At 70.0% G+C, this 49081-nt stretch carries 47 protein-coding genes, 3 tRNA genes and 3 pseudogenes; 18 read left to right on the forward strand and 35 right to left on the reverse strand.

What is annotated here, in order from left to right:
- Positions 1-157: 157 nt before the first annotated feature.
- Positions 158-1864 carry a GAF domain-containing protein gene (locus ACFU5K_RS20305; RefSeq protein WP_384063485.1) on the forward strand — a complete coding sequence of 569 codons (1707 nt, stop codon included), beginning with the start codon at positions 158-160 and terminating at the stop codon, positions 1862-1864.
- A 29-nt stretch (positions 1865-1893) separates the two neighbouring features.
- Here the strand turns inward: ACFU5K_RS20305 and ACFU5K_RS20310 are convergent, their stop codons facing one another.
- Complete coding sequence (locus tag ACFU5K_RS20310) at positions 1894-2739, reverse strand: Cof-type HAD-IIB family hydrolase (RefSeq protein ID WP_384063488.1); 846 nt, start codon at positions 2737-2739, stop codon at positions 1894-1896.
- Positions 2740-3044: 305 nt separating this feature from the next.
- Between ACFU5K_RS20310 and ACFU5K_RS20315 the strand changes: the two genes are divergently transcribed.
- Positions 3045-3947 carry an LLM class flavin-dependent oxidoreductase gene (locus tag ACFU5K_RS20315; RefSeq protein WP_384063491.1) on the forward strand — a complete coding sequence of 301 codons (903 nt, stop codon included), beginning with the start codon at positions 3045-3047 and terminating at the stop codon, positions 3945-3947.
- A 226-nt stretch (positions 3948-4173) separates the two neighbouring features.
- Here the strand turns inward: ACFU5K_RS20315 and ACFU5K_RS20320 are convergent, their stop codons facing one another.
- Together ACFU5K_RS20320 and ACFU5K_RS20325 are read right to left on the reverse strand one after the other, a co-directional pair.
- Complete coding sequence (locus tag ACFU5K_RS20320; RefSeq protein ID WP_384063493.1) at positions 4174-4716, reverse strand: RNA 2'-phosphotransferase; 543 nt, start codon at positions 4714-4716, stop codon at positions 4174-4176.
- Between the two features lie 337 nt (positions 4717-5053).
- Entirely contained in the window at positions 5054-6835 is a 1782-nt protein-coding gene (locus tag ACFU5K_RS20325; protein WP_384063495.1) for an SDR family oxidoreductase, read from the reverse strand.
- A gap of 259 nt (positions 6836-7094) precedes the next feature.
- Between ACFU5K_RS20325 and ACFU5K_RS20330 the strand changes: the two genes are divergently transcribed.
- From ACFU5K_RS20330 to ACFU5K_RS20355, 6 genes and pseudogenes are all read left to right on the forward strand, one after another.
- Complete coding sequence (locus tag ACFU5K_RS20330; protein WP_384063595.1) at positions 7095-8108, forward strand: ABC transporter ATP-binding protein; 1014 nt, start codon at positions 7095-7097, stop codon at positions 8106-8108.
- Positions 8098-9006 (forward strand): ABC transporter permease, encoded by a 909-nt coding sequence (locus tag ACFU5K_RS20335; protein WP_384063497.1) that lies wholly within the window; start codon positions 8098-8100, stop codon positions 9004-9006. Before ACFU5K_RS20330 ends, ACFU5K_RS20335 begins: the two co-directional genes overlap by 11 nt.
- Entirely contained in the window at positions 9003-9914 is a 912-nt protein-coding gene (locus ACFU5K_RS20340) for an ABC transporter ATP-binding protein (RefSeq protein ID WP_384063500.1), read from the forward strand. The genes ACFU5K_RS20335 and ACFU5K_RS20340 overlap by 4 nt, the downstream gene beginning before the upstream one ends.
- Before the next feature lie 30 nt (positions 9915-9944).
- Positions 9945-10664 (forward strand): ABC transporter permease subunit, encoded by a 720-nt coding sequence (locus tag ACFU5K_RS20345; RefSeq protein WP_384063503.1) that lies wholly within the window; start codon positions 9945-9947, stop codon positions 10662-10664.
- 190 nt (positions 10665-10854) lie between these two features.
- Positions 10855-11202: pseudogene (locus tag ACFU5K_RS20350) on the forward strand (hypothetical protein); the annotation flags it as partial.
- A gap of 40 nt (positions 11203-11242) precedes the next feature.
- A tRNA-Ser gene (locus ACFU5K_RS20355) sits at positions 11243-11328 on the forward strand.
- A 49-nt stretch (positions 11329-11377) separates the two neighbouring features.
- Here the strand turns inward: ACFU5K_RS20355 and ACFU5K_RS20360 are convergent.
- From ACFU5K_RS20360 to ACFU5K_RS20400, 9 genes are all read right to left on the reverse strand, one after another.
- Positions 11378-12193, reverse strand: coding sequence for an HAD family hydrolase (locus tag ACFU5K_RS20360; protein WP_384063505.1), 816 nt, complete (start codon positions 12191-12193; stop codon positions 11378-11380).
- Positions 12190-13467, reverse strand: a complete 1278-nt coding sequence (serS, locus tag ACFU5K_RS20365) for a serine--tRNA ligase (protein WP_384063507.1) — start codon at positions 13465-13467, stop codon at positions 12190-12192. The genes ACFU5K_RS20360 and serS overlap by 4 nt, the downstream gene beginning before the upstream one ends.
- A 631-nt stretch (positions 13468-14098) precedes the next feature.
- Complete coding sequence (gene pheA, locus ACFU5K_RS20370; RefSeq protein WP_384063509.1) at positions 14099-15034, reverse strand: prephenate dehydratase; 936 nt, start codon at positions 15032-15034, stop codon at positions 14099-14101.
- Between the two features lie 32 nt (positions 15035-15066).
- A complete protein-coding gene (efeB, locus tag ACFU5K_RS20375; protein WP_384063512.1) occupies positions 15067-16377 on the reverse strand; it encodes an iron uptake transporter deferrochelatase/peroxidase subunit in 1311 nt (436 codons plus the stop codon).
- A gap of 5 nt (positions 16378-16382) precedes the next feature.
- Entirely contained in the window at positions 16383-18443 is a 2061-nt protein-coding gene (locus tag ACFU5K_RS20380) for a copper resistance CopC/CopD family protein (RefSeq protein WP_384063513.1), read from the reverse strand.
- A gap of 14 nt (positions 18444-18457) precedes the next feature.
- Positions 18458-18904, reverse strand: coding sequence for a copper chaperone PCu(A)C (locus ACFU5K_RS20385; protein WP_384063516.1), 447 nt, complete (start codon positions 18902-18904; stop codon positions 18458-18460).
- A complete protein-coding gene (locus tag ACFU5K_RS20390; RefSeq protein ID WP_384063519.1) occupies positions 18901-19557 on the reverse strand; it encodes an SCO family protein in 657 nt (218 codons plus the stop codon). The genes ACFU5K_RS20385 and ACFU5K_RS20390 overlap by 4 nt, the downstream gene beginning before the upstream one ends.
- 50 nt (positions 19558-19607) lie before the next feature.
- Entirely contained in the window at positions 19608-20351 is a 744-nt protein-coding gene (locus ACFU5K_RS20395; RefSeq protein ID WP_384063521.1) for a YcnI family protein, read from the reverse strand.
- 102 nt (positions 20352-20453) lie between these two features.
- Positions 20454-21263, reverse strand: a complete 810-nt coding sequence (locus ACFU5K_RS20400) for a hypothetical protein (protein WP_384063524.1) — start codon at positions 21261-21263, stop codon at positions 20454-20456.
- Positions 21264-21523: 260 nt separating this feature from the next.
- Between ACFU5K_RS20400 and ACFU5K_RS20405 the strand changes: the two genes are divergently transcribed.
- Positions 21524-22102 (forward strand): ATP-binding protein, encoded by a 579-nt coding sequence (locus ACFU5K_RS20405; protein WP_384063527.1) that lies wholly within the window; start codon positions 21524-21526, stop codon positions 22100-22102.
- A gap of 49 nt (positions 22103-22151) precedes the next feature.
- On the opposite strand, the gene ACFU5K_RS20410 is transcribed toward ACFU5K_RS20405, so the two are convergent.
- On the reverse strand, positions 22152-23615 hold the full coding sequence (locus ACFU5K_RS20410) for an aminopeptidase P family protein (RefSeq protein WP_384063529.1): 1464 nt from the start codon (positions 23613-23615) through the stop codon (positions 22152-22154).
- 98 nt (positions 23616-23713) lie between these two features.
- Complete coding sequence (locus ACFU5K_RS20415) at positions 23714-25138, reverse strand: PP2C family protein-serine/threonine phosphatase (RefSeq protein ID WP_384063532.1); 1425 nt, start codon at positions 25136-25138, stop codon at positions 23714-23716.
- A gap of 598 nt (positions 25139-25736) precedes the next feature.
- Between ACFU5K_RS20415 and ACFU5K_RS20420 the strand changes: the two genes are divergently transcribed.
- Positions 25737-26420, forward strand: coding sequence for a bifunctional DNA primase/polymerase (locus ACFU5K_RS20420; protein WP_384063535.1), 684 nt, complete (start codon positions 25737-25739; stop codon positions 26418-26420).
- Positions 26421-27129: 709 nt separating this feature from the next.
- Here the strand turns inward: ACFU5K_RS20420 and ACFU5K_RS20425 are convergent.
- The 3 genes from ACFU5K_RS20425 to ACFU5K_RS20435 all read right to left on the reverse strand — a co-directional run bounded on the left by ACFU5K_RS20425 (position 27130) and on the right by ACFU5K_RS20435 (position 29761).
- Complete coding sequence (locus ACFU5K_RS20425) at positions 27130-28095, reverse strand: DUF5926 family protein (RefSeq protein WP_384063538.1); 966 nt, start codon at positions 28093-28095, stop codon at positions 27130-27132.
- 137 nt (positions 28096-28232) lie between these two features.
- The gene (locus ACFU5K_RS20430; protein ID WP_384063541.1) at positions 28233-28880 is read right to left on the reverse strand and encodes an ATP-binding protein; all 648 of its coding nucleotides are present in this window, start codon (positions 28878-28880) and stop codon (positions 28233-28235) included.
- 53 nt (positions 28881-28933) lie between these two features.
- Positions 28934-29761, reverse strand: a complete 828-nt coding sequence (locus ACFU5K_RS20435) for a glycerophosphodiester phosphodiesterase family protein (RefSeq protein WP_384063542.1) — start codon at positions 29759-29761, stop codon at positions 28934-28936.
- Between the two features lie 197 nt (positions 29762-29958).
- Here ACFU5K_RS20435 and ACFU5K_RS20440 point away from each other — a divergent pair, with 197 nt between their 5' ends.
- Together ACFU5K_RS20440 and ACFU5K_RS20445 are read left to right on the forward strand one after the other, a co-directional pair.
- A complete protein-coding gene (locus tag ACFU5K_RS20440) occupies positions 29959-31449 on the forward strand; it encodes a S1C family serine protease (protein WP_384063545.1) in 1491 nt (496 codons plus the stop codon).
- 60 nt (positions 31450-31509) lie between these two features.
- Positions 31510-31599: transfer RNA gene (locus tag ACFU5K_RS20445), tRNA-Ser, on the forward strand.
- A 136-nt stretch (positions 31600-31735) separates the two neighbouring features.
- On the opposite strand, the gene ACFU5K_RS20450 is transcribed toward ACFU5K_RS20445, so the two are convergent.
- The 11 genes from ACFU5K_RS20450 to ACFU5K_RS20500 all read right to left on the reverse strand — a co-directional run bounded on the left by ACFU5K_RS20450 (position 31736) and on the right by ACFU5K_RS20500 (position 40444).
- Positions 31736-33139 carry a tyrosine-type recombinase/integrase gene (locus ACFU5K_RS20450; RefSeq protein WP_384063547.1) on the reverse strand — a complete coding sequence of 468 codons (1404 nt, stop codon included), beginning with the start codon at positions 33137-33139 and terminating at the stop codon, positions 31736-31738.
- A 60-nt stretch (positions 33140-33199) separates the two neighbouring features.
- Entirely contained in the window at positions 33200-33385 is a 186-nt protein-coding gene (locus ACFU5K_RS20455) for an AlpA family transcriptional regulator (protein WP_030329340.1), read from the reverse strand.
- Positions 33386-33589: 204 nt separating this feature from the next.
- Positions 33590-34747, reverse strand: coding sequence for a DUF3631 domain-containing protein (locus tag ACFU5K_RS20460; protein WP_384063551.1), 1158 nt, complete (start codon positions 34745-34747; stop codon positions 33590-33592).
- On the reverse strand, positions 34744-34935 hold the full coding sequence (locus ACFU5K_RS20465) for a hypothetical protein (protein WP_384063554.1): 192 nt from the start codon (positions 34933-34935) through the stop codon (positions 34744-34746). The genes ACFU5K_RS20460 and ACFU5K_RS20465 overlap by 4 nt, the downstream gene beginning before the upstream one ends.
- Before the next feature lie 146 nt (positions 34936-35081).
- Positions 35082-35996: a bifunctional DNA primase/polymerase gene (locus ACFU5K_RS20470; protein ID WP_384063557.1), complete on the reverse strand. Its 915-nt coding sequence runs from the start codon at positions 35994-35996 to the stop codon at positions 35082-35084.
- Between the two features lie 90 nt (positions 35997-36086).
- The gene (locus ACFU5K_RS20475) at positions 36087-37874 is read right to left on the reverse strand and encodes a MarR family transcriptional regulator (protein ID WP_384063558.1); all 1788 of its coding nucleotides are present in this window, start codon (positions 37872-37874) and stop codon (positions 36087-36089) included.
- A gap of 441 nt (positions 37875-38315) precedes the next feature.
- The gene (locus ACFU5K_RS20480) at positions 38316-38687 is read right to left on the reverse strand and encodes a DUF6251 family protein (RefSeq protein WP_384063561.1); all 372 of its coding nucleotides are present in this window, start codon (positions 38685-38687) and stop codon (positions 38316-38318) included.
- A 14-nt stretch (positions 38688-38701) separates the two neighbouring features.
- A complete protein-coding gene (locus tag ACFU5K_RS20485; protein WP_384063563.1) occupies positions 38702-39037 on the reverse strand; it encodes an RRQRL motif-containing zinc-binding protein in 336 nt (111 codons plus the stop codon).
- Positions 39037-39900, reverse strand: a complete 864-nt coding sequence (locus tag ACFU5K_RS20490) for a protein spdB (protein WP_384063565.1) — start codon at positions 39898-39900, stop codon at positions 39037-39039. Before ACFU5K_RS20490 ends, ACFU5K_RS20485 begins: the two co-directional genes overlap by 1 nt.
- Complete coding sequence (locus tag ACFU5K_RS20495; protein ID WP_384063567.1) at positions 39897-40190, reverse strand: DUF6303 family protein; 294 nt, start codon at positions 40188-40190, stop codon at positions 39897-39899. Before ACFU5K_RS20495 ends, ACFU5K_RS20490 begins: the two co-directional genes overlap by 4 nt.
- Positions 40190-40444: a DUF6284 family protein gene (locus ACFU5K_RS20500; protein WP_384063569.1), complete on the reverse strand. Its 255-nt coding sequence runs from the start codon at positions 40442-40444 to the stop codon at positions 40190-40192. Before ACFU5K_RS20500 ends, ACFU5K_RS20495 begins: the two co-directional genes overlap by 1 nt.
- 740 nt (positions 40445-41184) lie before the next feature.
- On the opposite strand from ACFU5K_RS20500, the gene ACFU5K_RS20505 reads away from it, so the two are divergent.
- Together ACFU5K_RS20505 and ACFU5K_RS20510 are read left to right on the forward strand one after the other, a co-directional pair.
- Positions 41185-41901: a helix-turn-helix domain-containing protein gene (locus tag ACFU5K_RS20505; protein ID WP_384063571.1), complete on the forward strand. Its 717-nt coding sequence runs from the start codon at positions 41185-41187 to the stop codon at positions 41899-41901.
- Between the two features lie 2 nt (positions 41902-41903).
- The gene (locus ACFU5K_RS20510) at positions 41904-42377 is read left to right on the forward strand and encodes an NUDIX domain-containing protein (protein ID WP_384063574.1); all 474 of its coding nucleotides are present in this window, start codon (positions 41904-41906) and stop codon (positions 42375-42377) included.
- Here ACFU5K_RS20510 and ACFU5K_RS20515 read toward each other — a convergent pair.
- Together ACFU5K_RS20515 and ACFU5K_RS20520 are read right to left on the reverse strand one after the other, a co-directional pair.
- Positions 42365-42937, reverse strand: a complete 573-nt coding sequence (locus ACFU5K_RS20515; RefSeq protein WP_384063577.1) for an HD domain-containing protein — start codon at positions 42935-42937, stop codon at positions 42365-42367. The genes ACFU5K_RS20510 and ACFU5K_RS20515 overlap by 13 nt on opposite strands.
- Complete coding sequence (locus ACFU5K_RS20520; protein ID WP_384063579.1) at positions 42934-43401, reverse strand: GntR family transcriptional regulator; 468 nt, start codon at positions 43399-43401, stop codon at positions 42934-42936. The genes ACFU5K_RS20515 and ACFU5K_RS20520 overlap by 4 nt, the downstream gene beginning before the upstream one ends.
- A gap of 167 nt (positions 43402-43568) precedes the next feature.
- Between ACFU5K_RS20520 and ACFU5K_RS20525 the strand changes: the two genes are divergently transcribed.
- A tRNA-Ser gene (locus tag ACFU5K_RS20525) sits at positions 43569-43656 on the forward strand.
- A 224-nt stretch (positions 43657-43880) separates the two neighbouring features.
- Here ACFU5K_RS20525 and ACFU5K_RS20530 read toward each other — a convergent pair.
- From ACFU5K_RS20530 to ACFU5K_RS20540, 3 genes and pseudogenes are all read right to left on the reverse strand, one after another.
- Positions 43881-44774 carry a hypothetical protein gene (locus tag ACFU5K_RS20530; protein WP_384063580.1) on the reverse strand — a complete coding sequence of 298 codons (894 nt, stop codon included), beginning with the start codon at positions 44772-44774 and terminating at the stop codon, positions 43881-43883.
- A 162-nt stretch (positions 44775-44936) separates the two neighbouring features.
- Positions 44937-45164 carry a hypothetical protein gene (locus tag ACFU5K_RS20535; protein WP_384063583.1) on the reverse strand — a complete coding sequence of 76 codons (228 nt, stop codon included), beginning with the start codon at positions 45162-45164 and terminating at the stop codon, positions 44937-44939.
- A gap of 78 nt (positions 45165-45242) precedes the next feature.
- A pseudogene (locus ACFU5K_RS20540) lies at positions 45243-45725 on the reverse strand (bifunctional DNA primase/polymerase); the annotation flags it as partial.
- A gap of 448 nt (positions 45726-46173) precedes the next feature.
- Between ACFU5K_RS20540 and ACFU5K_RS20545 the strand changes: the two are divergent.
- From ACFU5K_RS20545 to ACFU5K_RS20555, 3 genes and pseudogenes are all read left to right on the forward strand, one after another.
- Positions 46174-46689: a GNAT family N-acetyltransferase gene (locus ACFU5K_RS20545; protein WP_384063586.1), complete on the forward strand. Its 516-nt coding sequence runs from the start codon at positions 46174-46176 to the stop codon at positions 46687-46689.
- A 392-nt stretch (positions 46690-47081) separates the two neighbouring features.
- Entirely contained in the window at positions 47082-47249 is a 168-nt protein-coding gene (locus tag ACFU5K_RS20550; RefSeq protein WP_384063588.1) for a hypothetical protein, read from the forward strand.
- Positions 47250-47317: 68 nt separating this feature from the next.
- Positions 47318-47413 (forward strand): annotated as a pseudogene (locus ACFU5K_RS20555) (hypothetical protein); the annotation flags it as partial.
- 121 nt (positions 47414-47534) lie between these two features.
- On the opposite strand, the gene ACFU5K_RS20560 reads toward ACFU5K_RS20555, so the two are convergent.
- Positions 47535-48224, reverse strand: a complete 690-nt coding sequence (locus ACFU5K_RS20560; RefSeq protein WP_384063591.1) for a class I SAM-dependent methyltransferase — start codon at positions 48222-48224, stop codon at positions 47535-47537.
- A gap of 133 nt (positions 48225-48357) precedes the next feature.
- On the reverse strand, positions 48358-48783 hold the full coding sequence (locus ACFU5K_RS20565; RefSeq protein ID WP_384063592.1) for a DUF6262 family protein: 426 nt from the start codon (positions 48781-48783) through the stop codon (positions 48358-48360).
- Between the last annotated feature and the right edge of the window lie 298 nt (positions 48784-49081).

Genomic DNA, 49081 nt, shown 5'->3' on the forward strand with positions numbered 1-49081 from the left:
ACCCTCCTGGCCACCTGGACCGGCGCCTGCTCGATATGCGGCCAACCCGCACCAACCCCCGAACCACACCACAGGATCTAACAAAGCCCTACTAGGACCGCGTGCCCTTTCCTCTGCCCGACTTTCCGGACTATTCGATGCTTATTAGGCTCGGGTCATGCCCGAGCCGGACCCGAAGGACTCCACCGAAGCGTCGCAGCGGACGCCCAGCAGCCCGCGAGAGCGCTCCGCCGAGCTGACCGCGCGCGTGCCGCAGCTGCTGGAGGCCACCAGGTCCGCGGGAACCGGTCTCGAACTCCACGCCACCCTCGAGCGCATCTGCGAGACCGCGGCTGAGCTCGCACACGCCCGCTACGCGGCCGTCGGAGTCGTCGACAAGCCGGGCGAGAGCCTGTGCGACTTCATCACCTACGGGGTGCCGGAGGAGACGGCCCTGGCTGTCGGGCGGCCCCCCGACGGGCACACCGGGCTGCTGGGCGCGCTGATCCAGGAGGGGGTCTCCATCCGGCTGGAGGATCTGGAGGCCGACCCGCGCTTCGTGGGCTTCCCGCCCGGTCACCCGAGGATGCGGACGTTCCTCGGGGTCCCCATCCGGGTGCAGGGCAGGATCTTCGGCAATCTCTACGTGATGGAGAAGGAGGACGGTGACGCGTTCGGCCACGACGAACTGCACATGCTGCGTGTGCTCGCCACAGAGGCCGGGATCGCCATCGCCCACGCACGGACCTACGAAGCCGCCCGGCAGCGCGAGCGGTGGATCGACGGATCGGTCGCGGTCACCACGGCCCTGCTCTCCGGCGGGGACGCCGACGAGGCACTCGCCGTCGTCGCCGAACAGGCGCGCCATCTGGCCGATGCCGAGGCGGGCATCGTCCTGCTCCCCGCCGAGGGCGGCGGCCTGGAGATCGCGGCGGTCGCGGGGAACAAGCCGTCCGCCTCCCTCGGGGTGATCATTCCCCCGCACAGCCCGGTGGTGGCGGCTCTCCTGCGGGGTGAGGAGGTCATCATCAGCGATCCGGCCACCGACCCGCGCATGATCACCAGCCTGGCCGACCACTTCGGCCCGCAGATGCTGCTTCCCTTGCGGAGCGGTGGACGGGTGCTCGGCGCGCTCGCCGTCCCGAGAGCCCGGGGAGGCCGTGCCTTCTCGCAGACGGAACGGACGCTGGCCACCCATTTCGCCGCTCAGGCCGCACTGGCGCTGAAGCTGGCGGAGGCGCAGCGGGACCGGGAGAGGCTCGCGGTGTACGAGGACCGGGACCGGATCGCCCGGGACCTCCACGACCTGGTCATCCAGCGACTGTTCGCCACCGGGATCATGCTGGAGGGGGCACAGCGCCGCTCCCGGGTCCCCGCCGTGCGCGAAGGCGTCGGGCGGGCCGTCGACGAGCTGGACGTGACCATCCAGGAGATCCGCACCGCCGTCTTCGCCCTGCAGCAGGAGGCGGCCGAAGCGCCCTCGGGATTGCGGACGCGGGTGCTTAGGGAGATCAACATGGCGGCGGTACCGCTGGGCTTCAAGCCCACGCACCGGTTCCTCGGCCCTGTCGACTCCCTTGTGGGAGAGCTCGCGGGGAAGAACCTGATCGCGGCCCTGCGGGAAGCGCTGTCCAACACCTTCCGGCACGCGCGTGCCTCACGCGTCGACGTGAGCGTGGACGCGACCGCCGTGCTGCCGGACGGCCAGGACGCGGTCCGGCTGTCGGTCGCCGACGACGGGGTGGGCATCCCCGAGGGCGGACGCCGCAGCGGCCTGCGTAACCTCGCCAGGCGCGCGGAGTCACTGGGCGGTGCGAGCTGGTTCGAGGCCGGGCCGGGAGAAGCCGGCGGTGGCACGACGGTGATCTGGCAGGTTCCGCTCTGAAGGAGCGAGTGCTGCGGGCGGCCCGCCCGTCAGCGGGTGCTGAGGATCCGCTCGATGACGACCGCCACCCCGTCCTCGTCGTTGGTCAGCGTCACACCGGTCGCGGCCGCACGTGCGGCCGGGTGCGCGTTGCCCATGGCGAAGGAGGTGCCGGCCCAGCCGAGCATCTCCACGTCGTTCGGCATGTCCCCGAACGCGACCACCTCGTCCGCGGCGATGCCGCGTTCCGCACAGCAGGCCGCGAGGGTGTTGGCCTTGGACACGCCGAGGCCGCTCACCTCCAGCAGGGCGGTGGGGCTTGACCGCGTGAACGACGCACGGTCCCCCGCGGCCTCCCGGGCCAGCAGAAGGAAGGCGTCAGGGGCGAGCTCGGGGTGGTGGGCGAGGACCTTCAGCACCGGCTTGCCCGCGCCCGGCGCGTCCTCATGCAGGAGCTTCTCCGCGACGGCGACCGTGGCGCCCGGGTCCATGTGGAAGGGCGGGTAGGCCGGCTCGTAGTGGATGCCGGTGGTCAGTTCGACGGCGAACGAGACACCTGGGGCCGCCTCGCGCAGGATGCGGACCACCTCCAGGGCGACCGGCCGCTCCAGCGGGTGGACCTCGATCAGGCGGCCGTCGTCGTGCAGGTCGGCGACGGCGGCACCGTTCGCGCAGATGGCCATGCCATGTCCCTGGACGTGGGCACTGACCACGTCCATCCAGCGGGCGGGCCGGCCGGTGACGAAGAAGACCTCGATCCCCGCCGCTTCGGCTGCCGCCAGGGCGGCGACCGTACGGGCCGACAGGGTCTTGTCGTCACGCAGCAGTGTGCCGTCCAGGTCGGTGGCGATCAGCCGGGTCACGGCGGGCAGCGGGTAATCGGTAGCTGAGGTCACGTGGCCATTCTCCCGTACGAAGCCGCACGGGCGTGCGCAGGGTCGCACATCTGAGTACGCGAGCCCCTGAGCTGCGAAACATGCCATGGGCATATGCAAGAGAGAAGGACCACCGGCGCCAGTTGCAGAAGGGCGGCCGCACCGGTGCATCCGTTCCCGACGCCGGTCGAGGACGCCTGCGCCGCCCTGTGCCGGCTGCACGAACACGCCGGCGAACCAGGCGTCGACCGGGGCCGGATCGTGCAGACCCCGACCGCCCCCGCCCGGGACGAGTCGAGGACTGGGTGCGGCATAGGCTCATTGGCATGAGCCTGCGCCTGAGCACCGTGATCCTTCCCGTCGACCGTTGGCACGAGGGAGGCCGCGCCAAGTGGCAGCGCGCCGAAGAACTCGGCTTCCACGCCGCGTACACCTACGACCACCTCTCCTGGCGCAGCTTCCGCGACGGTCCTTGGTTCGGCGCTCTGCCCACGCTCGCCGCCGCGGCCACGGCCACGGACCGCCTGCGCCTGGGCACCCTCGTTACGTCACCCAATTTCAGGCATCCTGTGACCCTTGCCAAGGAGCTGACCTCGCTGGACGACATCTCCGGTGGCCGGATCACGCTCGGCATCGGGGCAGGCGGCAACGGCTTCGACGCGACGGCCCTGGGGCAGAAGCCGTGGACGCCGAAGGAGCGGGCGGACCGGTTCGGCGAGTTCGTGCCGCTGCTCGACCGGCTGCTGACCGAGGACTCCGTCACACATGAGGGGGCCTTCTACTCGGCGGACGAGGCCCGGAACATTCCCGGCTGTGTACAGCGGCCCCGCCTGCCGTTCGCGGTGGCTGCGACCGGGCCGCGTGGCCTGAAACTGGCCGCCCGGCACGGGCAGGCATGGGTGACGACCGGCGACCCGAAGCTGTACGAGGAGGGGACGCCGGCGCAGTCGATGGAGGCCCTGCGGGGTCAGGTCGCCAGGCTCGGCAAGGCGTGCGCGGAGATCGACCGGGACGTGGCCGAGCTCGACAAGATCCTGCTGACCGGCTTCACCCCGGACCGGAACGGGCCGCTGCAGTCCGTGGACGCCTTCGCCGACTTCGCCGGCCGCCACCAGGAGCTCGGCTTCACCGAGATCGTGATCCACTGGCCCATCCCCGACTCGGACTTCGCAGCGGACCTGTCCGTCTTCGAGCGCATCGCCACCCAGGCGCTGAAGCAACTCACGTGACGGGCGCATCGCACGGGGCCCGCAGCAAAGGTCCAGCGGCCACATCGCTGAGATCGTAGTCAGGCCTTCCGCCAGGCAAGTTGCCGCGGCGTCACACGGGAGTCCGCGCGGTCGGCCGTCGCGTACCGGACTCGGCGTGCGGGAGGCCCTGCCGGGTGTCCGCGGCTGGATATGCCACCGGGCTCCTGGCGGGCCCGTGTGCCGGTCCGCGGGAGACCGTGCGGCGTCAGTCGCGCAGGCGCAGGAAGTCCGGCGGCACGCCGTCGGTGAGCCAGACCCCGTTGGCGCTGACGTGGAAGACGTGACCGGCCCGGTGCATGGCTCCGGCGTCCACCGCCAGTACGACCGGCACACCGCGCCTCGCCCCGACACGCACCGCCGTCGCCCGGTCCGGCGAGAGGTGGACGTGGTGACGGGCCATGGGGCGCAGTCCTTCCGCGCGAATGGCGTCGAGCGCTCGGGCGACGGTGCCGTGATAGAGGTACGCGGGCGGTTCGGCGGGCGGCAGACCGAGATCGACCGTGACGGTGTGGCCCTGGTTCGCCCTGATGAGGGCGCCGGCCACCATGAAGCGTTTCTTGTCGTTCACCGCGACGACGTGGTCGAGCTCCTCACGAGTGATGGTGAACCCGTGCCGTGCGCAGGCCTTCAGCAGCTCGTCCACGGCTACCCAGCCTTGAGGATCGAGACTGATTCCGATCCGGTCCGGCTGATGCCGCAGATGCTTGGACAGGTACTTGGACACCTTGACGGTGCGGCGTTCGTCCATCCCGTCAGAGTGCCGTTCCGCGTCCCACGCCGCATCTGGATTTCACTCGACGTTTTCACATTCATCCAAGTGGACGGGTTTGATCCACAGCCAACTTGCCTTATCCACAGGCTTTTTGGCGTTCCTGTGGACAAGGGGAGCTCGTTATGGGGTATTTGATCAACTATGCTATTCGAAGGGGCACATGTGCAGAAGGTTCTGAGTAGGCACTCCAAGCCCCCTCCTGGAAAACGCCGTTCACGAAACGCGTCGGGCACAAGGTGAGTTACGCCGGACAGTGATAAACGGACGGCCTGGCAGGGCAGATGGCTAGCTGTACGAGCAACACAGAACAGCCTCACAAGGGCGGATTCAGCCGCGCCACCCCGCGCAGCACCCGGGGGCTGATCCTGGAGAGCAGCCGTGTGCCTCGGGCCTCGGGGGTCACCGGGACCACGGCGCGGTTGTGCACGACGGCGTTCAGGACTGCGTGAGCCACCTTCTCCGCCGGGTAGTTGCGACGGGCATAGAGCTTCCCGGTCCGCTCGCGGAGTCGATCCTCCTCCACTTCATCCGCTCCGGCGAAGTGTGCCGTCGCCGTGATGCCGGTGTTGACGAAGCCTGGGCAGATGGCGCTGACACCGATGGACCTCCCGGCGAGTTCAGCACGCAGGCACTCGCTGAGCATCAGAACAGCGGCCTTCGACGTGCTGTAGGCGGGAAGCATGCGTGACGGCTGATAGGCCGCCGCGGAGGCGATGTTGACGATGTGGCCGCCCTGGCCGCGGTCGGCCATCCGCTGGCCGAAGAACCGGCAGCCGTGGATGACCCCCCAGAGGTTGATGTCGAGAACCCTGCGCCAGTCCTCGCTCGTCGTCTCCAGGAAGGAACCAGCCAGCCCCACACCCGCGTTGTTCACCAGCACGTCGACGATCCCGTACACGGCGGCGACCTTCTCGGCGAGCTTTTCCATCGCCTGCTCGTCACCGACGTCGACCACCTCGGCCCAGGCTTCGGGAGCGCCGATCAGCAGCGCGGTCGCGGCAGTTCGGGCGGCGCCATCCGCATCGCGGTCGACGATCACCACTCGTGCACCCGCCTCGGCGAACGACAGTGCCGTCGCGCGTCCGATACCGCCCGCCGCCCCGGTGACCAGGACCAACTGCCCGCCGAAACGGTCGGCATGACGACCGGTTGCCACGGTGTCCGTAACGGCGGACGGGGCGGTCCGGGCCGGATCCGCCGCCTCTCCGGCCGTCACGAAGTCGCTGATCCAGGTGCACAGCTGATCGGGCCGGGTGCGCGGCACCCAGTGCTTGGCGGACACGGTGCGGCGCACCAGATCCGGTACCCAGGCATCGAGTTCGTCGTAGAGCACCGGCGAGAGGAAGGCGTCCCCGGTCGGCGTGATCAGCTGGACCGGCACATGCGCGTATGCGTCGGCGCGAGGGTGGCGCAGGCGGGTGCGGATGTTGTCGCGGTAGAGCCAGGCCCCATGCGCGGCGTCCTGCGGGAGGGAGGCAGTCGGATAACCGTCCGCCGGCACCTTCTCCATCCGCCGGAGGATGCGAGGCCACTGCCGGCCGAGCGGTCCGCGCCACGCGAGTTCGGGCAGGGCCGGTGTGTGCAGGGCGTACACGTACCAGGACTTCGCCCCCTGGCCGAGCAGCTGCCCGATCCTGCGCGGGCTGGGGCGCGCGACCCGCTGCTTGATCCAGTGTCCGAAGTGATCCAGGGACGGGCCGGAGAGGGACGTGAACGAGGCGATGCGGCCCTTGGTCCGCTCGACCGTCGCGAACTCCCACGACTGGACGGAGCCCCAGTCGTGCCCGACGACATGGACCGGTCGGGCGGGGCTCACCGCGTCCACGACGGCCAGGAAGTCGTCGGTCAGCTTCTCCAGCGTGAAGCCTCCCCGCAGCGGCCTCGGCGCCGTCGACCTGCCGTGGCCGCGCACGTCGTACAGCACGACGTGCCAGTGCTCGGCGAGTCGTGCGGCGACCTCGGACCAGACCTCCTTGCTGTCCGGATAGCCGTGCACGAGCACGATCGTCGGCCGTTCCGCATCGCCCAACTCGACGACGCACAGCTCGATTCCACCCGTACGCACCCAGCGCTCGCGCGCGCCCCGCAGATCCACGCCGCCTCCTCGTTCCGTGCCGACGTCGCGGTACGCGTCCGTAACGTGACACCGAATGTGGCAACCGACGGGTGATCGCGTCAAGGGATGCCCAGGACCTGTGGAAAACAGGACCTCGGTGAGATGCGGTCGGCCCGGGTGCGGGCGTCCTCCTTCATGGGGTCCCCCTACGGGTCCGTACGCCTGGAGTCGGACGTGGATTCAGCCGTCAGGTCTGACGACTCCTGTGGCGCGCGCCACTACGTTCGGAGACGTGACTGTGATCGCAACCGAAAGCCTGAGCAAGCGGTTCCCGAGGGTGACCGCGCTTGACCGGCTCTCCTTGGACATCGGACCGGGCGTGACCGGCCTGGTGGGTTCCAACGGGGCCGGCAAGTCCACACTGATCAAGATCCTGCTGGGCCTGTCCCCCGCCACCGAGGGCCGGGCCGCGGTGCTCGGTCTCGACGTCGCCACCCAAGGCGCCGCGATCCGGGAACGGGTCGGCTACATGCCCGAGCACGACTGCCTGCCGCCCGACGTCTCGGCCACCGAGTTCGTCGTCCACATGGCGCGGATGTCGGGGCTGCCGCCGACCGCCGCGCGTGAGCGCACCGCGGACACGCTGCGGCACGTCGGGCTGTACGAGGAGCGGTACCGGCCTATCGGCGGGTACTCGACCGGCATGAAGCAGCGGGTCAAGCTGGCCCAGGCCCTGGTGCACGACCCGAAGCTGGTCCTGCTCGACGAGCCGACCAACGGCCTGGACCCCGTCGGCCGGGACGAGATGCTCGGCCTCATCCGCCGGGTCCACACCGACTTCGGCATCTCGGTGCTGGTCACGTCGCATCTCCTGGGGGAGCTGGAGCGGACCTGCGACCACGTCGTCGTCATCGACGGCGGGGCGCTGTTGCGGTCCAGCTCGACCAGCGACTTCACACAGACCACCACGACGCTGGCCGTCGAGGTCACCGACAGCGACGACCACCCCGACGGCACGGACGCGCTTCGCCGGGCACTCACCGGGGCCGGCATCAGGCTCGTCGGCCATGACGGTCTCGACGCCGAGGGGCTGCCGGGAGCGGGACACATCCTCCTGGTGGAGGCCACGGGCGAGGAGACCTACGACCTGGTCCGCGACAGTGTCGCCGGCCTCGGCCTCGGACTCATCCGCATGGAACAGCGGCGCCACCGCATCGCCGAGGTCTTCCGCGCCGGGGAGACGCCCCTGGCGGTCCCGGCAGCGGCGGCCGGCGCCGGACAGCAGAAGGGGAGCGGTCGCGATGAGCACTGAGACCGGAACCATGGCCGGGAGCGACACCTCCCGCATCCACAACATCGGATACCGCTCCTACGACGGTGTCCGGCTGGGCCGGGCGTACGCCCGCCGTTCCCTCTACTCGCAGTCCCTGCGGGGCTCGTTCGGACTCGGCAGGTCGGCCAAGTCCAAGGTGCTGCCGATGCTCCTGTGCGGGGTGATGTGTCTGGTGGCGCTGATCCTCGTGGCGGTCGCGATCGCCACGCCCAACATGACGAAGCTCCCCATCAAGTACACGGACTTCGCGATCTACCTGCAGGCCGTGATCGGACTCTTCCTGGCCTCCCAGGCACCCCAGTCCGTGTCCCGGGACCTTCGCTTCAAGAGCGTGCCGCTGTACTTCTCGCGCCCGATCGAGCGCGTCGACTACGTCCTCGCGAAGCTCGCGGCCATGGCGTCCGCCCTGCTGATCCTGACCGGGCTGCCCCTCGTCATCCTCTACGCGGGCTCGCTGCTCGCGAAGTTCGACTTCGCCGACCAGACCAAGGGCTTCGGGCAGGGGCTGGTCTCCGTGGCGCTGCTCTCCGTGCTGTTCGCCGGGCTTGGTCTGGTCGTCGCCGCACTCACACCCCGCAGGGGCTTCGGGGTCGCCGCGGTGATCGCGGTCCTGACCATCACCTTCGGCGCGGTCTCCACGGTCCAGGCGATCGCCTGGGAGACGGGCTCCCCCGATGCCATCACCTGGCTGGGGCTGTTCTCGCCCATCACGCTGATCGGCGGTGTGCAGACGGCGTTCCTCGGCGCCACCTCCGCCTTTCCCGGCGGCGACGGACCCGGAGCCGCCGCAGGCGTGGTCTATCTGATCGTTGTCCTCGCGCTCGTCGCCGGCTCGTACGCCGTACTCATGCGCCGTTACCGGAGGGTCGGGCTGTGACCACCATCGAGATCGACCACACATCGCGCTGGTTCGGCAACGTGGTCGCCGTCAACGACGTCAGCATGACCGTGGGCCCAGGTGTCACCGGGCTGCTCGGCCCCAACGGGGCCGGCAAGTCCACGCTGATCAACATGATGGCCGGGTTCCTCGCGCCGTCGACGGGCAAGGTGACGCTCGACGGAAAGCAGATCTGGCGCAACGAGGCGGTCTACAAGGCGATCGGGATCGTGCCGGAGCGGGAGGGGATGTACGACTTCCTCACCGGCCGTGAGTTCGTCGTCGCCAACGCGGAGCTGCACGGACTGGGCGACGCGGCCGCCGCGAAGGCGCTGGCCACCGTCGAGATGGAGTACGCGCAGGACCGGAAGATCTCGACGTACAGCAAGGGGATGCGCCAGCGCGTCAAGATGGCGTCCGCCCTGGTCCACGCCCCTTCGGTGCTCCTGCTGGACGAGCCGTTCAACGGCATGGACCCGCGTCAGAGGATGCAGCTGATGGAGCTGTTGCGCCGGATGGGCGCGGAGGGCCGTACGGTCCTCTTCTCCTCGCACATCCTCGAGGAGGTCGAGCAGCTCGCCTCGCACATCGAGGTGGTCGTCGCGGGCCGGCACGCCGCTTCCGGCGACTTCCGCAAGATCCGCCGGCTGATGACGGACCGGCCGCACCGCTATCTCGTCCGGTCCAGCGACGACCGGGCGCTCGCCGCGGCGCTCATCGCGGACCCCTCGACAGCCGGTATCGAGGTCGACGTCACGGAGCGGGCCCTGCGCATCCAGGCGGTCGACTTCGGCCGCTTCACGACGCTGCTTCCCAAGGTCGCGCGCGAGCACGGCATCCGGCTGCTGACCGTCTCCCCGTCCGACGAGTCCCTCGAATCGGTCTTTTCCTATCTCGTAGCGGCCTGAGTAGTGGCCTGAAAGGAGCTGTGAAGCGTCATGTACGACCCCACAGTCGCCCGGCTCACCTACCGGGCCCTGCTCGGCCGGCGCCGGGCAGCCATCCTGTTCGTCCTGCCCGTCCTCCTCGTGGTCATCGCCGTGGCGGTGCGGGCGTTCGCCGGAGCCGACGACGGCGTGGCCTCCGGGGTGCTGGGCGGCTTCGCCATCGCCACGATGGTGCCGCTGATCGGTGTCATCGCGGGGACCGGAGCCATCGGCCCGGAGATCGACGACGGCTCCATCGTCTACCTGCTGGCCAAGCCGGTGAAGCGGCCGACGATCATCTTCACCAAGCTCATCGTGGCCATCGGCGTGACGATGCTGTTCTCGGCCCTGCCCACGCTGATCGCGGGCCTCATCCTCAACGGCAACGGCGGACAGATCGCCGTGGCCTACACGATCGCGGCCCTGGTGGCCTCGATCGCGTACAGCGCGCTGTTCCTGCTGCTCGGCACGGTGAGCAGGCACGCGGTCGTCTTCGGTCTCGTGTACGCGCTGGTGTGGGAAGCGCTCTTCGGCAGTCTCGTGCCGGGCGCGCGGACGCTCAGTGTGCAGCAGTGGTCCCTCTCGGTCGCCGAGAAGGTCGCCGGTGACGGGCTGGTCACCTCGGACGTCGGCCTGCCGCTCGCGACCGTGCTGCTGGTCGGTGTCACGGTCGTCGCGACGTGGTACGCGGGACAGAAGCTCCGGGCGCTGAAGCTCGCCGGCGAGGAGTGAGAACCGGTTTGCGTGCAACCCCCGTCCGGTGGGCGGGGGTTGTTCCGTGTACGGCGGGCGGACGGCGTGTCCGTACGCCCGCGCGCTCGTTGTGCGAGGTGCGTGGAGGCAACTGGAATCCGTGGCGTCGAGCATTCGTGAATCAGGGGAATGCCGGCGTCGGTGAGGCAGCGCCCGCCGACCGGCCATCGAGCTGCGCATCTTCCGTAGGGACCTGATGTCCCTATGGGCCGGTGAGCAGGGGGAGAGTTATCCACAGGCGCCCACGCAGCTCAGGCTCTACACCCGCAGGACGGTCCTCAACGTCGCCATGCTCCTTCGCGACAGTGACAGCGACAGCGACAGCGCGCGCAGCGCCCGGATCCACCTGCTCGACGCCGAGGAGGACCTCAGGGCGTCGTACGTGTCCCTCGACCGGCGCATCACCCGCATCGAGGGCTGCCTGGTCGGCGTGGGCACCGTGCTCCAGGAGCTCGGCCCCGTGCTGGGGCGCATGTCCCAGCGGCTCGACTCCCTCGACCGCAAGCTCGATCGCACGCCCTGGGTGGCCCTTCACGCGCGTCGCGCGGCCACCTCCCGGAGGGTTGGCCGAGTGGTAAGGCGGCGGCGTGCTGAGCCGTCGTCGGGGCACGCCCCCGAGCGCGTTCGATCCGCGTATCCTCCGCAGCATCCGGGACCGGCGTCGCGCGGGCCTGCGCCGGTCCCGACAGCTCTCAGGCGCGCGGGGCTGTGCGCAGCAGTTCCTCCAGCACGACCGCGATGCCGTCCTGCTCGTTCGACGCGGTGATCTCGTGCGCCACGGCCTTCAGTTCGTCGTGCGCGTTGGCCATGGCGACTCCGTGCCGGGCCCAGCCGAACATCGGGATGTCGTTCGGCATGTCACCGAACGCCAGCGTGTCCGCCGCCTTGAGCCCCAGCCGGCGGGCGGCCAGTGAGAGACCGGTCGCCTTGCTCAGCCCCAGGGGCAGGATCTCCACCACACCGGGGCCCGCCATGACGATGTTCACCAGGCTGCCGACGGCCTGGCGCGCTGCCTCGGCGAGCGCGTCGTCGTCGAGCTCGGGATGCTGCAGGTAGATCTTGCTCAGCGGAGCCGTCCACATCTCGGCCGGGTCCTTCATGTAGAGGGCGGGGACCGGCCCCTCCTGCGCCCGGAATCCCGGTCCGACCAGAACCTCGCCCTCGAGCCCGTCACGGCTGGCCGCCAGCGCCAGCGGACCGACCTCCGCCTCGATCTTGGACAGCGCGAGTCCGGCGAGCTGCCGGTCGAGCGTGAGGGAGGTCAGCAGCTTGCGCTCTCCCGCGTGGTAGACCTGCGCGCCCTGACCGCACACCGCGAGCCCGTCGTAACCCAGGTCGTCCAGGATGTGGCGGGTCCACGGCACCGCGCGGCCGGTGACGACGATGTGCGCCGCGCCGGCCGCGGTGGCCGCGGCCAGCGCCTCCCGGGTGCGTTCGGAGACCGTGTGGTCCTCACGCAACAGGGTGCCGTCGAGATCGGTCGCGACGAGCTTGTAGGGGAACGTCACTTGGAGACCGGCTCCAGCAGCTCGCGCCCGCCCAGGTACGGCCTGAGAAGCTCGGGCACCCGCACCGAGCCGTCGGGCAGCTGGTGGTTCTCCAGGATCGCCACGATCGTGCGCGGCACGGCGCAGAGCGTGCCGTTCAGCGTCGACAGCGGCTGGACCTTCTTGCCCTCACGCATGCGTACGGAGAGCCGGCGGGCCTGGAATCCGTCGCAGTTCGACGCGGAGGTCAGCTCGCGGTACTTGCCCTGCGTCGGGATCCACGCCTCGCAGTCGAACTTCCGGGAGGCCGAGGCGCCCAGGTCGCCGGTCGCGACGTCGATCACCTGGAACGGCAGCTCGAGGCCGGTGAGCCACTGCTTCTCCCAGTCGAGAAGCCGGAGGTGCTCGGCCTCGGCGTCCGCGGGGTCGACGTACGAGAACATCTCCACCTTGTCGAACTGGTGGACGCGGAAGATGCCGCGGGTGTCCTTGCCGTACGTGCCCGCCTCACGGCGGAAGCACGGCGAGTAGCCGGCGTACCGCAGGGGCAGCTTGTCGGCGTCGATGATCTCGTCCATGTGGTACGCCGCGAGGGGGACCTCGGAGGTGCCGACCAGGTAGTAGTCGTCCTTCTCCAGGTGGTACACGTTCTCCGCGGCCTGGCCGAGGAAGCCGGTGCCCTCCATGGCGCGCGGGCGCACCAGCGCAGGCGTCAGCATGGGTACGAAGCCGGCCTCGGTGGCCTGGGCGATCGCGGCGTTGACCAGGGCGAGTTCGAGCAGCGCGCCGATGCCGGTCAGGTAGTAGAAGCGTGACCCGGAGACCTTGGCGCCGCGCTCCATGTCGATGGCGCCCAGGGCCTCGCCGAGCTCCAGGTGGTCCCTGGGCTCGAAGCCCTCCGCGCCGAAGTCACGGATCGTGCCGTGCGTCTCCAGGACGACGAAGTCCTCCTCGCCGCCGACCGGCACGTCCTCGTGGACGATGTTGCCGAGGAGCAGGAGCAGCCGCTTGGCCTCGGCGTCCGCCTCGTCCTGCGCGGCGTCCGCGGCCTTGACCTCGGACTTGAGCTGATCGGCCTTCTTCAGGAGCTCGGCACGCTCCTCGGGGGTGGCCTTGGGGATCAGCTTGCCGAGCGACTTCTGCTCGGAGCGGAGTTCGTCGAAGCGGACGCCGGACGACCTGCGCAGCTCGTCGGCGGAGAGCAGGGCGTCGACGAGCGCGACGTCCTCTCCACGGGCGCGCTGGGAGGCGCGAACACGGTCGGGGTCCTCACGGAGCAGGCGAAGGTCAATCACCCCTCAAGGCTACCGGTGCGGGGATCCACTGCTCGAACCGATATCACCGCGCGCGGCGCTTTGCCCGAATTGCCGGAATCGGAAATCCTGGGGCAATCGCGGGCGCCGACGCGGGTGGGGCCCGTCGGTGAATGGCCTCCATTGACCTGAAAAGGGAATATCCGCCCCACGGTGTGCCGCATCGACGTTGCGTGCGGCGGAAGTTGAGGGTCTCGTCCGCGATCGCTTGTCCACAGGTTCCCGGTGATCCAATTAGTTATCCACAGGCTGTGAAGAAGATCTGTGGACACTGGAAGAGATCGTTCCGAAAGCCCCATGAAGGGCAAGGATTCGCGCCTTAAACCCGGTCCCTGCACTCATTCGGGTGGGTATTCCTCGTTCCAATGTGTTGATCAAGGGAATTGAGCTGACACGGGCGCGGTGTGACTCCATGGGTGATCTAGGTCTCCCGAGGTGATTTGTCGACCATGTCGCATTGTGGTGTCGACTTGTCCCCAGGCGGCAGGGGCACCCTGTGGATAACTCTGTGTGCGGCGGAGCCGGTGAACAGGGCCGGCGGCATCCACAGCCAACCGGTGGTCTTCGGGCAGCGGTCCACGGGACGACCGGATCGGTGGTGCGCCCCCAGCCCTCAGGCTCTGCCGTCCTGGGTGCGTGCCAGCCAGTCCGACGCCTCGGTGAAGTCCGTGTCCGACGTCCCGGCCCGCAGGGAGCCGATCTCCTGGGGCGTGACCCCGGCCCGCGGATAGGACCCCAGGAAACGTACGTTGGGGCAGATGCGCTTCAGCCCCATGAGGGCTTCGCCGACCCGGCGGTCCGCGATGTGCCCCTCGGCGTCCACCGCGAAGCAGTAGTTCCCGATGCCCTCCCCGGTGGGCCGGGACTGGATCAGCATCAGGTTGACCCCACGCACGGCGAACTCCTGGAGCAGTTCGAGCAGGGCGCCCGGGTGGTCGTCCCCGAGCCAGATGACCACGGAGGTCTTGTCCGCCCCCGTCGGCGCGGACGGCCTGGCCGGGCGTCCGACCAGCACGAAGCGGGTCTGCGCGTTCTCCGCGTCGTGGATCTCCGTCACCAGAGGTTCGAGTCCGTAGGTCGCCGCGGCGAACTCGCCCGCGAAGGCGGCGTCGTAGCGCCCCTCCTGGACCAGCCGGGCGCCGTCGGCGTTCGAGGCCGCCGACTCCCACACCGCATTGGGCAGACGGGCGGCCATCCAGTTGCGTACCTGGGGCTGCGCGGCCGGGTGGGCCGTGACGGTCTTGACGTCCGACAGCTTCGTCCCGGGACGTACGAGCAGCGCGAACGTGATGGAGAGGAGGACCTCGCGGTAGATCATCAGCGGGGAGCCCGTGGTCAGCTCGTCGAGCGTCGCGCTGATACCGCCCTCGACGGAGTTCTCGATGGGGACGAGAGCAGCCGCCGCCTCTCCGCTGCGCACCGCGTCCAGTGCCGCCGGTACCGAGACCATGGGTGCGAGTTCCCGGGTGGCGGCCTCGGGCAGCGTGCGGAGGGCGACCTCGGTGAACGTGCCTTCGGGGCCCAGGTAGGCGTAACGCGTCGCTGACATGCGGTCACCCTAGTGGGCCCACGCCCTGCGCCTCACGCCTCCAGCAGCCGCTGCCCCACGTACTCCCCGGACGTGGCACCTCCGGGGACGGCGAAGAGACCGCTGGCCTCGTGCCGGATGAACGGCGAGAGCGCGTCCCCCCGGTCGAGCTTGCGCTGCACCGGGATGAACCCCTTGAACGGGTCGGCCTGCCAGCAGACGAACAGCAGCCCCGCGTCCAGGGTCCCGTCGTCCGAGACGCCGTCGTGGTACGAGAACGGCCGGCGCAGCATCGCGGCGCCTCCGTTCTTCTCGGGTGAGGAGATCCGTGCATGGGCGTTGCCCGGCACGAGCAGCTCGCCGTCCGGCCCCGCCTTGTCCAGGTCCATCGCCGTGGTCTCCGAGCCACCGCTGAGTGGAGCACCGTCGGCCTTGCGGCGCCCGATGACCTGCTCCTGACGTTGCACCGTCAGCTCCTCCCAGTCGTCGAGGAGCATCCGGATCCGCCGTACGACGACGTACGAACCACCCGCCATCCAGGCGTGCGCCGACGGACCGCCCGACGGCACGAAGATCCGTTCGTTAAAGTCGCTCTGCGCCGGCTTCGGGTTGTTCGTGCCGTCCACCTGGCCCATCAGGTTGCGTGCGGTCATCGGCGCCCGGGTGGCTCCCGGTGAGCGGTTGAAGCCGTTCATCTGCCAGCGCACGCGGGCGGCCGTTCCTGCCTCCTTCTGGAGCGCGCGCAGCGCGTGGAACGCGACCAGCGCGTCGTCGGCACCGATCTGCACCCACAGGTCGCCGTCGGACCGTTTCGCGTCGAGGTGGTCGGAGGAGAAGGCGGGCAGTGGTTCCAGGACCGGCGGCCTGCGGCCGGTCAGGCCGGTGCGGTCGAAGAAGGTGCGCCCGAAGCCGAAGGTGACCGTCAGGGAGGAGGGCCCGGCGTCCAGCGCGACCCCCGTGTCGTGTCCGGTGGCGCCGTTCGCCGGCTCTCCGGTCATCAGCCGAGCGGCAACGGCCGACCAGCGGCGCATCAGGGCGGCGGCCTCCGTGCGCCCCGAGCCCGGAGCGAGATCGAACGCGATCAGGTGCCCGCGGGCCTGAAGCGGAGTGGTGATCCCCGCTTGATGTTTCCCGTGAAACACCGCCTCGGTCGAGCCGACCGTGGTCAGGGCCGTCGGCTCGTCATCGCGGGTCGCGGCGTAGCCGCCCACGCCGCCTGCCGCTCCGAGGACCAGGCCGGCCGCACCTGTCGCTCCCGCGCCGCCGATCAGCCGGCGCCGGGAGATGGCTCCTGTGCCACCGGGTCCGTCGCCGCGGACGTCCGCGGTACGGCCGGCCCTGGGGTTGTCCTTCTTCGTGCTCACCCTGCTCAACCGATCTTCACGTTCTTGTCGACGGTCGTCTGGTCGATGTCCGACGTACGCACCGTGACCGAGACCTTCCAGTTGCCTGCCATCGGGATCTGTACGTCGCCGGCCGTCCAGTGCCCCTCGGTGAGGCGGTCGGGGACCACCGGGAGGGGGCCGATGTCCTTGGACTCCAGGGTGAAGGCGAGCTTCACCTCGGGTACGTCCATGGGGCTGTTGCCGGGCCCCTCGAGCCAGAGGTGCACGTTGTTGGAGCCGGTGCCGCCCGGTGATATGTCCATGCGCACGGTGCCCTTCCCGCCCCGGCCGCCGGTGTCGAAGGGCAGACTCACGGTCACCTGTCCGCCGGTCACCGGTGTGGCCGCCGCCGTGGTGCTGCCGCGGGCGGCCTCCTCCTCGGTACGGCCGGGTTCGGTGGACGTGAGGATCGTCGTCACGACGAGCAGCACCACCGCGATACCGGTTTCCACCAGCACGGAGCGGCGCAGCCCGGAGCGTTCCGGGTCGGCGTCGCGGGCGCGTTTCTCCTTCGTCGCGGTCAGAGCGGCGCGCTGCCGGGAGAGCTGGGCCGCACGCTCCGGATCGACGTCGTCCTCGGTCGCTCCGTTCCCCGCGGACACGTCGGCCGGAGCGACCGTGGCGAGCACCGCATCCGAAGTGGTCGGGCGGGCCGCGGGCTTCGAGGAGCCGTCGGACGCGGTGGAGCCGGCGGATTCTGTGGTCCCCGGAGCAGCCGGCCCGTCCGCACCGGCCGACGGGCTCCCGGCGGCCGCCGGAGCCAGGTCGCCGGATGCGGCGCCCGCGGTCAGCCGCGCCGTCCACCGCCGCGAGATCCACGCGACCCCCACGAGTACGGCGACGAGCGCCACCTTCAGGAGCAGGAGTTGCCCGTACCGGGTGCCGGTCAGCGCGGACCAGGAACCGACCTGCCGCCAGGACTGGTAGAGCCCGGTGGCGGCAAGGACGACCACGCTGCCCAACGCCATGCGGGAGAACCGCCGTACGGCGTCGCCCGTGATGTCCGGCACCTTGTACAGGGCGACCAGGAGCGCGGCGAGACCGCCCAGCCACCCGGCCACGGCCAGCAGGTGGAGCACGTCGACCGGCATGGCGATACCGGGCTGGACGCCCGTCGAAGCGTGCTCGGCCAGAGCCCACGTACCGGCGATGCCCGCCGCGATGACCGCGCCGCCGACAGCGAGTCCGAAGGTGAGGTCCTGCTTCTCCTTCTCGTCCTCGCGCTTGGCGTACGCCCCGAAGAGGACGGCGATGAACAGGGCGGAGGCACCCAGGAGCAGCAGCCGGGAGACCAGCGCGGCCCCCGGCTTGGTGTCCAGCACCGCCTGCAGCCCGCCGAGGTCGAAGGCGTCCGAGAGCTTGCCTGAACCGGTGTACGGGCTGCGCAGGAGCAGCATGGCCAGCGTGGAGGCGGTGAGCGTGATCCAGCCGCGTACGACGAGCCGTTGCAGAGGCTGGGACGCCGCGCCGCGCTGCCAGCACGCGAGCACGAAGGCACAGCCGCCCGCGAGCAGGATGAACCCGGCGTACGCGGCGTAGCGCGCGATGCCGTAGAGCGCCCCCACGAGGCCGCCGCCGGCGCCCGAGGAGGGCAGCGCCACGGTGGTTTCCGACGGGGCGCCGACGGAGAAGGTGAAGGCTCCGGAGACCGGATGGCTGTCCGCGGAGACGGCTTGCCAGGCCACGGTGTACGTGCCGTCGGGCAGACCGCTGTGGAGCTCGACGCCGTAGCGCACCGCACCACCGGCCGTCAGATCACGCGGTGCGCCTTTGTCGGCGCGCTTGCCTTTCGGGTCCAGGACCCGGATCGAGTCGTCGCCCATGGCGATCTGTTCGGAGAAGGTGAGGGTGACCTCCTCCGGGGCGGTGACGACCACCGCCCCGTCCTGCGGGTCGCTTCCGGTGAGAGCGGCATGCGCGGACGCGGGGCTCGCGCCGGCCAGGACCAGGCCGAACAGCAGGCTGATCAGCGCGGCGAGGAGCGAGACCGCGGCGAGCGGCCGTCGTGCCGGGGAGGGCCCGAAGTGCGGGGCGGTGTCTGTCATGGGGTGTCAGGACCTCACTGCTTCTTCGGGTTGTAGGTGGTCTCCTTCACGGGAATGTCGACCTTGATGGGGTCGGCCTTCTCGAAGTGCAGTTCCACGGAGACCGTCTCGCCCTTCTTGGGCCGCTGCTTGAGGTCCGTGAACATGATGTGGTTGCCGCCGCGTTCGAGGTCGAGCTCGCCGTTGGCGGGCACCTCGAACGACGAGACCATCCGCATCGTCCGGTTCTGCGTCTCGTGGATGGAGACGTGGTCGGAGAGCGTGCTGGTCACCGAGGTGAGCCGGTCGGTGGCCCCACCGCTGTTCTTCACGAGAAGGAAACCGGCCGCCATGTCGCTGACGGGCTGCGGCATGAACGCCCCGGTCACCTCCAGCCGCGGGGGACCGTCCGAGGAACACGCCGTCAGGGCCAGTCCGGTGGCGAGGGTCAGCGTCCCCGCGACGGCGGTACGCCACCTCACGGGGTCGCCCCCTCGACGAGCTTCGGCAGGTCCTTCTCGTAGTCCTCGGCCGTGGTGTCCTCGCCGTAGAGCACGTAGCCCTGGTCGGTCTTGGGGGAGAACGCGATGACCTGGGCGCCGTGCATGGAGACGACCGTGCCGTCCTTCTCCTTCTTCGGCGGGTCGATGCCGATGCCGATCTGCCGTGCTCCCGCCTGGATGGTCGGGAAGTCGCCGGTGAGGCCGGTGAAGTCGGGGTCCTGGGCCCTGAGCCAGCTGCCCAGGGAGGCCGGGGTGTCCCGTTCGGGGTCGGTCGTGACGAAGACGACCTGGAGTTCGTCCTGCTGGGCCTTGGGCAGGGTGCGCTTGGCGAGCGCGATGTTGCTCATGGTCAGCGGGCAGACGTCGGGGCAGTTGGTGTAGCCGAAGTAGATGAGGGTCGGCTTGCCCTTCGTCCGTTCGCGCAGGTCGTACTTCTTGCCGTGCGTGTCGGTGAGAACGAGGTCGGGCTTGGTGAACGGCTGGTCGAGCACGGTCCCGGGCTTGGACGCGGGCTGGGCGGAGACGTCGGCGACGGACTTGTCCGCCGAGCCCTCGCTGCTGCCGCAGGCCGACAGGGTCAGTGCGGCCACGGCGGCGAACGCCGCGGCCAGCACCGTCTTCTTGCTGTGCATGGAGCTGATCCCTGGTCTGTCGTGCGAGTGGTGGTCCCTGCGGGGCGGGGTCAGGCGCTGCGGCGACGGCCCGCGAGGAGGCCGAACGCCACACCCGCGACGCCGACGACGATGCCCACGATGCCGAGGGCCCGGGCGGTGCTGTCGCTGTTCGACGAGGACGCGCTCTCGGTGGCCGCCGTCGCCTTCCCCGCCTTCTCGGCGTGATCGGCCTTGTCGTCGGCCTTGTCGTCGGCGGCGGCACCGTGGGCATCCTCCGCCGGGGCGGTCAGCGCGAGGACGGGAGCGGGGTTCGCCGGCTCCTCGCCGCCCTCGGCGGGCTCCTCGATCCAGCGGACGACTTCCTTGTTGCTGTACGTCTGGAGCGCCTTGAAGACCAGCTGGTCGGCGTCCTCGGGAAGCTGCCCGACGGAGAGCGGGAACTGCTGGAAGAAGCCCGCCTTGATGCCGTCGCCCTCAGCGGTCCAGGTGACCTTGGAGACGGCTTCGTTGATCTTCTTGCCGTGGACGTCGAGCGGCTTGGCCAGCTTGCTCTTGGTGACGTCGATCTTCCAGCCGGCCACCGGCTGCGGGCTGACCGACGCGAGGGGGTGGTCCGTCGGGAAGTTGACCTCGAGCTTCACGGTCGAGGCGTCGTCACGCTCGTTGGGAACCTTGAAGTTGACGGTGGCGTAGCCGCCCTTGGCGGCCGGGCCCTGCGGCTGCACGCTGACGTGCGCGGAGGCGGGACCGGCGAGCAGCACGACGGCGGACGCGGCGACGCCGCCGGCGATGGCGATGCGGGAAACGTTCATGGCAGGGATCACTCCACAGGACAAGAGGAAAGGTGGTCCGGCGCGCGGAGGCACGACGGCATCACGACCACCTCTTCACCGGGTCCGGCGGAGGAGGTCGCGTCAGGCGGCGCGTACGTATACGGGCGGCGGCCCGCGCCTGATCACCATGTGCTGCAGAGGGTCCCCGGTGGCGGGCACATGCGCGTCCACGGCGGTACGGGGGAAGCGGGGGGCCGTCGCGAGCCGTCCCGGGAGCCCTGCGCGCAGGGCGCGGACGAGCGCCATGGCCGCCCGCAGCGCTCCGAGCCGAGCTCCGGCCGCGAGCTGACGGCCGCCCCTGGCCGAGATCCTGGCCAGCCGGAAGAGCGCGACCTCGCCGCGCCGCAGCAGCCAGCCAGTGGCCAGTGCGGCGAGCAGATGCCCCAGGAACATCGGCAGGCTGGGCAGCCCGGCCGTCATCGACGCCATGGAGGCCGGGTCCACCGCGGTCCCGGACGCCAGGTGCGCGTGCCCCTGGGCCACGGTCGAGGCGTCGATCCCGGCGGTCGTCACGATGCGGTGGGCCTCAGCGGCGCTCAGCCGCGCAGGTCCTTCCCCGCACACGAGCCCGGCGGCGAAGTGGATCAACGCGTCGTTCCCCGACGACGCCGCGGCGTCCGGTGCGTGCCGTCCCAGTCCGAAGAGCACGTGGAGGGCGACCTGGCCGGCCGCGAGAGCGGCGGTGATCGACAGGAGGGTCCGCTCGCGTCCGGCGAGTGCGGCCGCCACGGCGAACACCCCGGTGAAACCGGCTGCCAGAGGCCACCCGGAGACACTCGTGCCCGCGGCCATCCCATGCCCGGCCGCGGCGAGCACGACACAGACCGCGGTGAACACCGCGGTCCTCAGAAGCCGCATACCGGCTCCGGCGCGTGCGACGGGGATAGACATGGCCGGGTCATCATCGCACTCGGCCCCCGGTTCCCGTACGGCAGGTCCGGAAGGTCGGCATCCGTCCTCATCCGGGAGTGATCGGGATGGGTTGCCCCTGTTCACGGGTGCTCCGCGGCCCTCGGGCCGGCCGGGCATACACCGGTACACGGAACATACGCATCCGCCGAATGAGCGCTGTCACAGGGGATTTGTGCTTACGGAGCGCCCGCCCCGGCAATACGTAACGGTATGTCGAGCCGCAGCCAGGAGGCTGGAGCATGAGCATGTGGTGGTCACTCCATCTGCGGCGCGAAGCTGCGAGCGTTCCGCTCGCCCGTCGTTTTCTGCTCGGCACCATGGAGAGCGCGGGGGTGGACCCGGACATCTCCTACGACCTCTCCGTCGCGCTCAGCGAGGCCTGCGCGAACGCCGTCGAGCACGGCGGCGGACGAGCGGAGCCCGATGGGGCCGGCCAGGGCCCCGCCGGGGACGAGCAGCCCGGCCCCTCCTGCGGGCAGTACCGGGTCACCGCTTATCTGGACGGCGAGAAATGCCGTATCGAAGTCGTCGACTCAGGGCCGGGATTCCCCTCCCGGCGCACGCTTCGCGCCGCCGCACAGCCGTCCGCCAGGGACTTCGCGGACCAGCAGCAGTCCGCTGTCCTTCCGCCCCGCGACCCGTCGCACGGGTGCACGGCGGGGCATCCACCGGAGACCGCGGAGAGCGGCCGGGGACTCTGCCTGATCGAAGAGCTCGCCGACCACGTCCACTTCGGCAACCGCCCGGGACGGGGCGCGGTGGTGAGTTTCGACAAGATCCTGAAATGGCGTGAGGGCGCGCTGCTCATGGTGTCCTGAGCGGCGCGCCCTCCGGTGCGCGGGGCGCGGAGAATCCGCGCCCGCCGTGTCAGCCCTTGAGGCCGGCCATCCACGCCTCGACCTCGTCGGCACGGCGCGGCAGCGACGCGGACAGGTTCCGGTTGCCGTCCTCGGTGACGAGGATGTCGTCCTCGATCCGGACACCGATGCCCCGGTACTCCTCGGGCACGGTCAGGTCGTCGGCCTGGAAGTACAGCCCCGGCTCGACCGTGAGGCAGACCCCGGCCTCCAGGGTCCCGTTGACGTACGAGTCGGTGCGCGCGGCGGCGCAGTCATGGACGTCCATGCCGAGCATGTGCCCGGTGCCGTGCAGCGTCCAGCGGCGCTGCAGACCCAGCTCCAGAACCTTCTCCACGGACAGGTCGCCGAGCAGACCCCACTCGACCAGCTTCTCGGCGAGCACCCGCTGCGCGGCGTCGTGGAAGTCGCGGAAGGCGGCGCCGGGCTTCACCGCCGCGATGCCGGCCTCCTGGGCCTCGTACACCGCGTCGTAGATCTTCCGCTGCAACGGCGAGAAGGTGCCGTTGATGGGCAGCGTCCGCGTCACGTCGGCGGTGTAGAGCTCGTTCGTCTCCACGCCCGCGTCGAGCAGCAGGAGCTCACCGGAGCGGACCGCGCCGTCGTTGCGGACCCAGTGCAGTGTGGTGGCGTGCGGACCGGCGGCGCAGATCGAGCCGTAGCCGATGTCGTTGCCGTCGACGCGGGCGCGCAGGAAGAAGGTGCCCTCGATGTAGCGCTCGCTCGTGGCCTCTGCCTTGTCGAGGACCCTCACGACGTCCTCGAAGCCGCGGGCGGTGGCGTCGCAGGCCTTCTGGAGCTCGGCCACCTCGAAGTCGTCCTTGACCAGACGGGCCTCGGAGAGGAAGACGCGCAGTTCCTCGTCGCGCTCCGCGGTGACCTTGTCGGTCAGGGCGGACTCGATGCCGGCGTCGTGGCCCCGGACGTTACGGACCGGGCCGGTGGCCTCGGTCAGCGCGGCCGGGAGTTCGCGGACGTCCTTCGCCGGGACGCCCAGCAGCTGCTCGGCCTCCTTGAGGGAGTGGCGGCGGCCGACCCACAGCTCGCCCTGGCCGTTGAGCCAGAACTCACCGTTCCCGCGGTCGGAGCGGGGCAGCAGGTAGACCGTGGCCTCGTGTCCGTGCTCGGTGGGCTCGAGCACCAGGACACCGTCCTGGGTCCGGTCGCCGGTGAGGTAGGCGTACTCGGTGGAGGGCCGGAAGGCGTACTCGGTGTCGTTGGAGCGGGTCTTCAGGTTGCCCGCGGCCACCACCAGACGCTCACCGGGGAAGCGCGCGGAGAGCGCGGCTCGGCGGTTGGCGGTCTGCGAGGCCTGGGCGATGGGCTCCAGGCCGTGCAGCTCGGTGTCGGCCCAGCCGGACTTCATGTTCTCGGCGAGCTCGTCGGAAATGCCCGGGTACAGGCCGTTCTTCCGCTGCTTGATCGGCTCTGTCTCCGCTGTTTCCGGGGTCTCCGGGGTGAGCTCCTCAGACACGATTTGTCCTCCTTGTATGACACTGGGCCTTGCCCATCGTACGGGCGTGCGGAAGGGGGCCCAGGCGCGGAGGACCTGTTACTTCTCCGGTGCGACCCTCAGTCGAAGCGTGCCGCCAGCACGACGACGTCCTCGGCGGCGTCGTTCCCGCCGTGGTCCTCCGGCAGCACGGTCCGCAGGATGTGGTCGGCGACGGCTCCGGGGTCCTGACGCGCGGTCCTCGGTACCCCGGCCGCCGCCGCGTAGAGCCGTGCGAACGCGCGGTCCATGGAGTCGCCGGCACGGCGCAGCAGCCCGTCGGTGTAGATCAGGAAGGTCTCGCCCGGCGCGGGCGTGAACTCAACACTCGGCGCCTCCCAGCAGGACAGCATGCCCAGGGGCGCGGAAAGTGTCGTCTCCACGAATTCGGTGCGCCGGTCGCCGATCACGAGCGGAGGCCGGTGCCCGGCGCCGGCGAACACGACCGTGCCCCGCTCGGGTTCGCAGTACGCGTACAGGGCGGTCGCCGCGCGGGCCGGTTCGGTGAGCCGCAGCAGGAGTTCGAGGTCGGACAGCACGGCGACGGGGTCCTCGCCCTCCATCACGGCGTAGGCGCGCAGACCCGCCCGGAGCCGGCCGACGGCGGCGCGGGCGGTGGGTCCCGAACCTCCGACCGAGCCGACGGCCAGGCCGAGCGCGTCGTCCGGGAGGGGCAGTGCGTCGAACCAGTCACCGCCTCCGCCGTCGGCCGCGCGGTGGCGCACGGCCAGCCGGACGCCGGGCACGCGGGGCAGCCGGGTGGGCAGGAGCTCCTCGGCGATGACGGCCGCGACCGCCCTGGAGCGTTCCAGTTCGAGCAGGCGGGCCAGGTGCTCGGACGCGTAGCGGACGTACACGCCGGCGAGATGGCACTGGCGTTCAGGCGGTTCGGCGGGCTCGTCGTACAGGTAGACGGCCACGCCGAGTCTTCCGGCGGAATCGGTGGCGAGGGGCAGTGCGTAACTCGAGGCGTACCCGAGCCGGGTGGCGACCTCGCGGCAGCGGGGGTCCAGGCCGGTGTCGCCGAGGATGTCCGGGCTGGCCAGCGACTTGTCGGTATCGGTGAGGCCGTCGAGGAATCGGCCGTGGGGGGTGGCGCACCGGGGCACGGTCTCGATGTGCCCGATTTCCGCGTGGGTGAGGCCGAGTCCGACGGTGCGGGAGGGCCCGGCGCCGTCGGCGGGTTCGAGGACGAGGAGTCCCCGGCCGGCCCCGACGAGGGCGGCTCCGGCGCCCAGCAGTTCGGGCAGGGCGCGGTCCAGGGTGCCGGTTCCGGCCAGCCGCTCGGTGAGCTCGTGCAGGGTGGTCAGATCGGAGACCCAGCCGGCCAGGCGGTCCTGAAGGAACAGCCCCGGCGTGGGGGGTACTTCTCTCAGCGGCGCGTCAGTGTGCGTTGAAACGGGAACCATGGGATCGATTCCAGCCACTTTCGGCAGATGGGGGGCGCTCATGACGGCCGGCTTTCCGACCGGTGCGTTCTGTCGAATAGCATCGCAAACCCCCATGTCGTTCTGCGCCGCTATCAGTGCATCCGCATGTACACGTCCTCACATCTACACGCACAAGTAAGGTCATGTCCAGCATTGTCCTCACGGTATTTATGGTGTCCGTGACGTCTGTCAACCTGGCCAAAAAATGCACCCCCGGGCGGCTGTTTGCGATCGACTGGGCGTGCTCGACAGCGGGAACCCTCGGGGTGAAGTGCCGGAGGGAGCGTCATCCCGGGCATGCTGGGTACGTAACGGTGGATGGCCAGGGGCAGTTCTGATCGCCCCGGAACCCGACAGCGAGCCCGGACGTCCTCACCGGTGACGGCCGCCCGCCCACCCCTGAGTGGCGGGGTAGCACAAGGGACGGCGCGCGACGCGCACGCCGCCCGCGCGATGTTTCAACTGGACTCGGCTCGGCTCAACCCGGCTCGACTCGGCTCAGCCCCATTCTGTTCGGTTCCACTCTGCTCGGCTCGGCTCACGTTCGGCACCGACAGTTCGTCCGTGCCCGAAACCGAATGAGCAAGCACGCACAGCGAAGAGACGCACACGTGGTGTAACGCACGCGTGTGTGATGTGGACCTCGGCGTTCAACGGAAAGGAACGAGCGCTCATGCGCGAGATCCTCGGAAGGCGACGCAGGCACCGGCCCCGGCGCACGGCACGTTCCGCCCAGCTCGACGCGGCGCTGAACTGCGCCACCGTCTGGAAGTGGCCTGTGCTCCCGGGCGCGGGGCTGGCAGCGGGAGCCGTGCGCGGCGAACGCGGACGCGGCTGCGCCTGTCCCGACCCCGAGTGCGCCGTACCCGGCGCGCATCCCTTCGATCCCGGTCTCCTCGCGGCGACCACCGACGCGCGCATGGTGCGCTGGTGGTGGACCAACCGGCCGGAGGCGCCCGTCGTCCTGGCGACCGGCGGCGCGGCCCCCTGCGCGCTGAGCCTGCCGGCCGTGGCGGGCGCCCGTGCGCTGACCGCACTCGACGGCATGGGGCTGCGGCTCGGTCCCGTGGTCGCGACCCCGACCCGGTGGTCGCTGATGGTCTCCCCCTACACGCTGGAACGCCTCGGGGAGCTGCTGCACGCCAAGGACCGGGTACCCAGCTCCCTGCGGTTCCACGGGGAGGGCGGCTACATGCTCCTGCCTCCGTCCGAGGTGGGCACCGGGCAGGTGCGCTGGGAGCGGGCGCCGGCTCCGGGAGACGCCGCGCCGTGGCTTCCCGATGTGGAGACGGTCCTGGACGCGCTCGTCGAGGCGAGCAACAGCGCTCCGGACGGCGGCAGCCGGCTCTCGTACTGACCAGCCTCTGGCGCACCGGCCCGACGACCGCACACCGGCCGTCGGGCAGGGTGCCGAGCGGCTCCGGTCACCGGCGGACGCGGGGATGGACCGGCGGCTCACCCGAAGGGGCGTGGGGCCGTCCGCGTCCCTTGTCGCAGGACGATCTCCGCATGCTTCCGCATGACCGGCCCGCCTCATTCCGAATGTGCGAGAAGCGCTGACGGCACGCTTTCTGACCTCTATTCCGCAGGGCGCGGAGGCGGGGCGGGCGCGGATGCCGGTGCGAATGATTTCCGAGGTGCTGCCGGTGCATTCACGGCGCGGACGAAGCTCCCGGAATTCTGTCCGAAAGCGAACGGACCGTGTCCGTCGGCTCCGAGGGGGGCGCACGAGTGCCGCGCGGATGCGAAATCGCCTCGCACGCACGAGCCGAAGAGCTGCGGCCCCGTGGAGCAGCGGGCGCGAGGGGCCGGGCCAGGTGGCGTCCGGGCCGGTTGCCGCAGGCCCCGGGGCCGCCTCGTGCTCCGGCGTGCGCCGTGGCGGCCCGGGCCCGGAAACGCAGACGTCCGGCCGCTGGCGACGGGGGATGCACCAGCGACCGGACTTCCAGAACCGTAACAAGAGATCTGCCGTGAGCAAATTCGATCTCGTCTATTCGGTCAGCTATTTGCCGACGGGTACGGGGAGTTGTGACGGGAGTCACCGTCGCGTCCCGCTGTCGGCACTGTCAGCTGAGCGTCACCTGGCGGTTGGTGAGCCCCCCGCGGGCCCGGCGCTCGTCGGCGGTCAGCGGAGCGTCGGACGCGAGGGCCTCCGCGAGCCGGGCCGCGAACCGGGCCGCGGGCTTCTCGCACTCCTCGGCGCCCATCCCGCTCGGCAGGTCCCATACCGGGACCATGAGTCCGTGGGCGCGGAACGAGCCCACCAGACGGGTCCCCTCGCCGAGCGAGGAGGCGCCCGCCGCGTGCAGCCGGGCGAGAGCGTCGAGAAGCTGCTCCTCCGGGTGCGGCATGACCCAGCGCAGGTGGTTCTTCTCCGGCGTCTCGCACCAGTAGGCCGCGTCCACGCCGGACAGCCTGGTGGTGGGGATGGCAGCCGCGTTGGCGCGTTCCAGGGAGGCCGACACCTCCGCGGTGGCGTTCTCCGCATCGGGGACCCAGAACTCGAAGCCCGCGTGCACGACGGGTTCGAACGCCGCCCCGGGATCGAGGACGTCCTGCAGGCGAGGACCGTCGGCCGGCACCCGGCGGGCGGCGACCGGCGAACCGGGCTCGGCCTCCAGCGCACGCTGCAGGGTGTCCGCCAGGTCGCGGCTGAGGTCGCCGGACGAGGTGTCGTTCTGCAGGGCGAGCAGGACGGAGCCGTCGTCACGGCGCAGCGCGGGCCAGGCCATCGGCAGTACGGTCGCGAGCGCCACGGAGGGGACGCCCTCGGGAAGCCCGCCCTTGAGCGTCAGTGCGACGGTGGCGGCCGGGACCAGCTCGCGCAGGGCGATCCAGTCGCACTCGCCGGAGAGCCCCTCGAAGGGGCGCTGGACCAACTCGGTCACGGCGTGGGCCGCGGCGCGTCCGTGACACGCCTTGTAACGGCGGCCGGAACCGCACGGGCAGGGCTCACGTGCCCCTACGACCGGGATTTCACCATCCTTGAGCTGCGGCTTCCCGGCCTTGGACTGAGGGCGCTTCTTGGCCATGGTGGGGGTTCTCCCGATTGCGACAGTGCGGTCTCGGGCGCGAGCCTAGCCGCCCTGTCACCACCCGGGCACACATGACGTGGTGCCCGCCCCGCCTGCCCGTCCGCCGGCGTCCGGGCTCGCGGACCGCGGCGCTCTCAGCCCGCGTCGTCGAAGGCGTCGAGAGCGGCGGCCAGTTCCAGCCCCTCCAGCGAGCCGAGCCCGCCCGGACCGGCGAGTCCCTCCAGGCCGTTCGGCCCGCCGGACCGGTGGTGCCCGTGAGCCGCTGAGACCAGCGCCCAGACGGTGACCTCACCCGCCGGATCGTCCCGCACGCCCCATTCCTGGGCCAGGGCACTGATGATGTTGAGCCCGCGCCCGCCACGGGCCGTGACCGATGGCGTCGCCGGGACGGGCCGTGTCGGCCCGCCGCCGTCCGTGACCTCGACGGTCAGGTCGCCCTCTCCGCCCACGCGCCATGCGGCGCGGATGTCACCGTCGCCCACCTCCGTGTGTGTTCCCAGCGGCCTGCCGTGCCGGCAGGCGTTGCTGAGGAGCTCCGAGAGAATCAGTACAGCGTCGTCGACCACGGTGTCCGAGACCCCGTTGCTGCGCAGTTGCTCACGCATACGGTGCCTCGCCTGCCCCACACCCGCTGGGCCATGGGGTACGGCCATGCTCGACGACGTCGGCACTTCCTGTGCCACCACAAACGCCACCCCCGAGACCTCCTTTGCCCCACGCCAGGGATTGGATGCCCTCCTGTGATGCGCCGGAAACCGGCCAAAGCCTTGGCAGTGATGCACTCGTAACGATCGATTGCGGAGTGAATGCGCCGGTGCACACCGTGTAACTGATGTTAAGAACGGCCAAGTTGCGACAGGACCTGTTTGGGCCGGTTCGTGATGATTGCCTCTACCCCGAGATTCACACACAGGGCGACGTCCTCCGGCTCGTTCACCGTCCAGACGTGCACCCGGTGGCCCGCCCTGTGCAGGCGTTCGATGTACGCGGGGTGATTGCGTACGATCCGCATCCCGGGACCGGCGATCCGCGCCCCGGCCGGGAGGCGGCCGTCGCGCAGTCGCGGCGAGACGAACTGCATCAGGAAGACGGTCGGCAGTTTGGGGGCGGCGGCGCGCACACGGTAGAGGGAGCGGGCCGAGAAACTCATGACGCGTACGGGGGACGGCCCCTCGGCCGGCGGCTCGTCCAGGCCGAAGCGCTTGAGCAGGTGGAGCAGCCGCTCCTCGACCTGGCCGGCCCAGCGGGTGGGGTGCTTCGTCTCGATGGCCAGCTGGACCGGCCGGCCGGCCGCCCGGGCGTCGTGGGTCAGTTCGAGAAGACGTTCGAGCGTGAGGACGGACGTGAGTTCGCCGGGCGCCGGATCCCAGTCCGGGGACTCCTCGCGGTCCTTCCAGGAGCCGAAGTCGAGCGCCGCCAGATCGGCCAGCTCCAGGGCGGAGACCGCCCCCCGGCCGTTGGATGTGCGGTTCACCCTGCGGTCGTGCACGCAGACGAGCTGGCCGTCGGCGGTGAGGCGTACATCGCACTCCAGGGCGTCGGCCCCGTCCTCGATGGCCTTCCGGTACGCGGCCAGGGTGTGTTCGGGGGCGTCGTCGGAGGCGCCGCGATGCGCGATGACCTGGATGGGAGACTGTTCGGATGGCAGGCGTGCATGGGTCACGGCGCCATGGTGTCACCGGGACCCGTCGGGTGCTGACAGCTTCTTGCGTGCGACCGTTTTGCCTGATGTAAAGATTGGTGTGCGGATGCACAGGTCTTGCTTACAGTGGCCTGACGTGCTGTGGGAAAAGCTGACCGCAGACACGTGCACAGCGGATCTCTTGCCGAATGCCGAGTGGAACCGAGGAGTAAAGAGCTGTGAGCACCGAGAACGAGGGCAACGAGGGCACCGCGGGTCCGTCCGTACCGTCTGTTCCGTCCGCACCTCCCGTGCCGGCTGCCGCTCCTGAGGGCACCCCGCAGGGAGGTCCGCCCGCGCCGGGGGCCGCGCCCGTGGACGCGCCGACGGCCCAGGTTCCGGCCGCGCACCAGGCAGACGCCGAGCAGGCCTCCGCCGGGCACGAGCAGTACCCGCAGTACCCGTACACGCCGCCGACACCGGAGAACGCTCCGTCCGGCTCCGCGGCCTGGCCGCCGCCCCCGCCCGCCATCCCCTCGTACGCCGACGGCGGCAGCCCGCCGGTCTGGGGCGCGCCCGCGCACGCGGCGCCCGACCACCCGCGCAGGCGCCGTGCGGGCGGCCTGGTCGCCGCGGTCGCCGTGGCGGCTCTCGTCGCGGGCGGCGTGGGAGGGGCCCTCGGTTACTGGGCGGCCGACAGCAGCGATTCCGGCTCCTCCTCCGGGTCGACCACGGTCGCAGCGTCCAACAGCCCGAAGGACTTCAAGCGCGCCGCGGGCACGGTCGCGGGCGTCGCGGCGAGCGCGCTGCCCAGCGTGGTCACGATCGACGCGCAGTCCGGCGACGGCGAGGGAGGCACGGGCACCGGCTTCGTGTACGACAAGGAGGGCCACATCCTGACCAACAACCACGTGGTGGCCTCCGCGGCGGACAGCGGTCAGCTGACCGCGACCTTCTCCGACGGCAAGAAGTACGACGCCGAGGTGGTCGGCCGCGCCCAGGGTTACGACGTGGCCGTGCTGAAGCTGAAGAACGCCCCGGACGGACTGACCCCGCTGGCCCTGGGAGACTCGGACAAGGTCGCCGTGGGCGACTCCACCATCGCGATCGGCGCACCGTTCGGCCTGTCCAACACGGTCACCACCGGCATCATCAGCGCCAAGCACCGCCCGGTGGCCTCGGGTGACGGTTCCAGCAGCAAGAACTCGTACATGAGCGCCCTGCAGACCGACGCCTCGATCAACCCGGGCAACTCCGGCGGCCCGCTCCTGGACGCGGGTGGCGCGGTGATCGGTATCAACTCGGCCATCCAGTCCACCAGCGGCGGCGGCGTCGGCCAGGCGCAGGCCGGCTCCATCGGCCTGGGCTTCGCCATCCCCGTCAACCAGGCGAAGAACGTCGCGGAGCAGCTGATCAAGACCGGTCAGCCGGTGTACCCGGTGATCGGTGCGACGGTCACGATGGACGAGAAGACCGGCGGCGCCGTCATCTCGGAGGAGGGCGCGGGCGGCAGCCCCGCCGTCACCCCGAACGGCCCGGCGGCCCAGGCGGGCCTGAAGGCCGGTGACGTGATCACCAAGTTCGACGACACGGTGGTCGACAGCGGCCCGACCCTGATCGGCGAGATCTGGACCCACAAGGCCGGCGACAAGGTGACACTCACCTACAAGCGCGACGGGAAGACGGCGACGGCCGAAGTCACCCTGGGCGAGCGCAAGGGCGACAGCTGACCGGCTAGGCTGTTCCACGCATCGAGCCGGACCCGGCCACCGGGGCCGGCTGCGACGCGGGGTGGGTTGCCCGAGCGGCCTAAGGGAACGGTCTTGAAAACCGTCGTGGCAGCGATGTCACCGTGGGTTCAAATCCCACACCCACCGCCAGGTCAGGGAAGTAGCAGGTCAGAGGGTGGGTCTCCGGTATGGAGGCCCGCCCTCTGTGCTCACCTTGTCTCACTCCGTGCCCCTGATTCCCGGTGCTGACCAGGGCGTGTGGGCCATGGGCGGGCCAAGGTCGGCCCTACCCTTCGGCGCGAAGACCCAGCTCAACGAGCCGATTGGCCGCTGCCGACCCGCCCTTGAGGAGCTTGGCGTAGAACCGGTAAAGCACCGCGAGGCTGTGGCCGGCGCGGGAGGCGGCCTCCACCGGGTCCATGCCGGACTTGATCCACAGCGAGATCGCGGCGTGCCGCAGCGCGTACGGGACGTCCGCGAGCGGGGTGCGCAGCTCCTGCTCGCTGAGCACAGCCTTGCGGGCCTCGCTCCAGACCGCGGAGTACTCGTTCGACGTGAGGCGACCGCCACGTGCCGCCCGGAACAAACGGCCGTCCGGTGCGACACCGAAGCGCTCGATGTGGGAGCGGACCATGCGGACGTAGACCGGCGGGACGGGAACGGCGCGTACGGCCTTCCGCGCCCGGTGCTTCAGGCCACGCTCGTCGTGGGACTTCCCGCTGTCGGTCCAGCCGCTCCCTACCTCGGGATGACTTTCCGACACCAGCACTTCGCCCCAGGCATCCGGCTCGCTCTCCGGGGGCAGGACGAAATCCGACTCCCGCAGCGCCACGGCCTCACCGGGGCGCGTTGCCACGTAGTAAACGGCTCCGTAGAACGCCTCCAGATGTTCGCCGCGGTCGCTCTGCTCTGCCACGGCAACGAGCAGCGCCCGAGCGAGCCGAGGACCTGGCACCCAACGGAAGTCGACTTCGTCCGAGGTCTTGGGAGCCGCCCAGTCCACCGACAGGAACGGGTGACGGGTGAGGAGCGCTCGCTCCTCCACCGCGTATCGGAAGGCGTTGCTCAGCACCATGCGCTTCCGGTTCGTAGTGTTCTCCGCCGCAGGCCTCCCGTTCAGAAGCCTGGAGAGGGCCGTCAGCGCCGCGCGCACGTGCTCCGGCTTTGCTGCTTCGTCCACCCGCATCGAATGCTGACCCACCCACTCCAACGCCTTCCGGACGTTGTCGGGGAGCTCTTGGGTGTCGGCGCGCGAGACGAGGTGACCCTTCGGGCCGTCCACGGCTCGGAACGCCCACTGATAGAGGGCGGCGCGGAGCACGCGTGCATCAGGGCGTGTGCCGCTGCCGGCTGTAAAGACGGGCGTCGCAACCGCAAGGGATTCCGCGATGCTCGCTCGGTGCTTCGCTGCCGCCCCCGGCCACTTCATCAGGGCGTACGCCTTGGCGTGCTCGTACCACGTTGGCATCGCAAGGGCGGCTAGCTCCTTCTCCGGAAGGCCGGTCTCCTCGTCGAACTGCTGCCCCGCTCGCAGAGCGGCCATGAGCTGCGAGCGGCGGCCATCGGCCTGCGGTTTGAGGGTGAAGCTCTTTGAGTGCCCCTCGGCCCCGACGCGCCAGCGGAGTTCCCAGGGCTTCGGCCGGCCTTTGCGCTGCCGGATGGACCAGATGACGACGTCGAAGGTGAGCATGTCTCTCCATGAAGAGAGGGCCCGCCTTGGCGGGCCCTCTCGGATCTGGTCGGTGCGGACTCAGGCGGCTTCCTCGTACCTGGCGAGCCAGGCGTCAAGGTCGGCGCGGCGTACGCGTACCTGGTGGTTGGGGAGCTTGATGAGCTTGGGGGCGAGGCCCCGGGCGCGCAGGCGATAGAAGGCGGCGCGGCTCATGTTGAGCTCGGCGAGGACTTCGGGGAGCTTGAGCATCTGCGGGCGTGCCACGGTCAGACTCCTTGGCTCGGTTCGGTCTCACAGGTGCGGTTACATCGGTTACGTCGGTTACACCGCAGGTCCGGGGCCTGTTTTTCGTAACCGATGGGTGGGTTGTAACCGATGGCTTGCGGTTACAGGTGGCGCGAGGGCGGGGCGGTGTAACCGGAGGCGTTCCGGTTACACCGCCCCGCCCGGTTACAGGTGCGCCGCAGGTCAGACGCCCGATGAGAGCGGTGTAACCGATGTAACCGAGGATTCCGGGGGCGGGGGGCAGTAGCGGTTCCAGGCGTCTGTGAGGTCGTCGCGGTGGTAGCCCTTGACGATCTGTCCGCCGATGCGCAGGGCTCGCGGGGAGACGGGCTTGCCCTTGGCAGTGACGTACTCCTTGAGGGTCTTGGACAGGGCGCGAGCGTTGAGCGGGCGACCGTCGAGGTCGCCCCAGGGCGATTCCTCCATGGCGTTGAGCAGGTGCAGGATCTCGATGGTGGAGACGGTGCTCTCGCCGGGGAAGACGTGGTCGCGCAGGTCGGTAAGGAGCTTGACCCCCAGTGAGGCGCGGTCGTCCTCGTTCACCGCGGTGACGAGATCGACGCAGGCTTGGCGGGCCCGGTCGGGCCAGGTTCCGCCGGCCGCGTCGGCCACGGCGAGCAGCGGTTCCCATACGTCTGCGGGCCGGTCGGTGATGCCCTCGGGCATCTCGGGGAATGCCCCGTCGACGCGCGGCCGGACCTGCTTGGCCCAGGTGGTGAGCTGGTCGCGCAGGGCGTGGCCCTGCGGTTCGTGGATGCGGGCCCGGAAGGGCTCTACGTGCTCGTTACGGGCCCGGCGGCGCATCCGGATGATGACGGAGCGGGCAAGGATCGTGTCAGGCAGGGAGCCGAGCCCGCCCAGGGCGACGGCGCAGTAGGACGGGAAGGAGACGACGGTCTGTGTGCCGCCGTCGCCGACGCACCGGTAGGAGACGCCGCTCTTGCGGTGTCCGGCGTTGAGTAGCCCGCGCAGGTCTTCGTTGTCCTTGGCCTTGGGGCCGAAGACGGTGTCGATCTCGTCGAAGAGAATCGTGGGCCGCCCCGCCTCGTCGGCCACCGCGCGGAACAGTGCGGCGGGCGAGGCGTTCACGGCGTGCATGGGGTGGGGGACCAGGGTGCTGATGACTTCGAGTGCCCGGGTCTTTCCGCTGCCCGGTTCCGGGGAGAGGAAGGCGAGCCGGGGGGTGGAGTCGAAGCAGTCGAGCAGGTGCGTGTGGGCGTCCCACAGGGCGACGGCCACGTAGGCGGCCTCGGTGGGGAAGGCGTTGAACCGGCGGTGGAACGCCTCCACTGCGTCGAGCAGGGGGGCGCCGTCGATGGGCGGGGTGGGGGTCGCGTTCATGCGGCGGTCCTCCGGGTCTCGGTACCGATGTGGGTGCAGTGCCCGACGCGTACGCGGGCAGTGGGTTCGGTGACGGCCTTACGGTCCCGGGCGCGTTCGTGGTGGCTGCAGGCGCAGGGCCAGTCCGCTACGGGGATCTCGTTGCGGTCGAGTCCGCGCACGATCAGGCCCGGTTGGATGCCGGTCACGGTGACCGTGCGCGGGTCAGGGACAACAGCAACGCGGACGCCTTCGGCGACGACCTTCGGCGCCTCAGCGCCGGTGTGGCCGGGGCCGATTCGGCGAGGCTGGCGCGGGTTGGGGAGGCTTTTCAGAGGGGGATTGGTTCGGCTGGTCATGCTGCCTCCGGTCGTGGCCGGCAGGTGCGGATGGACCAGTCCAGGGCGCTGGCGATGGTGGCGCGGCACTCGGCCGCGGTGAGCCCGACGGCTTCGCCATCTGCCTGAAAAGCCGTTTCGACGACGTGGCGGGGAAGGTTGCCCCATGCCACGAACCGGCCCACGGCCCGGACGGACGCGAGCAGGGTGGCGTTGCGTCTGCCCTCACCCGCTGCCCGGACGGTGTCGCGCTCGCGCTGGAGGGCGGTTTCCGCGTACCTGTGGGCCCGCAACGGCACCGGAGCGGGCCCCGGCGCGGCCGTGGTGGGTTTGGGGTGTGGGGGCATGAGGCGTTGCCGGAGCCAGCCGGGCAGGGGGTTGATGAGGGCGGGCCCTTCGACGGCGTAGTGGTGGCCGTTGATGGTGCTGCCGGGGGCGACGACGTACCCGCCCCATGCGCGGGTGTCGACCAGGGGTGCGAGGGTTCCGGCGGTGTTGTGGAGGCGGGCGGCTGCGGGGGCGCTGAAGTACAGGTGGTGTCCGCCGCTCGCGGTCCGGATCGTGCGGGTGCGGGGCACCGGGTGTCCGGCGCGCTCGCAGAGCGCCTCGAAGGTCGTCACGCCGCAAGGCGTGTCCGCACTGCTGTTGGGCTTGGGCATGTCGAGGTCGACGACGACCAGCCCGGACGGGCCGGTCGCGATACCGACGTTCCATGCTCCGGTGGACCAGGCGGCGCGGATGCGGTCGGGGTCGGTGGTGGCGCGCTGCTCCCACTTCAGGTGGCCGGTGATGCAGGGGCCGGTGCGGGGGCAGGCACTCTCGCCGTGGAGGGCGGGGCGCTTGTCGCCGGGGCGGAGCGGGAAGACGTGCCAGCCGCGTTCGGCGGCCTGTAAGGCTGCGGACAGCAGCGCGGTCCGGGGGTGATGGGTCATGCTGGGTGTCTCCAGTTCTCTGATGAGGGTGGCTGGATGAGGGCGGCCCCGGTTCTTGGTCGGATGGGGGCCGCCCTCGTTGTGGGTGGGTCAGGCGGCGGCGGACTCGTCGCCGCGGGCGGTGGTCAGGCAGCCGTCCGGGGTGCGGACGACCCCGCCGTCGGTGGTGAGGGTTTTGACGGCCTTGGACACGGCACCCTTCGACAGGCCCGTGAGCGTCACCAGTTCCTTCTGTCGGACCGGTTCGTCGGCGGTCTCGATGGCCTTGAGCACGCGGGCGGTGGCACTGTCCACGGCGGGTGCCGTCTCGGGCGTGGTGTCCTTCACGAGGGTGAGCGTCGGGGTTCCCGCGGCTTGGGTCGTGGGCGCGGTGGTGCGGGACCAGGGGGTGCGGTCGGGCAGGGCGATGACGACGGCCTTGTCCATGTAGCGGACCTTGACGGGGTCGGGCTTGCGCTTGCCGTCCCGGATCAGGGCGACGCCGGGGACGGGGAGTTCGTCGGCGGTCCAGCCCTTGGCCTGTGCGTCCTCTCCGAGGACAACGCGGGCTTCGGCCGGTGTGCGGACGGCGAGGCAGATGGAGACGCCGATCTGCGGGGCGATCTGCTTGGGGATGCCGTCGCCGATGGTGGGCTTCTGGGTCATCCACCACAGGTCGATGCACGCGGCCCGCCCCATGCGGGCGATGGACTCCAGAGCCGGGAGCGCGGATCGGTTGGCGGTGCGTGTCTTGCCGTCGGCGGTCTCCATCTCGTAGGGGACCTTGTCGGCAGCCGTCATGACTTCGGCGCCCTCGTCGACGACGACGGTGATCCGTGGCCGGTCCGGGGTGGGGGTCCAGGTGTCCTGTCCCTTGGGCAGGACGGAGAGCCGCTCCAGCATCTCCGTCTCCAGCTCGTCGGTGACGTCGATGACCTCACACGGGGTGGAGGCGACGCGCGCCCGGTGGTCCCACAGGCGGCCTTCCACGCGCTTGAGATCGATGATGACCAGCGCGTTGGCCTCTCCCTCAGACGCGTCGTAGAGCAGTGGGCGGGAGGCGACGGACTTACCGGCGCCGGAGCGTCCGGCGATCAGGAGCCGTTCCCCGAGGGGCACGGTCACCTGCTCGCCGGTCACGGTGTCGATGCCGAGGGAGCGACGCTCGGGCGTCCATGTCAGGTCGTCGCCGTCGGCCGCGCTGCGGGTGCGCAGGATGAGCTCGGCCCACCCGCCCTGCTTGCCTGCCTTGGTCTGGATGCGCAGGCTGGTGCGGGCTCCGAGCAGCGAGCGGACGTGGTCCTCAGCCGTGCGGAGCTTCGTGGCGGTCCATGTCCCGTCGAGGCGGACCGCGCACACGATTCCGGCGTCGGTCAGCTTCGGCCGGCCGGTGAGCGTTCCGGTCAGGCCGCGCTGTTCGGCGTGCTCCTTCCAGTGCTGGGGCTGGAGGCGTTTCAGCAGCGCGGTCTCTTCGGCGGTGGGCTTGAGTGCGGTGGTGTCGCGCCCGCGCACGGCGGCCCAGACCGTCAGGGCAGTGACGGCGGCGACCACGGCGATGGCGGACCACACCCAGGCGCGGACGGACACCTGCGGCAGCCACACGTACGCGGCGACGCCGAGGGCGGTGGCGGTCTTGGAGGCGAACAGCCACATCGGGTCCGGGACGCGGCGCCTGGCCGTGCGCAACTCGCGTTCGGCGCGGTGGCGCAGGGGGGTGACGCCTTCGGGGTCTATGGCGCGGGCGGTGGCGAGGGCGCGGCGGGCGTCGCGTACGAGGGGCTTGCGGTCGGCGCGCAGAGTGCGGCGGCGGTCTGCTTCCTTGCGCCACCGGTCCGCGCTCCATCGGGCGGCGGTGGCGGCGTACTGGCGGTGTGTACGCCAGACTTGAGACTGACTCACGGGATCTTCTCCAAGGGTTCTGAGTCGGTGAGGGCGGGCCCTGCACGGCCCGCCCTCACGCGGGTGCGTGTGTACGCGGAGTAATGAGGTTTCCGGTTTCCTGGTTTCCACCGGGGCCCCTACGCGTGTGCGCGCGAGGCCGGAAACTCCGGTCACCCTGCGTCGCTACGGGGGTTGTGGCGGCCGAACGCGGCCCGGGGGGTCTCAACCCACCCGGAAGGGGGTCCAGCGTCTCTGCTGGGCGCCTGCGGCTTCCGGGTGTTCGGGGTGGGTTTCAGCTCGCGCGGACCTTGGGGCGCCGGGCGAGCGACTTCGGCCCCGGGGCGGGGGCGGTGCCACCCGTTCCCTGACCGGGCCCGGTACCGGACGCACCGGCCGGGGTCTCGGGCGGGCGGATGTTCTCGGGACCGCGTGACCCATTCTCGGGCCGGGTGCGGGCCATCACCGGCGCCGCAGCGACTTGGACGCCGCCTTGGTGTCGGTGCCGTTGATGGACTTCACGACGGTGACCACGCCCCACGCCATGACGGCCGCGAGGAAAGCCAGCAGCGCGAGGTTCGCCGCGATCGCGGTCAGCACTCCGACCAGCAGCGGGCCGAAGTAGACCCCGGCGGCGACCGCGCCGGCGCCGACCCCGGAGCCGAGCGCGATGCGCTGCACCGTGCGGTCCGGCGGCGCCTGGTGGATGTGCTGCACGATCTGCTGCGGAGCCTGCTGAGGTGCGGGCAGGTGAGCGGCGTCGGTGTAGGTGAAGGTGCCGTCCGGGAGCTGGACAACGGTGACCGCCCGGGGGGCGGGAAGGTGCTGATCCATGGTTCTCCTTCGGTTCAAGCCGCGGCGGTGAACGAGTCGGAGCAGGCAACGCACATGCCGAGCGAGCGCGGGATGCAGTACCCGGCGTCGCGGCGGCAGTTGGGGCAGGTCCGTCGGGCCGCCATCGCCTTAGCGAGAGCGGCCCGCCGGGCGGGGGTCATCGGCCGTACTGGTTTGGCCCGGTCGATGCGGTAGAGGTAGGCGACGAGCGGGCCCCGCCGTCGGCGGGGCCGTTCGAGCTGCGCGGCCACGTCCTGACCACCCGGCCGCAGCCCCATCGAGCGGAGCTGGCGGCGGGTGGCGTATCCGTCCGGGGCCAGGCGCCACCGGTAGATGGGCAGCGTGGCCATTACGCGACCATGCGTTTCCACGCGGCCCGCAACCGGACCTCGGATGCGGAGTGCCCGGCGGTACGGAAGCGTGACGCCATCTCCCGGTACGACAGCGCCGGTGTCTCGCTGTGCCGGATCTCGTCGACGAGCACGTCCAGCGCCTCATCCGTCAGGGCGCCGGCCGACTCCAACGCGAACGCCGAAACCGGCTCCGTGGGGCCCCAGACGGGGAGTTCCCAGCGGGGTGTGACGCCTGCTGTGACGCGGGTCGTCACGCTGGTCAGGGCCCGTCCGGTGCCCTCACCCTCCCGCGCCGTCTCCAGCGTCGACCAGGCCCGGGAGAGGGTGTCGGCGGTGCGTGCCTGTACGTGTGCGACGCGGGCACCGGCCTGCGTCACGGCCGTCAGCCGCGTCTCCTCCGTAGAGGCTTCGGCCCTCAGCCGGGCGCGGGCCACGGCGGCTTCGTCGCGGGCTTCCTGCTGAATCCCCTGGATCGCATCCAGAGCCTCACTGGTGAGCGCGGTGCGCTCCCACAGCCCGTGGACCAGCCACAGGGCCTTAGCCGCGATTGGCAGCCACGCGACGGCCAGCCACGCACCCGTCGATTCTTCGGCGGTGAGCGCGTGGGCGACCAGCACGCCGGTCGCGATGAGCCCGAAGGACCAGCCCACGACGGTGACCGGGGTGGAGTGGTCGCCCTGCGCGGCGAGGCGGCGTTCGTAGGCGAGGGTGGCGAGCCATCCGCCGTCGATCCCGAGACCGACGACCAGCGCGACCGGCCACGGCATCGCCGTGCCCAGCCACATCATCACCACGGCCAGGGTGAGGACCATGGAGACGGCCGTCATGCCGACGGCGGGCAGTACGGTTTTGGCGTTCATGCTGCGCTACCTCCGATGACGGCCGGGGGGGTCGGGCGGACGGGGATTCCGGCCCACAGGTGGGCGGCGGCCGGGGCATGGCGGGTCTCGTGCCACTCCCACTCGGCGCCGTCCGCGGCCCCGTAGCCCAGGGAGGCGAGCACCTGTGCGCGCTCTTCCGGGGTCGGCATCGGGGCGGAGCGGCCGAAGTCGTGTCCGGGCGACTCCAGCAACGGGGCGTCGGTCAGGACGTAGAGCACCCAGGTGCCGGACGCCTGCGTGCCCATCCGGGCCTGCGGCAGGCTCTCCATCACGCCACCTCGTTGGCGGTCGTGTTTGCCAGGGCGCGGCGGGCGGCGAGCACCCGCCGGCGGGCCCGGCGGATGCGCCGCTCGTCCAGCTCGTTCGCCGGGTGGTCGATGGTCATGATCTGCGCGTCCAGCAGCTCGACTTCCGCCCGGATGAGCGGCATCTCCTGGTCGATCGCGTCCAGCTCGGCGGCCGACGGCTCGATGTCGAGCGGCGCGGCCGTAACAAGGGTCTGAGGTGCAGCGATGGTCTTCATGGGTCGTTTTCTCCTTGCGGTGGAACGGCCCTACAGCGGCCCCGGTGTTCGAGCACCGGGGCCGCGCGCCGTTGTGTGGGTGAAGCAGGAAGAACGTTCTCCGGCTCCCCTCTGCCCCGCCCGTACGGCACCCCCGACGGGGTCCGGACGGGCGGGGGAGGCAACCGGCCCCGCGATAGCCGCGGGATTCACGGTCCGAACTGGCGGCCTGGACTACGTGGCCACCGACTCAAGGGGCGTTGTCACCCGCGCCGGTGCAGCGCGGGCAACGCCTCGGTACATCGCCTGATCATTGGGTTCCTCTCGGCCGGCCGAATGGGATGGAGCACTGCAAGGGGGATCTCGTCCCCACACTCCGGCCGTTGCTCGCGGTCACCGGGCCACCTCGCCAGTAGGGCCGAAACCCCGTCCACCTGGCCTTTAGCGGGATTGCAGCGTCCCCGCCCTCTGCTACCGAGCAGCCCAAAGAAGGGCCCCTCTCACCGCCCCGCCCTACGGCTGATGCGATACCTGTATTACAGGTCCTGCATGGTGGTGCCGTCAAGCGGGCGGCGGAACTTCGTGTCTTCGCGCCGTGAACTTCCTGGCGCACCATCAGCATTGCTGCAGGCCAGGGGCGTTGGTTACCCCATCCGTGGACAGCTCAGATTCATCTCGCTACGGTCAAGAGGTCCCAAGACGTCCCACTGGGGGTTGCGATGTCCAACGAACGCTTACGGTCGGCTCTACTCGCGCAGGGCATGACCGTGCAGGACCTGGCCGATTCGCTTGAGGTCAACCCGAAGACGGTCGAACGCTGGATCACCCAGGGCAAGGTTCCGTATCGGCGACATCAGTACGCCACAGCGTCAGTGCTCAAAGTCGATGTGACGACCCTGTGGGACGACTCCCGCGCAGTCGACACCGCAACTGACCTGAGTAAGGCAGAGATCGTCACGATCTATCCGCATCGCCACATGGTCCCCAGCACCTTGTGGCGCGGCATCTACGAACGTGCAGAGTCGCACATCGACGTTCTCGTCTACTCCGGTCTGTGGCTGTCGGAGGACCCGCTGTTCCATGACCTCCTGAAAAGGAAGGTGCAGGGCACAGCTCAGGTCAGAATCCTGCTCGGGGATCCTGGCTGTGCTGCTGTGCACCAACGCGGCATAGACGAGGGGCACCGGATCATGGACGGCAAGATTCGCAACGCCCTCGTGAACTACCGCCCGCTCTTCACCAGTCACCCCGAGATCGGTTTTCGCCTGCACGACGGAACGCTCTACAACTCCCTCTTCCGGTCCGACGACGAGATGCTCGTGAACACCCACGTCTACGGGATCGGGGCGTACATGGCGCCCGTCCTGCACCTGCGGCGTCTCCCTGGAGGGGGGCTCTTCGACACCTACGCGAATAGCATCGAACAGACCTGGGGCAGTGCACGCCCGGTCGAGGATCACGACATCACGGGAGCTTGAGCATGGGACGCATCGACTACCTTCACGATCCTGCCGCCCCGCCGGCCAATTCGGTCGTTCCGTCTGTTGTGGCCTTTGTGCAGAACGGCGCCGGTGCCGTTCTGCTGATCCAGCGTTCGGATAACGGCCGCTGGGCCCTGCCGGGCGGCGGCCACGACGTGGGCGAATCCATCAGCGACACCGTCGTGCGTGAGGTGTGGGAAGAGACAGGGATCAAAGCAGAGGTCGTCAACATGTCGGGGATCTATACCGACCCCGGTCACGTGATGCTGTACGACGACGGCGAGGCCCGGCAGCAATTCAGCATCTGCTTCCGTGCGCGACCGGTCGGTGGCGACATCCGTACGAGCGACGAAACAACTCAGGTCCGCTGGGTGTCGCCAGCGGACCTGAACGATTTCGATGTCCACCCCACCATGCGGCTCAGGATCGAGCATGCGATGGACCAGGGACGGACGGCGCCCTACATCGGCTGACGCTTGGCGGCGGCGAGCCGCTCGACGACCCGCGCGGTACTTGCGAGGATCTCAGGCTCGGCACGGCGAATGAACGTACCGATCAAGCTGTCCGGCCCGTAGCGCCCGGCGATCTCGTTCACCCGGTCTACCGGATTTGTCGGGGCGCCGTCCGGGGTCGTGTTCATGTCGCAGTAGCAGAGCGCATCAGCGAGATGGGGGTGCGTCCGCGGGAATTCGTTCTCTAGCTCCTCGCGCAGCCCGCGCGCCTCCGCTTCCATCCATGCGCATGAGTGACGAGCGACGAGACACACCACCCGCTCGTCGGCGTGTGCCACGTTCCGGAGGTATCGCGCACCGTCCAGGGGGTGGAAGCCGGTCTTGGCTAGGTCGGGTGCGTACCCAATGTCGTGCAGCACTGCCGCGGCCTCCATCAGGTCGGCATCCTTTCCCAGGATCGAGGCGATCGTGCGTGCCCGCTCCGCGACCCCCTGGGAGTGGGCCCACCGGCGAGGCAGGGGCTCGGCAAGCAGTGACTCCGCGAGGGGGTAGGCCCACTCGGTCAATTCTGTGGTGCTCAAGGCTTGGAACCTTCCTCTTGGTTCGGCAGGGCCAACACGGTTCGCTGCTTTCCCTGCTTCCCTTCCGAAAGCAATCCAGCGGCCTGCAGTCTGTCGAGAGCCTTGCTGATTGTTGGCCGCGAGACGTCGAAGCGTGCGCTCAGCGTTGCCGCACTCGGGAAGGCTGCCCCGACGGAAAGTTCGTCGTCCGCGATCACGTCAGCGAGGCGTTCGGCCAACGGCCGGCGATCGATCGACTCGCCCCGTCGAATCACCCGCCAACGCCCACCAGGCACCGGCTCCGCGATGCCCTCCTTCTGGAGTACGCCGAACACCCGGAGCGCGACACCACGAGAGACCCCGTGGTCGCGCATAACCTCCGCAGCCGAAGGCAGTTCGGTCATCTCGTCGTCGGCTTCGATTTGCCCCCGAACAACATCGGCGATTTTCAGGAAGGTTCCCCGAGGGCTGGACTGCTGAGACACCCGCACTCCCTCTCTCCGTCGTAGTGGTCTCAAGCCTGCCATGCTCCTCTCGTCGTCGGCCCCGTCTGGCAGAGGTGCGATCGGTCCTCGAACGGGCGGGAAGACCACGCCATGGGCCATACGCGGGCCAGGGGCGCGCGTTCGGCGGTCGAAAGTCGAGTAAGCGCAGGTCAGCGGCACGTACATTCTGTTGCTCCGGCGGTCTTGAAAACCGTCGTGGCAGCGATGTCACCGTGGGTTCAAATCCCACACCCACCGCAGGTGAACGGCCCCTGACCAGTACGTATGGTCGGGGGCCTTTGCCATGCCCGGTTCCTGCCGATCACCGCTGGAGCCTCCCCGGTAGCGTAGGTAGACCGATTTGGGCTGCTGTAGCCGTCGTCACCGGCCAACTCTTCCCGTGGGCGCAGGCCGTCGTGCCGTGCGGGGACCACCGGCTCCGGAGCCGGCCGTCGCCGAGGTAATCGGCCGTCGTGCGGTCAACCCGCCTTGGCCGGGTCGACCCCGTACAGGTGCGAGGCTGCCATTGCCTGCTTCACGCCACATGTCCTCTGTTCATCGGCCGGGGCGAGCCACAGGGGGACCAGATGCGAGGCGGAGGACGAGGAGTCCATGCGCAGGTAGTGGCAGGCGCTGTTGATGTACAGCGCGAGGACGTAGACGTCATCGCCGTCGGCCTTGCCGGAGACCACGCGCACCGTGTCGTGGGCGGAGACCAGCCGCTCGTCCTTCAGCAGGTTCAGAGCGCCTTGTGGCGTACGGCTGTGCCCCGCGGTAGCCGTCTGCCGGTGCGCGTACGCCCCGCTGGGCTGCCGCGCGAGCAGTTCGCCCATCTGTGCCGCGAGACTGCCGGGCTCGCCGTCGGTCCGCGAGGCGGGGCAGGCCATCGTGGACCGGGTCACGCTGTGGGCGCCGAAGCCGAAGGTGTAGCGGTAGCAGCGCACTGGATAGGCATCCGGCGCGACTGTCTCTGTGCCCGGTGGCAGCAACCCCAGCATCACCTCGGCGGTGTGGACCTGCCCGCCGGACCGTCCCTGCCCTGTGCCGGCGCTCAGCAGCGCTCCGCCGTGTGCCTCGACCTGGGCGACGATCGTGCCTTCGGTGAACTGCCCCCCGAAGGTGTGCCCTGGTGACCAGAAGCCGGCATGCAGGTCGTCACGCAGGTCCTGGGTGAGTCCGGCGGCCTGGGCGTCGACTGCGGAGGTGTCCGGGGCGGTCCTTTCCTGGTAGAGCAAGGTGCCCGCCACGCCCGCGGTCCCGGCGACGAGTGCCGTCACCGTGACCAGCAGCACCTGCAGCCCGACGCTGCGCCCTCGCGCCTGCCCCGAAAGGGACCTCCGGTCCTGTCGGGCACCCGCGGCCTGCGTCGTCATGACTTTTCCCCTGTCGACAGAAGGCCGAATGCCTTGCTGTCGCCGCATACTGCCAGCCGCCCCTGACACCGGGCGGTGCTCTTGCCTCCAGCGGGTGGAATCACAGGATCCGCCGACGGCGGTCCGGAGGACTCGGCGGGACCCCTGAGTCTCTCGGTCACGTCACTTCGACGCCGCGTTCTCGCAGCGCTCCGGGACTCTCACCACCTCGAAGACCACCGGATAGGCCTTGATCGGCTGGTTCGGCGACGGCTGGGAACCACAGATCCGCCACGCGGTCGGGTCGTCCACCGGCCGGCCCCGTCCGCTCGCGTCCCTGAAGGTCATGTCCAGTTCGGCGCTCATCTGCTCGTACGCACGACCGGCGTTGCCGCCGATGACGTCGGGCATGACGGCGCCGACCGCCGTGGGATCTGCTGAGCGACGCGTCTCGGCGGGCCCGGGAAGGCGCCCGGCGGACGGGTGTTCTCAGGTCGTCCGCCGGGGTGTCGTGAGCCGGGCCGCCGAGGCTATGGCTGCGCGGGCCTCCTGCTCGGTGAGACCGGTGCTGATCGCCGCGTCGGTGAGCGCGTCCGCGAGTGCGTCGCCGAAGCCGTGTTCGTACGCGCGGCAGGCGGCCCAGAACAGGCGGGTGTTGCGCTGGCCCTCGTGCGCCGCGCGTACGAACTGGACGAGGCCCTGGCCCTGTCGGGCGGGTGAGCTCCGGCTCACGGGGTGGCGCGGGCGTGGTGGTGGCCTGAGCAGGTGCAGGAGGGCGCTGGGGCAGGGGGCCGGCGGGAGGTGGGCGGTGCCGGTGGCGAGCCGGTATCTGCCGTGGGTGGTGACGGAGCCGGGGCCGACCAGGTAGCCCCCGGTTCCGCGTACGTCGATGCCGGGGGCGAGGCGGCCGGCGGAGTTGCGGACGTGGACGCCGGACGGGCCAGTCAGCCAGAGGTGGCGGCCTCCGGACGTTATCGATGGTTTGGTTCAAGATTTCGCACGTTGTTGCTGGTTGGAACCTTCATGAGATCGATGCGACGTGGCTGCGATGTCAGTAAAGCCTCGTATGTTGGCCCGAAGATTCAGTTGGCCGACGAGCGGGCCGTCGAAGCGACAGTGCGTGCGACGTCCCGTGAGTTCCCCCTGAGCCCCGCAGCGTCTCTGTGCTCGTGGCCAGGGGTTGCCGCGCACCGGGGTTGTCCCCCTTGGCCGCCCTCCCGCGCCGTAGTGCACTGAGCCTTCGCCAACTTGAAGTCGCAGGTCAAAGGGCTGGTGTGCCTCGTGCTCGGGGGACTCATCGTGGTCGTAGGCGGCAGTCCGCGGAGGAGATCGTTCGTCAGGATCCGCTCTCGCCAGAGGAGGCAACGACAGCGGGGTAAAGCAGTTCGTCCTGAGGTACCTGTGCCATTACGGTGGCGCGATGGTGCACGTGCGGGAGATGGACGCGGCGGACATCGAGGCCGTTTCAACGATCCGAGTCCGAGGATGGCAGGCGGCTTACGCCGGCATCGTTCCTCAGACGTATTTGGATGCTATGACGGTGGAAGGTGATGCCGGTCAACGGCGGCAGTGGTTTTCTCAACCCGGACGAAAGTCACGAGATCTTGTGGCGCTCGGTGACCGTGGCCCGGTGGGGTGGATCTGCTTCGGGCCGTGTCGAGGTGAGGTGCCCGGTGCGGGACGGGTCGGTGAGGTCTACGCCCTGTACGTCTCACCGGATTTGATCGGCCAGGGCATCGGCCGGATCCTCATGGGCGAGGCTCACTCTCAGATGAAGGGCCAAGGCTTCGAGGTGTCAGCTCTGTGGGTTCTGTGTGACAACCAACGAGCCCAGCACTTCTACGAACGGGCTGGCTATCAGGCTGACGGTGCGGCTCAGGACGACGTCTACGACGGGATTACGCTCACTGAGCTCCGCTACCAGCGCGTACTTTGAGTCGAGCGCTGGGCGCATCCTTGTCAGCTCGAAGGACCGCCATCCCTCCCTCCAGGGACCAGCTTGACGGTTCACGTCCACCATGGCCGGGCAGCCCTCCACGATCCGGCGCATGCCGGATCCCGAGCTGCTTGTACGGATCACCGCGCGGCGCGCGGAACTCGGACGAACTCGAAGAACAGCTGGCCAAACAGCTTGCGGAGGTGCGGGCCGAGCGGGACGAACTCGCCGTCGCCGAACGTGTCCTTGAACAAATGGCTGGGCCGAGGAACGCGCCTCGGCCGGGCCGATGCCCGGGCAGGTGGCCGGACGAGCAGTGATGCTGAGTCCGCACCGAGAACCGGGCGTGAAGGAGGACTCGCTTCCCTGGGACCCGGCGCATCATCACCGCCGTGCGGGAGGCCGCCGAACCGGTCATGGCCCGCGAGGTCGGCGAGGTGGTGGGGGTGGACGTCGGCGTGCGGGCCAAGTTGGAACCGCTACGGACCAAGCTGGTCAGACTCGTCGATCGCGGCTGGCTGCGGAAACTGCCCGACGGCCGGTTCACCACCCGCCTGTGACCAGGAGCACCGCCGCTCGGAGCGGCTCGGAACGGGCGTAACCGAGGTGCCCCCTGAGCCCGTTGGAATTGTGTGACGAACGCACCCAGCGCCGCACCGGCAAGGCCGACCGGCGGAACTACTCCGGCAAGCACCGCAGCCATGGCCTGCACTTCCTCGCCCTGACCGATGAGAACGGGCGCCTGATCTGGATATCCGCCGCCCGGCCCGGCCGCACCCAAACACCGCCGCCCGCCACGACCACACCCCGCGGGTTACTTATCCCTGACGTAGTACTGCGCCGTGTTACGCGATGGTGTCGGGGTCCCTTGTCCCCGACTTCACCGGCTTTCGGGCCAGAAAGTACGCCTGCTGACCTTGCCGGGGCTTCTCCTGTTCGTTCGGCTCGCGAATCAGCCGGGCATCCACCATCAGCCCGGCCTGACTCAGCAGCTCGGCGATGCGGTCGGGAGAGACCCAGTAGACGTCGAGGGACAGCTCATGTCCATATGCATTCTCCAGGTGTCGAAGCCTGCCACCGGCCTTGAAGGCGATCAGCAGATGGCCGCCTGGAGTCAGCACGCGGTGGAACTCCCCGAACACAACCGGCAGCAGCTCCGGAGGGGTGTGCACGATGGAGTACCAGGCGATGACGCCGCCAAGACTGCCGTCCGCCAGGTCCAGGTCGGTCATCGACCCTTCGTCGAATTGCAGCTCCGGATGCCTGCGCCGGGCCACCGCAACCGTCTCCGGGGACAGGTCAATGCCGAACGTGGTCACCCCGAGGGACTGAAGGTGTGCTGTTACGTGGCCGGGTCCGCAGCCGAGGTCAGCGACGGGCCCGGCGTCGAGAGCCCGCGTGAGTTCGGCGAACGTGCCTATCATCGCGCGGCCGTACAGGTCGTCCTCGAACGCGGGGGGCACAAGCTTGGCGTAGTTGACGGCAACGGTGTAGTAGGCCACGCGGGTGGCGCGCAGGTAGGGCAGTTCGGTCATAGCTGAGGACATTAGTGCCCGCCTGCAAGGGGAAACGGCGACCACAACAGGACGAGGGCTGGGAAGGCTACTTCCCAGACGTTCCGTCCCGGATTCGCCACCGTGCCGCATGGTTGGCTGATCGACTGGGCCGTCACTGAGGGGTTGCCGCTGCTCCTCCGCGGCGGGCAAGTTCGCGGCGGAGGTCAAGGTTCTCGCCGTGCGCTTGCTCCAGCGCATCCCGCAGAGCTTGTACTTCTTCTCGGTGCTGCTTCTTCAGGCAGGTGATCTGGCTTGTCAGTGCGAGCACGAGGGTGCGCCGCTCGTCGCCCGGAGTGGCTGGTGCGGGAATCGGACGTGCCTGAGCTCTGAGGTGTTCGATGCGTCCGCGCAGGTCGGGGTGCTTGTAGAGGAAAGCGTGGGAGACGTTGGCCTCCCGCTGGACGGCCTGGAAGGTGATCGGCTCGCCACGCTTGATGAGGGCGCGGATCGCCTGCTCCGCGGCCTTCGTTTTGGCCTGCGACTTCGCTTTGGCAGCGGCGGCGAGAGTTTGCGTGCGTTTGGTGCGGGCGTCAGTCAAGGCCTGGTCCTTCGGTGGCGGTCGAGGTCGAGGGCGAGGGGAACCGGGCCAGCGGGAGCGGGGCCGCAGCCGGCGCCCTGGACCGCGCGGCCGGCCTTTTCGCGGATGGTGCCCAGGAGCCGGATCAAGGCTGCGTGTTCAGCCCGCCGCTGTAGAAGCCAGACGTTGTCCTCGGGCATGGGGCGACCGTGACGTTCCTGGAAGGGTGCGGCTCCTTTCGGGGGAAGGTCGTTGATCAGGCGCCGAGTTGGTAGTTGTGCTGGTCGGGGTAGGTGCGCTGATGTTCGCGGGTGTGGTG

The sequence above is a fragment of the Streptomyces sp. NPDC057428 genome (assembly GCF_042803195.1).
Taxonomy (GTDB): Bacteria; Actinomycetota; Actinomycetes; order Streptomycetales; family Streptomycetaceae; genus Streptomyces.

Coding starts and splice junctions, on each gene's coding strand:
- ACFU5K_RS20335 (WP_384063497.1), top strand. CDS start 8,098: ATGAGCACTGAGACCGGAACCATGGCCGGGAGCGACACCTCCCGCATC.
- ACFU5K_RS20400 (WP_384063524.1), bottom strand. CDS start 21,263: ATGTCTATCCCCGTCGCACGCGCCGGAGCCGGTATGCGGCTTCTGAGG.
- ACFU5K_RS20450 (WP_384063547.1), bottom strand. CDS start 33,139: ATGCTCACCTTCGACGTCGTCATCTGGTCCATCCGGCAGCGCAAAGGC.
- ACFU5K_RS20560 (WP_384063591.1), bottom strand. CDS start 48,224: ATGACCGAACTGCCCTACCTGCGCGCCACCCGCGTGGCCTACTACACC.
- ACFU5K_RS20395 (WP_384063521.1), bottom strand. CDS start 20,351: ATGAACGTTTCCCGCATCGCCATCGCCGGCGGCGTCGCCGCGTCCGCC.
- ACFU5K_RS20535 (WP_384063583.1), bottom strand. CDS start 45,164: ATGCCCGACGTCATCGGCGGCAACGCCGGTCGTGCGTACGAGCAGATG.
- ACFU5K_RS20415 (WP_384063532.1), bottom strand. CDS start 25,138: ATGGGGGTTTGCGATGCTATTCGACAGAACGCACCGGTCGGAAAGCCG.
- ACFU5K_RS20320 (WP_384063493.1), bottom strand. CDS start 4,716: ATGGACGAACGCCGCACCGTCAAGGTGTCCAAGTACCTGTCCAAGCAT.
- ACFU5K_RS20305 (WP_384063485.1), top strand. CDS start 158: ATGCCCGAGCCGGACCCGAAGGACTCCACCGAAGCGTCGCAGCGGACG.
- ACFU5K_RS20510 (WP_384063574.1), top strand. CDS start 41,904: ATGGGACGCATCGACTACCTTCACGATCCTGCCGCCCCGCCGGCCAAT.
- ACFU5K_RS20380 (WP_384063513.1), bottom strand. CDS start 18,443: ATGACAGACACCGCCCCGCACTTCGGGCCCTCCCCGGCACGACGGCCG.
- ACFU5K_RS20545 (WP_384063586.1), top strand. CDS start 46,174: ATGGTGCACGTGCGGGAGATGGACGCGGCGGACATCGAGGCCGTTTCA.
- ACFU5K_RS20500 (WP_384063569.1), bottom strand. CDS start 40,444: ATGAAGACCATCGCTGCACCTCAGACCCTTGTTACGGCCGCGCCGCTC.
- ACFU5K_RS20420 (WP_384063535.1), top strand. CDS start 25,737: ATGCGCGAGATCCTCGGAAGGCGACGCAGGCACCGGCCCCGGCGCACG.
- ACFU5K_RS20470 (WP_384063557.1), bottom strand. CDS start 35,996: ATGACCCATCACCCCCGGACCGCGCTGCTGTCCGCAGCCTTACAGGCC.
- ACFU5K_RS20390 (WP_384063519.1), bottom strand. CDS start 19,557: ATGCACAGCAAGAAGACGGTGCTGGCCGCGGCGTTCGCCGCCGTGGCC.
- ACFU5K_RS20315 (WP_384063491.1), top strand. CDS start 3,045: ATGAGCCTGCGCCTGAGCACCGTGATCCTTCCCGTCGACCGTTGGCAC.
- ACFU5K_RS20485 (WP_384063563.1), bottom strand. CDS start 39,037: ATGGCCACGCTGCCCATCTACCGGTGGCGCCTGGCCCCGGACGGATAC.
- ACFU5K_RS20495 (WP_384063567.1), bottom strand. CDS start 40,190: ATGGAGAGCCTGCCGCAGGCCCGGATGGGCACGCAGGCGTCCGGCACC.
- ACFU5K_RS20405 (WP_384063527.1), top strand. CDS start 21,524: ATGAGCATGTGGTGGTCACTCCATCTGCGGCGCGAAGCTGCGAGCGTT.
- ACFU5K_RS20460 (WP_384063551.1), bottom strand. CDS start 34,747: ATGAACGCGACCCCCACCCCGCCCATCGACGGCGCCCCCCTGCTCGAC.
- ACFU5K_RS20480 (WP_384063561.1), bottom strand. CDS start 38,687: ATGGATCAGCACCTTCCCGCCCCCCGGGCGGTCACCGTTGTCCAGCTC.
- ACFU5K_RS20505 (WP_384063571.1), top strand. CDS start 41,185: ATGACCGTGCAGGACCTGGCCGATTCGCTTGAGGTCAACCCGAAGACG.
- ACFU5K_RS20425 (WP_384063538.1), bottom strand. CDS start 28,095: ATGGCCAAGAAGCGCCCTCAGTCCAAGGCCGGGAAGCCGCAGCTCAAG.
- ACFU5K_RS20345 (WP_384063503.1), top strand. CDS start 9,945: ATGTACGACCCCACAGTCGCCCGGCTCACCTACCGGGCCCTGCTCGGC.
- ACFU5K_RS20490 (WP_384063565.1), bottom strand. CDS start 39,900: ATGAACGCCAAAACCGTACTGCCCGCCGTCGGCATGACGGCCGTCTCC.
- pheA (WP_384063509.1), bottom strand. CDS start 15,034: ATGTCAGCGACGCGTTACGCCTACCTGGGCCCCGAAGGCACGTTCACC.
- ACFU5K_RS20530 (WP_384063580.1), bottom strand. CDS start 44,774: ATGACGACGCAGGCCGCGGGTGCCCGACAGGACCGGAGGTCCCTTTCG.